This window comes from Streptomyces sp. NPDC001668, assembly GCF_042893155.1.
GTDB lineage: Bacteria > Actinomycetota > Actinomycetes > Streptomycetales > Streptomycetaceae > Streptomyces.
Genome location: NZ_JBIAUQ010000001.1, coordinates 1129764 through 1179692, shown reverse-complemented (window position 1 = coordinate 1179692; position 49929 = coordinate 1129764). Strand labels below are relative to the sequence as shown.

Sequence of the window (49929 nt, the reverse complement as noted above, 5' to 3'; positions counted from 1 at the left end):
CGGCCGGGGCCCGCCTGCCGGGGACGAGGCCCGGGGCCGGCGATCGGAGATGCACCCGAAGGTTCGGGCGTCGGCGGAGCCGGGGAGCGGCCGGGGCCCGCCTGCCGGGGACGAGGCCCGGGGCCGGCGATCGGAGATGCACCCGAAGGTTCGGGCGTCGGCGGAGCCGGGGAGCGGCCGGGGGTCGCGGCGGGGGGCGCGCCCGACGTGAAGGCGGTCGGCGAAGCCGGGGAGCGGCCGGGGCCCGCCTGCCGGGGACGAGGCCCGGGGCCCGCGGCGGGAGATGCACCCGAAGGTTCGGGCGTCGGCGGAGCCGGGGAACGGCCGGGGGTCGCGGCGGGGGGCGCGCCCGGCAGGGAGGCGGTCGGCGGAGCCGGGGAGCGGCCGGGGCCCGCTGAGAGCGTGCTGGGAGCCGGCTCGGGGGCGGGGGGCGCCGTCGGACGTTGCCGGCGTGCTGGTCGCCGCCCTGCCGCGGTCAGGGCGTTCAGCAGCGCGAGCCGGAGTCGGCCGGGGCCTGCTCGCTGTGGGCCGGGGGCGGGGCTCGCGGGTGGGCCGTCTTGTCCTCGGCCCGCTGAATCGCCAGACCCACGTCGCCCATCTCCTCGGAGACGGCGGAGGGGGGTACCGCTGGCGGGCGCAGGCGCCTGCCGGGCCGCTTGGCCGGCGGGGCCCGCAGGCAGCGGGGATCGGTCCGGGCGGCCCGCACAGTCGGCAGGTGCCGGGCTCGCGGAGGGTGGTTCCCCGGGGGGCTCGGAGGGCGAGGGAGCCGAGGCGCCGCTCAGGCCCGCTGCGCGTGTGCAAGGCGCGGGGCCCGCGGAAGGGGTGTCTCCCGAGGGCGGCGGCTGTCGGTGCCCTCGCTCGGCGGGACCGACAGGTGCAGAAGGCCGGTCCTGGGTCGCCGAGGGGGTGCCCGGCGCGGGGGACGCCGTCGGACGTCCCCGGGATGCCGGTCGCCGCCCTGCCGCGGTCAGGGCGTTCAGCAGCGCGAGCCGGAGTCGGCCCGCGGGGCGTATTCGGGGGGCTCGCCTTCTGCGCGGGCCCCGCGATCTTCGGACACGCATGGTTCCACTGTCGGCCGGATCCGCTCCGCCCGCGATGTGTGCTGTGCCACCCGGTGGAACCATCGTCCTGGTCCGCGACGTTTTTCCAGGTGCACGCGCGTGGCCGGTTCCCGGTGTCACGCGCGCGCGTAGCTGATCACTGGACGCCTCGCCTGCGTACTGAAGGTCCAGAGAGAGAAGGGCGGCTCCGTGGACGTGCTCGACATCCTGCTGTTGCTGGTGATCGCCGCCTATGCGGCCTCCGGCTACCGGCGTGGCCTGGTGGCCGGCTGTGTCTCGTTCGCCGGCTTCGTGGGCGGCGCGGTCGTGGGCGTGTGGGTGCTGCCGTGGATGATGGACCTGGTGACACCGGGCAGTACGGCCGCCACGGTGACCGCGGTGCTGACCGTGCTGGTCCCGGCCGCGGTGGGGCACGAGCTGGCGGGGCGGCTGGCGCTGAGGCTGCGCCGGGAACTGGACCAGGGGCCGCTGCGGGTCGCGGACGGCGTCGGCGGGGCCGTCGCCAACTCGGTGGCGGTGCTGATCGTGGCGTGGGTCGCCGCCAGTGTGCTCGGCGCGTCCTCCTCCCCGCTGGTCACCACGGCCATACGGGACTCCTCCCTGCTCGGCGCCGTCCAGGACTCCATGCCGGAGACCACTCCGACCTGGTTCTCCCGGGCCACCTCCGCGCTCACCGAGGCGGGCTTCCCGCAGGTCTTCAACCCGTTCGAGAACGAGTCGACGGCCGAGGTCGCGAGGCCCACCGGCGACAGCGTCACGGCCGCCGCCACCAACGCCGCCAAGGTCAGCACCGTCAAGATCGAGGGCGCCTCCGGCACCCAGGGCCGCGAGGGCAGCGGCTTCGTGTACGCCCCGCAGCACGTGATGACCAACGCCCACGTGGTGGCCGGCATCGACGAGCCGAGCGTCCGGATCGGCGGGGTCGGGCAGGTGTACCGGGCACGGGTGGTGCTGTTCGATCCGGACCGGGACGTGGCCGTGCTGTACGTCCCCGATCTCCGCGCGCCGGTGCTGCGCTTCGACGACAGCGCCTCGCGGGGCGACTCCGCGGTGGTCGCGGGCTACCCCCAGGACGGCGACCTGAACCTCCAGGCGGCCACGGTCGCGGGCCGGGTGAAGGCGACCGGGCAGAACATCTACAGCGACGCCACCGTCACCCGCGAGATCTACTCGATCCGCTCGACCGTCCGCCCCGGCAACTCCGGCGGCCCCCTGCTGACCACCACCGGCGAGGTCTACGGCGTGGTCTTCGCCCGCTCCACCTCCGACGACGAGACGGGCTACGTCCTGACCGCCGAGGAGGTCGCCGACGACGCCCGCAAGGCGGCGGACGCCACCTCACCGGTGGACACGGGCGAGCTGGTCACGTCGTAACGCGGCCGCCTCACGGATGATGAGAGGGCCGGTTCCTTTTCGTCCCTGTCGCGGAGGCTCCCGTGCCCGTGTTCTTCCTGATCTCGCTGCTCGTGGCGGGGGTGGCGCTCTACCTGGTGGTGCGCCGACGCCGTACGACCGCCGCGGCCGACCAGGTGGTCAGAGACGGCGCCCCATGAGGACGTCGTCCACGTACTCCCCCGCCAGCAGGAACTCCTGCGGCAGTACCCCCTCGACGGCGAAGCCCTCGGACTCGTAGAGCCTGCGGGCCGGCGTGTTGTGGCCGAGGACCCGCAGGGTGAGGCGGCGGGCGCCCCGGCGGCGGGCCTCGTCGGTGATCGCGCGGATCAGGGCCCGGCCGACACCGCGCCCACGTGCCTGGGCGCTGACGACGAAGCCCTGGATCTGGCGCACATGGGCGTTCGCGTCGAGCCCGGTCGGGAAACCGAGACGGACGTACCCGAGGATGCGGCGGTCGGCCTCGGCGACCAGGCAGTCGCCGGGGAGGTGGCGCTCGTCGAAGAAGGGCCGGTAGGGCGGCCGCTGTTCGGGCAGGATCTCGTGCAGGGGCGACCACTCGGCGCGGTCGAGGCGGGCCAGTTCCTCCTCGTCGTCGGGGAGAGCGAGGCGTATGGACAGCTGCGACATGACCGCCACCCTACGGCGGGGGGACCGGAACCAGACATCGCTCTTACACACCCACCAGGCAGGATGAGGTCATGCAACTTTCAAGAATCGCGGTGGCCGGGGCGTCCGGACTGATCGGCTCGGCGCTGGTGCGGTCTCTCACCGCGGACGGGCACGAGGTGGTGCGGCTGGTGCGCCGGGAGCCGCGGGACGAGACCGAGGTCCGGTGGGACCCCGAGGCCGGGCGGGTCGACACGGCCGGGCTCGCCAGGTGCGACGCCGTGGTCAACCTCGCCGGGGCGGGCGTCGGTTCGCGGCGCTGGACCGAGGCGTACAAGAAGCGGATCCACGACAGCCGGGTCAACGGCACGACCGCCCTCGCCCGGGCCGTCGCCTCCCTGGACGAGCCGCCGCGCGTCTTCGTGAACGGCAGCGCGATGGGCTACTACGGCGAGACCGGCGACCGGGTCGTCGACGAGAACTCGCCCTCCGGGCAGGGGTTCCTGCCCGAGCTGTGCGTGGAGTGGGAGGCGGCGGCCGCGCCCGCGCAGGAGGCGGGCGTCCGCACCGCGTTCACCCGCACCGGGCTCGTGGTGGGCCGCGGCGGCGGAGCCTGGGGGAAGCTGTTCCCGCTGTTCCAGGCGGGACTCGGCGGACGGATGGGCGACGGAGGGCAGTACTGGTCGTTCATCGCGCTGCACGACGAGGTGGCCGCGATCCGCCACCTGCTGGAGACCGACGGGTTGTCAGGACCCTTCAACCTGACCGCCCCCGAGCCCCTGACGAACCGTGAGATCACCGAGGCCATGGGCCGCGTGCTGCACCGGCCGACCCTCTTCACCGTCCCCGCGCCGGTCCTGCGGGCCGTGCTCGGCGAGATGGCCGGGGACGTGCTCGGCAGCGCCCGGGTACGGCCGACGCGGCTGCTGGAGTCGGGCTTCACGTTCGCGTTCCCGGACATCGAGGGGGCGATTCGGGCGGCCTGACGCTCCGTGGCCGTACGTGACGACATGCGACCTGTGTGCGACCGTGCCCTGCCGATGCGCGACTGCCCCTGACCGGCCACCGCCCTACCCTCGATCCGAACTCGGGTATTCCCGGAGCCTGTTGGGGGCATGACGTCCCCACCGGCCGCGCAACCTCGAGGAGGGGCACGTGCTTGAGCCCGCGTACCAGGCGGACGTCGTGATCGTGGGAGCCGGGGTCGCCGGACTCTCCGCGGCGCATCGGCTGACCAGCGCAGGAGTGACCGTCGCGGTGTTGGAGGCCGCCCCTTGTGCGGGCGGCCGTATGTCGACCGAGAAGGTCGACGGCTTCCGGCTCGACCGGATCGGACAGCTGCTGTCCACGGCGTATCCCGAACTACGGCTGACACCGGGGCTCGACGGGCTCGTCCTGCGCCCGTTCGCGCCGGGGGTGCTGCTGCACGGCGACGGGCGCCACCACCGGGTGGACGCTCCGGCGGGCGCCCGGAGCGCGAGGGGCGCACTGCGTGCGGTGCGCGCCCTGGCGAGCGCCCCTCGGGGGGTGCCGGGGACCGCGTCCCGGAGAGCCGCGTTCCGGGTCCTGCCCGGTGCCGGCCAGACAACCGTGTCCCGGGCCCCGCGCGCGGCCGCCCCGCTCGGCGGCGCCGTCGATCAGGCACGGCTCGGTGCCGCGCTCACCCGGCTCGCCCACGCGCCCGTCGAAGGTCTCCTCGCCCGTCCCGAACTGCCCGCAGGACAGGCGCTCGCGGCCCGGGGGCTGCCCGCACGCACGATCGACGGCTTCCTGCGTCCGCTGCTCGCCGCGCTGCTGTGCGACCCCGCGCTGACCACGTCCAGCCGCTGTGCCGACCTCGCCCTGCGGGCCTTCGCGGGCGGACGGCTGTGTGTGCCGGAGGGGGGCGCCGAGACGCTTCCGGAGCTGCTCGCGCGGACCCTGCCCGCGGGCACCATGCACACGGGAGTACGCGTCACGTCCGTCGCGACGACATCGGTGACCACGGCCGAGCACGGCGCGATCCGGTGCCGGGCGGTGCTGCTGGCGACCGACGCGCGGGCCGCGGCCGAGTTGCTGCCGGGGCTGCGGGTGCCCGACTTCCACCCGGTGACGGTCGTCCACCACACGACGGACGACCCGCCCCGCACGGGTTCCGCACTGCTGCTCGACGCCGACCGGGGCGGCCCGGTGGCCCACACGGCGGTGATCAGCGAAGTCGACCCGAGCCGGGCCCCCTCGGGCCGGGCCCTGATCTCCTCGACGGTCCTCGGGGACCCCCCGTCCGACCTGGACGCGGCGGTACGCACCCACCTCTCCCGCCTCTACGCCACCCCCACCCACCGATGGGAGACCTTGGCGGTGCACCACACCCGGGAGGCGGTCCCGGCCATGCCCGCACCCCACGACCTCCGCCGCCCGGTACGCCTCCTGGCCGGCCTGTACGTCTGCGGCGACCACCGCGACACGAGCACGGTGCAAGGCGCACTGCATTCGGCGCACCGGGCAACAGCGGCAATCCTGAAGGACCTGGGAGCGGCGCGCTCGATGCACCGAGCAGACCCGACCCCAACAGCTCAAGCAGCGTGACGGTTCACCCGCGCCCCTTGGGGGCGCGGGGAACTGCGCGACAAGCCACGACGCATGTCGCGGTCGGCATACAGCGGTGCGGAGTTACGGCGAGGCGGCTCACCCCAGCGCAGCGACCTTGTCGCGATAACTCCGCACCGGCGCCGCATCCTTGTACGGCTCCAACCGCCGCTCGAAGTCCCGCACATACTCCACCGCCCGCACCGACCGCATCTCCGCCGCCTGCCCGGCGGCCTCCGCGGCCAACGCACACGCCTGGTCCAACTCCCCCAGCCCCAGCCGCGCGGAGGCGAGCACCACCCGGCAGAACAACCGACTGCGGGCGTACGCGGGCGCACGCAACTGAAGCGAGCGCTCGGCGTGCTGCGCCGCCGCCCGGAACTGCTGGAGATCCCGGTGGCAGTGCCCGAACTCGTCCGCCAGCTGTGCCTCGTCGAAGAACCGCGCCCAGTGCGGGACGTCGTCACCGGGACGCGCCGCCTCCAGCGCCCGTTCCGCGCGGACCAGTGACGCGGTGCAGGCCCGCACCTCCCCCAGCACCCCGTGCCCCCGTGCCTCGGCGGAGTGCAGCAGCGCCTGCACGACCGGCGGCGCGGTCGTGCCGACACCCTGCTGGGCCACCCGCGCGAGCTGGATCGCCTCCCGGCCGTGCCCCAGGTACACGGCCTGCCGGCTCATCGTGACCAGCACGTACGCCCCGTACGCCCGGTCCCCCGCCGCCTGCGCGAGCCGCAGCGCCTGCACGAAGTACCGCTGTGCGAGCCCGTGGGCCGCGATGTCGTACGACGTCCAGCCCGCGAGCCGGGTCAGGTCCGCGGCCGCGGCGAAGAGCCGGCGTCCGGTGGTCTCGCCGTACGTGCCGCGCAGCATCGGCTCGCACTCGTGCTCCAGGTAGCGGACCAGGGCCTGCCGGGCGTGCCCGCCGCCGTACTGGTCGTCGAGGGTGCGGAAGAGCCGGCCGACCGAGGCGAGCGCGGCGATGTCGCCGCCGGTGACCTTCTGGCCGGGGCCGCGCTCGGCCTGGCCGCGTTGCCGGGGCACCACCGGGCGCCCCTGCGCAGGGACCCGGAGCGGGGGCTCGCCGCGGGCGACCTGGTCGTCGGGGCGGCCGATCAGCCAGTCCCGGCTCGGGACGACCAGGCCGGCCGGCGTGAAGGCGATCTTGCGCAGTTCGGCGTGGCTGCCGGAGTCCTTGCGCCACAGCCCGCTGACGATGTCGACGGCCTCCTCGGGGCCCGCGGCGAACTCCAGTCCGGCGTAGACGGGCGCGCAGGCGTCGAGGCCGAGGTCCTGCGCGGAGAGCCGGCGGCCGAGCCGGCGGGTGAAGACCTCGGCGATGAGGGCGGGGGTGGTGCCCCGGGGCTGCTGCCCGCGCAGCCACCGGGTCACGGAGGTCTTGTCGTATCTGAGATCCAGCCCGTGTTCGAGACCGAGCTGGTCCACGCGTCGGGCGAGACCCGCGTTGGAGAACCCCGCTTCTGCGATGAGCGCGGCGAGCTGTCGGTTGGGAGTGCGCTGCGCGGGTCGTTCCGTCATCTGCGGTGCGGTCTCCTGCCTTTCGGGCCGTCACGTGGTCACGTGGTGCCCGGATTGCCTGTGAGCTGCCCTTATGGCCTCTGCGAACGGCGCGAATGTAGCGGAGAGTGAGCAGACGATCGCACACTTCGACGCTCGTTCATCCGATCGTGTGAGGATTGCCCCCAGGGCTGACGCCCGCGAGGCGGACGTACAGTGGCGTAGGCACCTTTCGTGCCTTACGACCTTCTAGGGAGGCGCTTGCCGTGAGTGGGTTGCGGTTCGTCCGCATGGGGTTCGGTGCGGACGCGGTCGAGTACCAGGTGGCGTGGGACGAGCAGCGCCGGGTGCACGCGGCGCGGTTCGAGGACGAGGTCCCCGACACCGTCCTGCTGCTCGAACACCCCCCTGTCTATACGGCGGGCCGGCGCACCGCGGACAACGAGCGCCCCCTCGACGGCACCCCCGTCATCGACGTCGACCGCGGCGGCAAGATCACCTGGCACGGTCCGGGCCAGCTGGTGGGCTATCCGATCCAGAAGCTCCCGCGCCCGGTGGACGTGGTGGCGCACGTACGGCGGCTGGAGGAGGCCCTGATCCGCACCTGCGCGGAGTTCGGCCTCGAGACCAGCCGGGTCGAGGGCCGCAGTGGCGTGTGGGTGCTCGGTGATCCGGTCGAGACGCGTCCGTCCCTCGGCGGGCTCTCCCTGGACTTCGACCCCCGGCTGACCGACGAGGAGTTCGACCCGCGGATGAACGGGCCGGAGTACGCCCCGTCCAACGCGGGCCAGCGCCGCGAGGACCGCAAGATCGCGGCGATCGGCATCCGCGTGGCCAAGGGCGTGACGATGCACGGCTTCTCGTTCAACGTGAACCCGGACAACAAGTGGTTCGACCGGATCATCCCGTGCGGCATCCGTGACGCGGGCGTCGCCTCCCTCGCGGACGAGCTCGGCCGCGACGTGACCATCGACGAGGTCCTGCCGGTCGTCGAACGGCACCTGAGGGACGTACTGGAGAACGCGGAGCTGAAGCCGAGGGTGATCGAGAAGACACCTGCGGCCTGAGACAGGCAGCGGGCTTTCAAATCCACGGGCGTACCCTTGAGCACGCCGAAGAATCAAACGCTAGGGAGCCGGTCGTGTCCGCAGTCGCACCCGACGGACGCAAGATGCTGCGCCTGGAGGTCCGCAACGCCCAGACCCCCATCGAGCGCAAGCCCGAGTGGATCAAGACCCGGGCGAAAATGGGCCCCGAGTACACCGCCATGCAGAAGCTCGTGAAGAGCGAGGGTCTGCACACGGTCTGCCAGGAAGCCGGCTGTCCCAACATCTACGAGTGCTGGGAGGACCGCGAGGCGACCTTCCTCATCGGTGGCGACCAGTGCACCCGGCGCTGCGACTTCTGCCAGATCGACACCGGCAAGCCCGAGGCGCTCGACCGTGACGAGCCGCGCCGCGTGGGCGAGTCCGTGGTCACCATGGACCTGAACTACGCCACCATCACCGGCGTCGCCCGTGACGACCTGGAGGACGGCGGCGCCTGGCTGTACGCCGAGACGGTCCGCCAGATCCACGAGCAGACGTCCTCCCGTGAGGCCGGCCGCACCAAGGTCGAGCTGCTCGCCCCCGACTTCAACGCCGTGCCGGAGCTGCTCCGGCAGGTCTTCGAGTCCCGCCCCGAGGTCTTCGCGCACAACGTCGAGACGGTCCCGCGGATCTTCAAGCGGATCCGCCCCGGCTTCCGCTACGAGCGCTCCCTGAAGGTCATCACCGACGCCCGCGACTTCGGCCTGGTGACCAAGTCCAACCTGATCCTCGGCATGGGTGAGACCCGCGAGGAGGTCAGCGAGGCGCTCCAGCAGCTGCACGACGCCGGCTGCGAGCTCGTCACCATCACGCAGTACCTGCGCCCGTCGGTGCGCCACCACCCCGTGGAGCGCTGGGTCAAGCCGCAGGAGTTCGTGGAGCTGAAGGAGGAGGCCGAGCAGATCGGCTTCTCCGGAGTGATGTCCGGTCCGCTCGTCCGGTCCTCCTACCGGGCCGGCCGGTTGTATCAGATGGCCGTCGAGAAGCGTGGTTCCTACGTCGCCTCGCAGGCGGTCTGAGACCTCCCCGATGGCACGGAGTGCCACTCCAAACGTGTGAATCCCAGCACAAGCAACTACCGCTCGGTAGCGGCCGATTGACGCGGTCCCGGACATCCCCGCAGATAGGGGGGTCATCGGGGCCGCGTCCGTGTTTTCGGGCGGAGTACAAGGCTTCATGGGCGTTTGACCGGTCGGTCACGCCCTGGTAACACCATTCAGTGACCCTGGTTGTACAGCCCGTGCACCGCTCACCCGAGCCGCCACCCCGAGGGGGACCCCCATCATGCAGGCCGCGCCGGTTCGCGCCACCGCCATCCCGTCGTTCACCACTGCACTGCGTGCCGTCGAGTCGCTGCTCATGAGCAGCGGTCAGCGCACCGCCCGCCGCAACGCCTGGACCTCCGTCCTGGAGGACCGCCGCCGCGCCAAGGACCGGGTCGAGGCGCAGCGCGTCCTGGACCAGACGTTCACCATCAGCTCCTGAAGCCTCCCGTTCAGGGTGCGGACACTGCCGTCGTCGGCGTCCGCACGGCCACGTAGACTTCGGGGCATGGCGAGAAGTGACAGTGCGGCCGATGCCGCGAACCCCGGGCGACTGAAGCAGATCGCCCTGACGTACAAGATGACCCGCAAGGCCGACAAGACGATCGGCCTGGTGCTCGCGGGTGTCTTCATCCTCATCCTCGGCGTCTTTCTCGCCATCGGTTTCCTGATCGGCCACCCGGTCTACCTCGGCATCCTGGGCTTCCTGCTCGCCTTCCTCGGGACGGCGATCGTGTTCGGGCGCCGCGCCGAGCGGGCCGCGTTCGGGCAGATGGAGGGCCAGCCGGGTGCCGCCGCGGCCGTACTGGACAACATCGGCCGGGGCTGGACGACCACCCCCGCGGTGGCGATGAACCGCAGCCAGGACGTGGTGCACCGGGCCGTCGGCAAGGCCGGCATCGTCCTGGTCGCCGAGGGCAACCCGAACCGGGTCAAGAGCCTGCTGGCCGCCGAGAAGAAGAAGATGAACCGCATCGTCGCGGACGTGCCGGTGCACGACATCGTCGTCGGCACGGGCGAGGGCCAGGTCCCCCTGAAGAAGGTGCGGACCGCCATGCTCAAGCTGCCGCGTGTACTGACGGGCCCGCAGGTGACCGCCACCAACGACCGGCTGCGCGCGTTGGGCGACCTGATGAGCAACATGCCGTTGCCGAAGGGCCCGATGCCCAAGGGTATGAAGCTGCCGAAGGGCGGCGGCAAGGCCCGCTGACCTCGCTGCTACGACGATGGGGGCGCCCGGAACGACTCCGGGCGCCCCCATCGTCGTAACGGACAGGGGAAGGGGTATCAGGGGGTATCAGCAGTCGCTCTGCGCGGCCCGGCCCGCGAACCGGTCGCCGAGCCAGGAGACGACGTCACCGACGGCCTGGTTGTCGGTGAGGAGATGATCGCCGGGGTAGATCTTCCAGCCGGTCTTCACGCCCGCGGCGCAGTAGGCGGTGTGGACGGCGTCCTCGGTGGCGGTGGGGATGACCTCGTCGAGGGCGCCCCGGTACTGGAGGACGGGGAAGGCGATCTTGTAGCTCCCGAGGTTCACGCCGAGTTTCTGGGCGTCCAGGACCTGGCCCCAGGTGCGGCCGTCGCTGCCGCGCTGCCGGTAGAGCTGGTCGAGGGTGAGCCCGGCCGTGGTGAAGTCCTTGATGCTCTTGCCCGCGAGGGCGGTGACGGTGCCCGCCACGCACACGGACTTGGCGGTCTTCACGGCCTCCTTGCCCTGGTCGTTGAGGAGCGAGTCGAGAGGCAGGGTCGGGTAGGCGGCCTGGACGCCGACGGCCGCGTCGGCGAGGAAACCGGAGAAGGCACCGCCGTCGAGCCCGGCCGCCACCTGCTTCAGGTCACCGGGGACGCCACCGGAGGCGTCCCCGACCACGTTGAGCCCGGGGGCGTAGCCCGCCGCCAGCTGGGCCGCCCACAGGCTGGCCGCGCCGCCCTCGGAGTAGCCCCACAGGCCGACGCGGGTCCGTTCGGACAAGCCGCTGCCCGGTACCGCGGGGGCGGCGCGGGCGATGTCGAGCAGGGCATGGCCGGAGTCGGTGCCGGCGACATAGCGGTGCGTCTGGCCGTCGAGGTAGCCGGGACCGTCGGTCGCGGCGACCGCGTACCCCGCCTTGAGCAGGGCCGCGATGTTGTCGCCCTCGTACTCGTCCTGGAAGGCCCCGGCGAGCTGCTTGGAGAACGCGCACTGGGGGCCGAGACCGAGGGTGCCGGGGTGGAAGGCGACGACGGGCCGGGTGCCCGCGCCGGTCCAGGGTGCCGTGGGGACGGCGAGGGTGCCGGAGACGGCGACGGGCCGGCCCTGGTTGTCGGTGGAGCTGTAGAGGACCTTCCAGGCGGACATGGCGATGTTCCCCGGCACCTGGCTCAGGGTGACGGAACGGCAGGCCAGCACGGTGCCCGGCGTCGCGGGCACGGTGGCGGGGGGTGTGTAGACGTCCGCGTCGGCGGCGGTGCAGGCGGCCGCGCGCTCTGCGGCGGGGGCCTGGGAGACCGGGACGCCGCCCAGCAGGGCGGCAGTGGTGAGAGCGGTGACAGCGGTGACCAGGGCGGATCTCTTCATCGGTCCGGCGCGTCCCTTCGCAACGGGGGAGGTTGCTCTGGGTGCCAGACGCTAGGAGCCCGGACCTACTGACCCATAGTCAGCCACCGCGCATGTTCGTCGCGGCGGCTGTCAGGACGCGACAAAGGCGAGGGACCTCGTCGGCGGTGGGATGCGCGGGGTCAGATGCGCACTTCCACGGTCTTCGCCAGCCGGTCGTGCAGCCCCCGGCCGTCGCGGTCCCAGATCAGGGCCGGGAGGGCGAGGCAGAGCAGGACCGTGCGCAGCAGGGCGCGCGCCGGGTTCACACGGCCGGTGGCGAGGGCGACCACGCGCAGGCCGAAGAGGCGCTTGCCCGGGGTGAAGCCGATGGTGCCGACGGTGAGGGCGCCCATCAGGAAGAACACCAGCAGAGCCCAGTTCGAGGTCGCGGGATCGCCGTAGCTCTGCGTGATGAGCTGGGATGCAATCAGGACGCTCATCGCCCAGTCCACGGCCAGTGCGCCCAGCCGTCGCCCGGGGCGGGCGATCGACCCCGGTCCCTCCTCCGGCAGGCCGAGCTGCTCTCCGCGGTATCCGAAGTCGACACCGGCATCCTCGGCGGCCGCGCGGGGGCCTGAGAGCCACGATCCGATTGCATCCCTCTTGTCCACGCGTCCACCGTACTGCCAGCGTTTCGGGATACGGACAGGTGGGGCGGGACCCACGATGTCCGGTTAACTTGTGCGAAACAAATGGGTCACGCCCGAGAAACCACCCGTCCCTAGGGTCGTGGACAGCGTGTGCCACCGCACTGGCCGCACGAACGAACTACCACCCCGGTCCAGGAACGGTCGGGAGTAGGAGGAGCTGGATGTTCCAGAACGCCGACGAGGCCAAGAAGTTCATCGCGGACGAGGACGTCAAGTTCGTCGACGTCCGCTTCTGCGACCTGCCGGGCGTCATGCAGCACTTCACGCTGCCCGTCGAGGCGTTCGACCCGGACGAGGAGCTCGCGTTCGACGGCTCGTCGATCCGCGGCTTCCAGGCCATCCACGAGTCCGACATGGCGCTGCGCGCGGACCTGTCGACCGCCCGGGTGGACCCCTTCCGCCGCGACAAGACGCTGAACATCAACTTCTTCATCCACGACCCGATCACCGGCGAGCAGTACAGCCGTGACCCGCGGAACGTGGCGAAGAAGGCCGAGGCCTACCTCGCGTCGACGGGCATCGCCGACACGGCCTACTTCGGCCCCGAGGCGGAGTTCTACGTCTTCGACTCGGTGCGTTTCGCGACCTCGTCGAACGAGTCCTTCTACCACATCGACTCCGAGGCGGGTGCCTGGAACACCGGTGCGCTGGAGGACAACCGCGGTTACAAGGTCCGCTACAAGGGCGGTTACTTCCCGGTCCCGCCGGTCGACCACTTCGCCGACCTGCGTGCCGAGATCTCCCTGGAGCTGGCCAAGTCCGGCCTCCAGGTCGAGCGCCAGCACCACGAGGTGGGCACCGCCGGCCAGGCCGAGATCAACTACAAGTTCAACACGCTGCTCGCCGCGGCCGACGACCTCCAGCTCTTCAAGTACATCGTGAAGAACGTGGCCTGGCGCAACGGCAAGACCGCGACCTTCATGCCGAAGCCGATCTTCGGTGACAACGGCTCGGGCATGCACGTCCACCAGTCCCTGTGGGCCGGCGGCTCCCCGCTCTTCTACGACGAGGCCGGCTACGCGGGCCTGTCGGACACCGCCCGCTACTACATCGGCGGCATCCTCAAGCACGCCCCGTCGCTGCTGGCCTTCACCAACCCGACGGTGAACTCGTACCACCGCCTGGTGCCGGGCTTCGAGGCGCCGATCAACCTGGTGTACTCGCAGCGCAACCGCTCCGCGGCCATGCGTATCCCGATCACGGGCTCCAACCCGAAGGCCAAGCGCGTCGAGTTCCGCGCGCCCGACTCCTCCGGCAACCCGTACCTCGCCTTCTCGGCCCTGCTCCTGGCGGGCCTGGACGGCATCAAGAACAAGATCGAGCCGGCCGAGCCGATCGACAAGGACCTGTACGAGCTGGCTCCCGAGGAGCACGCGAACGTCGCCCAGGTCCCGACCTCCCTCCCGGCGGTCCTCAACTCCCTCGAGGCCGACCACGAGTTCCTCCTCCAGGGCGATGTCTTCACGCCGGACCTGATCGAGACGTGGATCGACTTCAAGCGGACGAACGAGATCGCCCCGCTGCAGCTGCGTCCGCACCCGCACGAGTTCGAGCTGTACTTCGACGTGTGATCGACGCGTAGGCCGTACGGCGGCGCCCTCACTCCTGTTGTCCGGGGGTGGGGGCGTCGTCGTATCGTTTCCTGCACGGCTGTTCGACAGGAGACGACGGGGGATACGGGGATGCCCGAACAGGACGACATGGAGCGGGAGTTCGACATCAAGTGGGCCGACGGGGCCGAGTTCAAGGAGCCCTCGGCACGGGCCCGGATGCTGGCCGCCCGCTGGAAGGAGAACCCGCCGAAGCCGCAGCCGTTCCGCGCCGACCCCGAGTTCAGGGCGCCGCGGCGTTCCTCGTGGCGCTCGACGGTGATCGTGTTCGGCTGTGTGGCGGTGGTCGTGCTGCTGCTGGGGTACGTGAACTTCCGGGCGTCGTACTGACTGCCCCCGGGCTGAGCAGGTAAATCGCGGGACCTTCCGCGCTGGTACGCCTACGATCTGCGGACACATCGAGACCGGGAGCGGGCGTGCGCGGGAACAACGGGGACGGGACAGCGGCGGCGGTTCGCCTCGCGGAGGGGGCGTCGCTCGGGGAGGCCGTCGACACGGCCGACCCGGGCGCCTGGATAGGGCTGGACGCCGGGGTGCGGGCGAGCGGCTGGACCCACGGCGACGACCCGTGGCTGCCGCCGGGCTGGGAGCGGACCGCGAGCGGACGCGCGCTGACGGACGCCCTGCGCGAGGGCTCGACGGCGGCCGGCCTCCTCACCGAGGGGCAACTCGCGCTCGGTCTGTGCCACCGTGACGGCAGGGTCAGATCCGCGGCCCTGGCGCGGGCGGCCGCGTATCCCGGGCTGCTGCCGCTGGTGGTCGTGCGGTGTTCCGACTGGGCCTCGCCGGTGCGTGAGGACGCCCGGCGGCTGCTCGCGGACGTCCTCGACGCCGGGTCCGCGGTACGGCTGATGCCGCTGATCCTGCGGATCGGGCGCCGGGACCGGGGTGACCTCGTCACCGGCCTGGCCACCCGATTGCTGCGCGCCGCGCCCCGGGACACGCTCGTCCCGCTGTACACCGACGCCGACCGGACCACCCGGCGCCACGGCTACCGCCTCGCCGTAAAGGAGGGGTACCTCTCCCCCGCCGAGCTGGCCCGAGCCGCCGCCCGGGACGACGACACGGTCGTGCAGGGGCTCTGCGCGGATGCCGCCCTGGCCGGCGTGGTGGAGGGCGGCGTGGACGACGCCGTACTCGAACCGCTGCTGGCCGCTCGCAATCCGCGGGTGCGGTCGGCCGGGGTGACCGCGCTGCGGCGGGCCGGACAAGGGGAGCGGGCTGTGGGGTTCCTCGGCGACCGGGCCGGGATGGTGCGGGCCTGTGCGCGGTATGTCGTACGGCAGTCCGGGGGTGATCCCCTGGCGTGGTACCGGCGGCGGTGTGCCGATGCCGGTGACGCGGCGCTGCCGGCGGGGGCGGTGAGCGGGCTCGCGGAGTGCGGGAGCCGGAGTGACGCCGAGCTGCTGTGGGCGCTGACCTCGCATCCGGACCCGGTGGTCAGGGCGCGCGCCGTGGGCGGGCTGCGGACGCTGGACGTGCTGGACGTACGACGGCTGCGGGCGCTGCTCGACGATCCCGCGGCCGGTGTGGTGCGGGAGGCGACGCTGGCGCTGGTGCCGTCCGCGCGGCTGCTGGACGCCGGATGGCTGCTGGAGCGGCTGGCGGTGGAGCGGGCCCGGGAGACGCGGGTCTCGGCGTTCCGGCTGCTCCAGGCGCACGGCGGGCTCGCGGGGCTGCGGGCGGCCGTCGCACTGGTCGACGATCCGGACGACAAGCTGCGGTACTGGGCCCGACGGTCGGTACGGCGCTGAGGCGTATGGGGAGGCCGGGCTCAAGGCCTGAACCTTTGCTGCCCCTAGGGCTGATCGCGACCGCTTCATGGGCACGGACAGGTGCACACTGAAGGGTGGGACGAGTGCCTGACTGCGGGGTGGTGCAGATGCGGAGTCGTTTCCGGAGCGACCGGCGGCTGACCGTGCGGATGACGGTCACGATGTTCCTGCTCGGGCTGCTGTATGTGGCCTTCGTCGCCGTGCTGATCGTGTTGCTGAAGTCCTGGCTGCTGGTCGTGGGGCTGATCGCCGTGATGTTCGTGGCGCAGTTCTGGTTCTCCGACAAGATCGCGATGTTCGCGATGCGGGGGCGGGTCGTGGGGCGGGAGGAGTATCCCGAACTGCACGCCGTGGTCGACCGGCTGTGCGCGATCGCGGACATGCCCAAGCCCGTGATCGCGGTGTCCACGATGGACATGCCGAACGCGTTCGCCACCGGGCGGAACCCGGACAACGCGGTGGTGTGTGTGACCACCGGGCTGCTGCGGCGCCTTGAGCCCGCCGAGCTGGAGGGTGTGCTCGCGCACGAGCTGTCGCACGTGGCGCACAAGGACGTCGCCGTGATCACCATCGCCTCGTTCCTGGGCGTGATCGCCGGTCTGATCGTGCGGTTCGCCTTCTACAGCCAGGTGTTCGGAGGCCGGAAGGACCAGAACACCGCCGTGATCTTCGCCGCCGTCATGGGTGTCTCGGCGGCCGTGTACGCGCTCAGCTTCCTGCTGATCAGGGCACTGTCCCGGTACCGGGAGCTGGCGGCGGACCGGGCGGCGGCCCACCTCACCGGCCGTCCCTCGGCTCTCGCCTCCGCGCTCACCAAGGTCTCCGGGGAGCTCGCCCGCATCCCGACCAAGGACCTGCGGACCGCCCAGGCCTTCAACGCCTTCTACTTCACCCCGGCCACCGGCAAGGAGCCCGGCATCGAGCGGATCTTCTCGACCCACCCGTCCCTGGAACAGCGACTGGAGCAACTGGGGCGGATCTCCACGGAGTTGGGTGAGGCGGCGACGCCCGGGAACGGCAGGACGGACTGAGCATGGGGCTGCTGGACATCCTGCTCGGGCGCACGAAGCCCGTCGCTCCCGACCTCGACCAGCTCTTCGCGCTGCCGTCGGCGGCCGTGACGCTGGAGGCGGCCGCCTCCTTCACGCCGACCGGCCGCGGGGCGGTGTGCTTCGCCACGGTCGAGGGCGCGGCCTTCGAGCAGACACACCGGGAGGTCCAGGCCCTGCTGGACGCGGACGCCGACCGGGACGGGCCGCCGGTGGAGCTGCGGCGGGACGACTTCGGCTACTCCTGGCTGGTCTCCGAGCGCACCCCGGACCAGCTTCCGCAGCTGGTCAACGACCTGCACGCGGTGAACAGTTCGATGGAGGTCAACGGCTTCGGGCCGCAACTGCTGTGCTCGCTGGCCGGGTTCCAGGACTCCGAGGGCCGTTCCCTCGCGCTGGTCTACCTCTACAAGCGCGGCAGCTTCTACCCCTTCGCGCCGCTGCCGGGTGCGGGGCAGCGGCGCGACAACCCGCTGGAGCTTCGCGTGAAGGCGGCGCTCACGAACGATCTGCGGATCGAGCAGGACCTGAACCGCTGGTTCCCCCTGTGGGGCGCCCCCGGACTCTGAGACCGGGACGCCGAGCTCCTAACCCTTTCTCTCCCGCGCCTGTCGGCGGGCCTCCAGGGGGTGCTCGCGGCGGTAACGGCGTTCCCACCTGGCCTGCTTGTCCCGCCGGTCGCGGTACGCCCGGTAACTCCCGGGCGTCGCGCCCGACGCGCCCCCGGACGAGGACGCCGAGGCGCCCCGGTCGCTCCGCCCGTACTGCGCGTACAGGAAGAGCAGGGCTACGGCGACGAGCCACCAGGTGTGGTTCCCGAAGCCCAGGACGACCAGGACAACGGTCCCGGAAATGACCATGGTGCCCATGACGGGCCTCCGTGTACGTGAGTGTGGTGTAGAAGACTAGCCCCGGAGCGGCGGGGTGATGCCTGCCCTGCGCCAGCTCCTTTTCCCTCACTCGGGAGTCGCCGGAAATGCCCCAGCCCTTCATGCAGGACCACGACGATGAGCTCCTGAGCGGCGTCCGGGGTGCCGACGGTGCGGCGGCCGTGGCCACCGCCGTACTGCTGCACGGCGCCGGCCACGGCAGCAAGGAGCGACTCCTGCCACTGCTCGACGAGTTCGTGGCCCACGGCTGCCGCGCGCTCGCCTTCGACTTCTCGGGGCACGGCGACAGCTCAGGTGAACTGGCCGAGTTGAGTCTGCGCCGCCGGTTCGAGCAGGCGGTCGCCGTGATCGACGCGCAGGTGCCTGCGGACGGGCCGCTGGTGCTGGCCGGGTTCAGCATGAGCGGCCAGACGGTGGCGGACCTCGTCCGGCACTACGGCGAGCGGGTGGCGGCGCTGGGGCTGTGCGCGCCCGCCGTGTACGCCGAGGAGGCCTGGGACCTGCCGTTCGGGCACGGTGACGGGCAGTTCAGCGAGACCATCCGGCGACCGGACAGCTGGCGTGGGTCGCCGGCGCTGGAGGTGCTGCGGGCGTACGAGGGCCGGGCGGTGCTCGTCGTCCCGGGCACGGACGCGGTGATCCCGCCGGAGGTGACCGAGGCCGTGCAGGAGGCGCTGGCCTTCCGTTCTCAGTTCACACGCCTTGACCTACCTGCGGCCGACCACCAGTTGGGCCGATGGCTGCACGATCACCCGGATGAGCGGCGGGAGTTGGTGTCCGCGCTGCTGACCGGGCTCGGCGACCGGGGATGGACGGCGACAGCACGCTGGGTGGCCAAGCAGCTCCCCGAGGACCGTACGGTCGCCGGCTCGGGCTTCCTGTCCGGGGGGTGGAGCTCCCAGATGCGGCGGCTCGCGCTCGACGACGGCAGCGAACTGGTCCTGCGGTCGTTCGTGAAGCCGTTCTTCCGGCACCACGCCCCCGGCCTGCTGGGTCGCGAGGCAATGATCCTGACGCTGCTCGCCGACGCCGACGGCGTTCCGGCTCCGCAGCTCGTCGCCGTGGACGCCACGGCCGAACACTGCGACCACCCCTCGCTGTTGATGTCCCGGCTGGCGGGACGGGTGCGCGTCGACGAGGAGGACCTTGAGCGGCGACTGGACCTGCTGGCGGCCCAACTCGTACGGATCCACCGGGTCGTTCCCGAGGAGCGGCCGCGCACCTACCAGGCCTGGACCTGGCCGGAGAAGGTGCAGGGGGTGCGGGGACCGCTGTGGGAGCGGGCCGTGGACGTGATCCGCCGGGAACCGCCGCCGTACGAGGGATGCTTCCTGCACCGGGACTTCCACCCCGGGAACGTGCTGTTCACCGGGGCGGGCCCCGACCTGCGGATCAGCGGGGTGGTCGACTGGGTGGAGACCTCCTGGGGGCCGCCCGACCTGGACGTCGCTCACTGCTCCACGGCCCTGGCCCTGCTGCACGGCCCCGAACACGGCCTCGCCTTCCGGCAGCGCTACGAGGCGCACGGCGGACACCGGCTCGCGGACGGGCCGGACCACCTGTACTGGCGGCTCCTCGACGCGCTCGCCTACTGCCCCGACGCGGCGAAGCTCGCCGGTCCGTGGCGCGAACTCGGACGCACGGAGCTGACACCGGAGGTGCTGAGCGGGCGACTGGAGTTTTATGTAGGGGAGTTGATGGAGCGGTACGGGTGATCCCGGGGCCGGGTCCGGGGCAGGTGGTCATTCGCCCGGGGACGCCCTGACGACGCCTGCCGCGATGGCGGCGCACAGGGTCGCGTGGTCGGTCGTGGTGCGGGTCGCGTAGGCGAGCGCGAAGTCGGCGACCGCCTGGTCGAAGGTGTCGGCGCCGCCCAGGTACGCGGCGATGGCGATGCGGTCGCCGGAGCGGGCGTGGGCGCGGGCCAGGGTGGTGCCGCAGAGGCGGGCGTAGGCCCTGAGGTCGGCCGGGGACATGCCGGCGACGTCCGCGGAGCCCTTCATGTCACGCAGCTGGCGCCAGTAGTAGGCCCGCCCCTGCGGTCCGCTCATCCAGCCCAGGAAGATGTCGCTCGCCGCCTGGAGCAGCCGCTGGCCCACGACCACACGGCGGCCGGGATGGACGTACGGGCCCTGTGGCAGATGTTCCTCAAGGACGGATGTCCGGGCCTCCTTGATCTGCAGGAACAGCGGGTCGTCGGCGTCCCGCCCGGCCAGCAGGACGATGAAGCAGCGCATGCCGACGCTCCCCACGCCGACGACCTTGCGGGCCGCGTCGACGAAGCGGTAGCGGTCCAGGAGCACCCGGCGTTCCTCGGAGAGCGTGGAGCGGTAGTCGCTGAAGATCTTGCGCAGCCCTGCCATGTCGGGGGCGCCGGCCGGTTCGAGGAGCGGCGGGTCGTGGACGATGCGGAGGCGGCCGTCGACGACCTCCGTGAGCTTGCCGAGGGCCTGGAGGCTGGTGCGGCGGCGGGCCCGGGCGAGGCTGGACTGCACCTGCCGGCGGTGCCGCGCGGAGCGCACGGCGGGCAGCAGGCTGTCGGCGTCCACCCTCGCGTACCAGACCTCCAGCTCGCCCATGCGGGCCAGCTCGCGCATGGCCGTGCGGTACGCGGTGACCGCCTCCCCCGCCGCCCGGTGGGCCTTGGCCTCGGTGTGCCCGTTCTCGCGGGAGGCGACGGCCACGCTCGCGGCGAGCCGTTTGACGTCCCACTCGAACGGGCCGGGGAAGGTCTCGTCGAAGTCGTTGAGGTCGAAGAGGAGGGAGCGTTCCGGGGAGGCGTACAGGCCGAAGTTGAGCAGGTGGGCGTCGCCGCAGAGCTGCACGGTGAGCCCGGTGTGGGGCTGGGCGGCGAGATCGGCGGCCATCACGGCGGCCGCGCCGCGCAGGAAGGCGAAGGGGGAGGCCGACATCCTGCCGTACCGGATCGGCAGCAGCTCGGAGAGGCGGTCGCGGCCCTGTCTCTCCAGTACGGCGACCGGGTCGGGGCGGTCGGCGGAGGGGATCCAGACGGCGTGGGCGGAGCGGGGGACGTGTTTGCGGGCAGCTCGGCCTCGGTCGGCTCGGGCCGCGGGGGTGCCGGGAGACCCGGGAGTGCCGGGGGTGCCGGGAGTGCCGGGGGTGTTCATGCGGCCTGCCTTCGCGTCACGTGCGCCTCCTGGGCCCCGGTGTGTCCTTCACCTCCTGATCGCAGTGAAGGGCCGGACCGGGGAGGTCCGCATGCCGGGTACGGCGATCGGGTGAAGGCGGTCGGCGCTCTGTCGTCCGCGGCGCCGTCGTGGCTGGTCGCGCCGTTCCGCGCACCCCTGAAGGGGCGCGTTGTCAGTGGGGTGCGTCAGGATGGGGCCCATGGGTGACGGGGAGCGGTACATCGGGGTGGACGAGCGGCGGGCTCGGCTGGGGTTGCGGCATCAGCTGGCCGTGAGAGCCCGTGTGGGGAGTCCGGAGGAGGTGGCCGGGGCGCTGGTCGCGCTGCACGGGTCCGATCCCGCGACCGTGTACCTCGCGGTCGGCGCCCGGCTCGTGGACCCGGCCCGGACCGTCGCGGAGACCGAGCGGGCGCTGTACGAGGACCGGTCCCTGGTGCGGATGCACGGGATGCGGCACACCGTGTTCGCGTTCCCGACCGAGCTCACCGCGGTCGTGCACGCCTCGACCGGTCTGACGGTCGCCGCGCGGGAACGGGCCGCGCTGATCAAGGACATGGCGAAGGCGGGTGCCCCGGACGCGACCTGGCTGAAGGAGGTCGAGGAGTCGATGCTGGCCGCGCTCGCCCGGCGCGGGCAGGCGACGGCCACGGAGCTCGCCGAGGACGAACCGCGGCTGCGGGAGCAGTTCGTGTACGCGGCCGGGAAGAGCTACGAGGGCGTCCACACCGTGGCGAGCCGTCTGCTGAGGGTGCTCGGTGTGGAGGGCAAGGTGGTCCGCGGTCGGCCCCTCGGCTCCTGGATCTCCTCGCAGTTCCGCTGGGCGGTGGCACCCCCGCATCCCGAGCTGGACGTGGCGGAGGCCCAGGCGGAGTTGCTGCGGCGGTGGCTCGGCGTGTGCGGTCCCGCCACCGAGGCCGACCTGAAGTGGTGGACGGGCTGGAAGGTGACCGACGTCCGCCGCGCGCTGACCGCGATCCGCGCCGAGCGGGTGTCCGTCGACGAGGGCCCGGCCTACGTCGTCGACGGCGACGCCGGCCCGGTCGAGGGGCCCGTGGAGCCCTGGGCCGCCCTGCTGCCCGGCCTCGATCCGACGGCGATGGGCTGGCAGCAACGGGACTGGTATCTGGCACCCTCACTGCGGTCCGCGCTGTTCGACCGGAGCGGCAACGTGGGACCGACGGTGTGGTGGAACGGCCGGGTGGTGGGGGGTTGGGGCCAGCGGCCCGACGGGGAGATCGTCTGGCGGTTGCTGGAGACGAAGGGTGTGGGCCGCGAGGGTGAGGCGGCCGTCGCCGCGGAGGCGGAGCGGCTGCGCGGGTGGGTGGGGGCGACCCGGGTAACACCGCGGTTCCGGGTGCCGTTGGACAAGGAGTTGGCCGGACCCACCCGCTGAGGGTCGGCCCGGCCCACCCGCTGAGAGTCGGCCGGACCCGCCCGCCGACCCGGGACGCCGGGGCGTCCCGGAGAGCGGGAGGGCACCCGGCGTCGTGGTCTAGCGCGAGTACCGCATCAGCGCCCGCACCATGTGGCACGTCGTGTCCGACGGTGGGTGGACGCCGATCATCTCGGCCGCGTCCCGGATCGTCTCGTTGCGCGCCTGGTTCGGCACGTAGACGCCGGAGTCGAGCAGGGCGATCGCGAGCCGCATCGCCTTGAGGCGGCGGTTGTGGGTGACGTACCACTCGCGGGGACGGCCCGGCGGCAACGGGCGCTTCTCCACGGGGGCGTACGGCAGGTCGAGCAGCACGGAGTGCTTCGCGGTGGACTGGGTGGGCAACGGCTTCGGCTTCAGTGCGGCAGCGGGCACAGGCATCCTCCTGTCGCGGTAAGGACGACCACCGGAGACCCCGGCGACGCCCTCGAACACTGGTTTTATTCTACCGCCCGGCACTGACAGAAGCCCCTGGCCACAGGGCCTTTCGGGGGTGCTGTGACGCAGGTGGAAGACGGGTTTTGACGTACCGTTGGGTGCCATGGAGATCTGGATCAACCCCGCCTGTTCGAAGTGCCGCAGCGCGATCAGCCTGCTCGACGCGGAGGGCGCCGAGTACACCGTCCGCCGCTATCTGGAGGACGTCCCGAGCGAGGACGAGATCCGCGAGGTGCTCGACCGGCTCGGCCTCGAACCGTGGGACATCACCCGCACCCAGGAAGCCGCCGCCAAGGAGCTCGGGCTCAAGGAGTGGGCCCGGGACGGGAGTTCGCGCGGCCGGTGGATCGCCGCGCTCGCCGCACACCCCAAGCTGATCCAGCGTCCGATCATCACGGCGGAGGACGGCTCGGCGGTGGTCGGCCGCACCGAGGACGCCGTACGGGACGCTCTGGCCAGGAAATAGCGGAGTGTGACGCAGGTTACGCCGAAAGACTCGTGTGACCACTGAGTAACCTCGTTCGGTATCTCGTACATAGCGGCGTACGCTCCCCTAGCTCTCAGGAGGCGCGGATGTCGCGCAGGAGAACGCTCGGTACGAAGAAGAAGGTCGCGCTGCTGGTCAGCGCGGCGGCGGTGGCGGGTGGCGGGGCCTTCGTGATGGCCAGCACCTCGAACGCCGCGACTCCGCAGACGGCGGCGGAGTCGACGGTCTGCCAGGGTCTCGCCACCGCGCTCGGCAACAACCAGCGGTTCATCGAGGGGCAGCGGGCCACGCCCGACGCGCAGTCGGCGGCCCGGATCGCCAACCGGGAAGCGGTGGTCGCACAGATCAAGGTGCAGCAGAAGGCGTCCGGTTGCGTGGTCGGGGAGTCGGCTCAGGGCTCCCAGGCCGCCACCGGGCAGCCCTCACCGGCCGCACCCCCGTCGGCGCCCGCCGCGTCCCCCTCGGCGCCCGCCGCTTCCCAGGCCCCGCCCGCGGGGAACGCCGCCTCCGGGCAGCAGGTGTGCAACGGCTCCACCGTCACACTCTCCGGTGAGGCCGGTGCGCCCGCCGCGTCCAGCAACCAGTTCCCGGCCGGTACGAAGCTGAGGGTCACCAACCTGGACAACAACAAGTCCACGACGGTGGAGGTCACTTCGGTCTCCGGCAGCTGTGCGCTGCTCAACAACGCGGCCTTCGAACAGGTACGGGAGCCCGGCAAGTTCCTCATCCGTCGGGCCCTGATCGAGAAGGTGGGGTGAGGCTATTCGCGTCCTTCGCCCAGGAACTCACTGAGGCGGCGGGCCAGTCCGGGAGGTGCGGACTGCGGTAGCGCATGGTGGGAGAGACCGGGGACCACGTCGATCTCCGCCTGCGGCAGCAGTGCGCCGGCCTGGGCCGTCACCTGGTACGCGCTGTCATGGGTCCTGCTGTTCGCGGCCACGAGCAGCAGGACCGGCGTTTTCAGGGCGCGCAGCGCGTCGGGGGCGGGGCGTGGACCGGTGACCGGTCTGGCGGCGGGGAAGCCCGCGGCGGCCTCCTGGAGGCGGAGCCAGTCGGGGTCCAGGCGGTCCGCTCCCCCGGTCTCCCAGTCCAGGAAGGCGCGGACCCGGGCCGGCGTGGGGCGCAGCAGCATCGGCAGGGCGTGCAGCAGATACGCCGCCTTGAACCCGGCGAAGCACTGGGTCGGGTCCAGGAGGAACAGGCGGCGCATCCGCTCGGGGGCGCGCAGGGCGTGATGCAGGGCGATCCAGGCGCCGTAGGAGTGCCCGCCGAAGTCGGCCCGGGTGACGCCGAGTCCGTCGAGGAGGGCGTTCAGCCAGGCGGTCAGGTCGGCGACCGTACGGGGGTGACGGTCGGCGGCCGGTGTGCTGCGGCCCGGGGCGCCGACCAGGTCGACGGCGAGGACCCGGCGGGTGCGGGCGAGGTGGGCGGCCTGGGCGTACCAGGACGCGGAGGTCGCTCCCCCGCCGCCCGGCAGCAGGACGAGCGGGGGCGCCTCGGCCGGGCCGCACGCGTTGACGTGGGTCGTGCCGAACGGGGTCGGCACCCTCAGCGTCTCCCGGTCGGCGGGCCACTTGGCCAGCACCTTGTCGTAGACGGCCTCGAACGCGTCGCTGTCGTACCTGCCCATCGACCCCTCCCGTATTATCTCGCTCAGCAAGATACTCGATGAGCGAGATACTACTGGAGGGTGCGCATGCCGTCCCAGGGACCCGAGATGGAGATCGTCCATCTCCTGCGCGCGGTGACCGTCGAACTCGGCCTGCACAGCGCGCGGTTCGCGCAGCGCAACGCCATGCACCCGACGGACGTACGGGCGCTGATCTCCCTCATGGACGCCTCCCGCGGGGAGGAGGAGATGACCGCGGGGCGGCTCGGCGCCGAGCTCGGGCTCAACTCGGCCGGGACGACCTCGCTGATCGACCGGCTGGAGCGGACCGGTCATGTGCGGCGGGTGCGGGGGCGTCAGGACCGGCGCAAGGTGGTCGTCGAGGTGGACGAACGGGCGGTGGAGCTGGGGCAGGCCTTCTTCGGGCCGCTGATCGGGCGGGCGGTGGAGCTGCTCCAGGGGTACGACGAGAGTGAACGGGCCGCGATCCGGGGGTTCTTGGCGGGAGTGCGGGACGCGGCGGCCGAGGCGAACTGACCTCCGCGCGAACCGACTGCTGATCCTCAGCCTCGCGCCCCGGCCGCCAGCACCTTCACCTCAGCCCCGCGCCCCGGCCGCCAGCACCTACACCTCAGCCTCGCACCGGCCGCCAGCACCTACACCTCAGCCTCGCACCCCGGCCGCCAGCACCTACACCTCAGCCTGGCCCCGGCCGCCAGCACCTTCACCTCAGCCTCGCACCCCGGCCTCCAGCACCTTCGCCTCCGTCTCGGGATCGACGCCCACCGCCGGCCGGTCCGGGCGCTGCGGTGCCACCCCGCCGATCTCCCCCAGCCAGCGCCAGGTGTCGGCCACCGTCTCGGTGACCGGACGGCAGCGCAGGCCCGCGGCGGCGGCCCGGGAGGTGTCGCCGCCGTGCAGGGTGCTGTGCAGGTCGGTGTCCGGCGGGACCCACACCGGCAGGCCGGTCCACGGGGCGATGCCCGCGCCGAGGACGATGTCCGGGTCGGTCCAGCGCAGTTCGGCGTCCGAGCCGGTCGCGGCGACGCAGGCGTCGAGGAGTTCGCCCATGGTGGTGTGGCCCGGTGGGCTGACCAGGTTGTACGGGCCGCTCCTCCCGGTCCCGGCGGCCTCCAGCAGCCACTCCGCCAGGTCCCGGGCGTCGACGTACTGGAGGGGCAGGTCCCGTGGTCCGGGCGCGAGGACCGGGCCGCCGCGGGCGATACGGCCCAGCCACCACGGCAGCCGACCGATGTTCTCGTACGGGCCGAGGATCAGCCCGGCCCGCACGAACAGGGAACGGTCCGGGCCGAAGGCGTCGAGGGCGGCGAGTTCACCGCCCCGCTTGTCCCGGGCGTAGTCGGTCCGGTCCGCGTCGGCGAAGGCTCCCTCGACCACGGGGGCGGCCTCGGTGTACCCGGCCGGCTGGGGCCAGGTGTACACCGAGCAACTCGACACATACGTATACCGGTCGGCGCGGTCCCGCAGCAGCCGCGCCACCGCCCGGACCGCGCGGGGCGCCCCCGACCAGGTGTCGACGACGAGGTCCCACCCGCCCCCTTCGGTGAGGGCGGTGAGCCCGTCGGGGTCGGTGCGGTCGCCGTGCAGCGACCGCACCCCGGCCACGGGCGCGTGCCGTCCCCGGTGGAAGGCGGTCACCTCCCAGCCGGCCTCCAGAGCCGCCTCGGCGACGGCCCGGCCGACGAACTCCGTACCACCCAGCAGAAGAAGTCTCATGCCGGTGACTGTGCCCGCCGGGGCGGCGCCGGGGAACCCCGATCTGCCGAGGGCAGACGCGGTCTCAGCCGCCGGTCGGCGGGGTGTACTTGTAGCCGACCCGGCGCACGGTCTGGATCGCGCCCCGGAACTCCGCGCCCAGCTTGCGGCGCAGCCGGGCGATGTGGACGTCGACGGTACGGCCGTCACCCACGTGGCCGTAGCCCCAGACCGTGGTGACCAACTGGTCGCGGGTGTGCACCCGGTGGGGGTTCTGGACCAGGTGGGCGAGCAGCTCGAACTCCAGGTAGGTGAGGTCGAGTGCGCGGCCGTTCACCTCGGCGGTGCGCTGCACGGTGTCGATCCGCACGAGCGGGGCGTCGGCCGCGTCCGTGACCGTCGGTTCCTGCGGGAACGGCGGGTGCTGGTCGGCCGGGACGAGCACCAGGTAGCCGATCATCGGGGGCTGGCCCGGCAGGGTGGGCAGCGTGTGCTGGGGCGCGGGCAGCCAGGTGGCGCCCGGCGGGAGGAACTCCGCCACGTACGGGACCTCGTCCGGGCCCACGGCTCGCAGGCGGTGCCGTGCGCCGTTCTCGGACGGGGTGGGGAGGGTGGCGGTGGAGAGGGAACGAGTGGTCGCCATGAGGTCAGCTCTTTCGCGCGAGAGGGTCGTCGGGGAGACGTGCGTCCGCGCGCTGGCCGAAGGCCGGGGTGTACGGCTTTAGAGGGCCGGCGCGTTCATCGCGCGGCAACACACCCGGTCGAAGTCGTGGTGCTGACGGGAAGGCCAGAAGGGCTCGAGGTCATGGCGACCCGTCGCGCTGCACTTCCGGAAGCTGGCCATGTGCTCATTGAAGCAGACACCGGCCCGCAACAGGAGCCTCCTCTCACAGCTTGGACGCTTCCTTGGCGTGAAATGTGCGTGGCCGGTCTCAACCGACCAGGCGTCTGTGCCAGGTCAGGGGCCTGACCTCGATCGCCTTGCCCGGGTCGCCGTCCCACTGCGGGGACAGGCCGACGGCGGTGAGGGCGGCGACGACTTCCTGGCCGACGGCGGCCGTGGTGTCGGCGGAGCCGTCGAAACCGCCGTACAGCAGCGTCAGTCCCTGTCCGGCGGCGGCGCTCTCGGTGCACTGCGTGTGGAAGTACACGAAACCGCGGTCGCCCTCGGCCCGCTCCGCGCCGATCTCGGCGGTGCCGCAGGTACGGCAGCAGGTGAAGTTCTCGCGGGCGATGACGCCCCGTGTGTTCAGCGCCTCGAAGGCGCGGGTGAGCCGCTCCGGGTCGGTCGTGCCCTGCCAGGTCTCCTGTTCGGCGAGGCGCTCCAGCCAGAGCCGGTCGACGAGCAGACGGGCCTGAGCGGCGGACACGGGCCGCCTGTCGGCTTCGGCGAGCCACTCCTCGGCGGACCGGGCGAGCGTCGCGCGCGTGTCGTAGCCGCATCGCACCTGCTCGCGGACGTGTGCCTCGACCTCCTCGCGCACCTCCTCGGGCAGGTCGGGCACGTCCTCGGGCGGATCGACCCCGACCGGCGCCCAGGCGATCCCCTCGTCCCAGCCCGCCTCCCCGCGGGCCCAGCCCGTCAGCGCGTCGGCGACGGCCTCCGGATGCGTCAGTTCCGTACCCGAGAAGCTGTCGCGACTCTCCCGGTGCTCCAGCTGGTAGGTCCCACCGCTCTCGTGCCACACCTGCGCGAACACGTCCGGGCGGTCGGGGACGCGCTGGAGCACCAGCCAGCGGTCGCCGCTCTCCCCGATGCGGTGCACCAGGTCCCGCAGCGACTGTTCGCTCACCCGGACGAGCGTCTCCCCGTACTCCGTCTCGGCCTTGACCGCCAGGCCCCCGTCGATCTCCATGCCCCCACCATGCCAGGCCCCACTGACAACGCGCCGAGGGCGCCCACCGTGGCCGGTGGACGCCCTCGGGACAAGCGGTGGGGATCAGACCTGGCCGGCCTTCTCCAGGGCCGAGCAGCAGGTGTCGACGAGGAGGCGGGTCACCACGTACGGGTCGACGTTGGCGTTCGGGCGGCGGTCCTCGATGTAGCCCTTGCCGTCCTTCTCGACCTGCCACGGGATACGGACCGAGGCGCCGCGGTTGGAGACGCCGTAGGAGTACTCGTTCCACGGGGCGGTCTCGTGCAGGCCGGTCAGGCGGTCGTCGATGCCGGCGCCGTAGTTCTTGACGTGGTCGAGCGGCTTGGAGCCCTCGCCCAGCGACTCGGCGGCGGTGATGATCGCGTCGTAGCCCTCGCGCATCGCCTTGGTGGAGAAGTTGGTGTGCGCGCCCGCGCCGTTCCAGTCGCCCTTCACCGGCTTCGGGTCCAGGGTGGCGGAGATGCCGAAGTCCTCGGCGGTGCGGTAGAGCAGCCAGCGGGCCACCCACAGGTGGTCGGAGACCTCCAGCGGGGAGACCGGGCCGACCTGGAACTCCCACTGGCCGGGCATGACCTCGGCGTTGATGCCGGAGATCGCGAGGCCCGCCTTCAGGCAGTTCTCCAGGTGCGCCTCGACGACGTCACGGCCGAAGATCTCGTCGGCGCCGACACCGCAGTAGTAGCCGCCCTGCGGGGCGGGGAAGCCGCCCTTGGGGAAGCCGAGGGGGTAGCCGTCCTTGAAGAACGTGTACTCCTGCTCGATGCCGAAGATCGGCTCCTGGGAGGCGAACTTCTCGGCGACCTCGGTCAGCGCGGCACGGGTGTTGGACTCGTGCGGCGTCATGTCGATGTTGAGGACCTCGCACAGGACGAGGATGTCGTCGCCGCCGCGGATCGGGTCGGGGCAGGAGAAGACCGGCTTGAGGACACGGTCCGAGGAGTGGCCCTCGGCCTGGTTCGTGGAGGACCCGTCGAAGCCCCAGATCGGCAGCTCCGCGCCCTTGGCGTCGTCCGCCAGGATCTTCGTCTTGGAACGGAGCTTGGCCGTCGGCTGGGTGCCGTCGATCCAGATGTACTCAGCCTTGAAGGTCACGGGCCACTTCCTTCGGGGATGTGTCTACGCACTGCGGGTGCTGCGGCGCTGCGGCACTGAAACGCCGCCACTTGGTGCCCGCGAGCCTGTCAACAGGCGATTTCCCGGTCATTGCTCGAATGTGAACCCCGTGTTACCTGGTGGTGCTGTGGCGCGATTCACGGTGTGAGCGCGGTGAGGGGGTGTACCTGGTGCCACCCCCGGGCCGGGTGGCCGGCCCCAGTGACCCCTGCCTCCCCCTCGGCCAGACTGACCGTATGACCATCGAGACGCGGGACGGCAGCAGGAGTACGAGGGTGCGGGCCATGGGGCTCGCGGCCGCGCGGGGGCTCGCGCTGGCCCTGGTGACGCTGCCCGGGGCGGTGCTCGGTTTCACGCTCGCCGTGGTGTCGATCGCGCTCGTGCCGATCGGGGTCGGGCTGGTGACGACCCCGTGGGTGCTCACCGGGGTGCGGGCGTTCGCGGACTGGCGGCGGGTGCTGGCCGCGGAGTGGGGCGGGGTGCGGATCCCGTCGGCGTACCGGCCGGCACCCGAGGACGCCAATCCCTGGACGCGCACCTTCGGGATGCTGCGCGACCCGGCGACCTGGCGGGACCTGCGGTGGCTGCTGGTGGACATGACGGCGGGGTTCGTGACCGCCCTGCTGCCGGCGGTGCTCGTGCTCTACCCGCTGGAGGGGCTCGCGCTCGCGGCCGGACTGTGGCGGCCGTTCCAGGACCTGGGCGGCTACTGGTACGGCTTCGTGCATGTCACCGACCAGGTCTCCGCGCTCCTCGCCGGCGCCCTGGGTGCCGTCCTGCTGTCCCTCGCCCCGTTCGCGCCGCGCGCGCTGACCCTGCACTTCCGGCTCACCCGGGCCGTACTGGTCGCCGGGCAGGGCGAGTTGGCCGAACGCGTCCGTGTCCTCACCGAGACCCGCAGGGACGCCGTGGACACCTCCGCGGCCGAACTGCGGCGCATCGAGCGGGACCTGCACGACGGGGCGCAGGCCCGGCTTGTCGCCATGGGCATGGATCTCGGCACCATCGAGATGCTCCTCGACAAGGACCCCGCACAGGCCAAGCGGCTGCTCGCGCAGGCCCGCCAGTCCTCCGTGGACGCGCTCGCCGAACTGCGCGACCTGGTACGGGGCATCCATCCGCCGGTACTGGCGGAGCGCGGACTGGGCGACGCGGTGCGGGCGTTGGCGCTCAGGATGCCGGTGCCGACGGAGGTGAGCGTGGACTTCCCGGGCCGGGCGGACGCCCCCGTGGAGTCCGCCGCCTACTTCGCCGTCAGCGAGGCGCTCACCAACGCGGTCAAGCACTCGGGCGCCGACCGGATCTGGATCGACCTCCACCGCACCGACGGCATGCTGCGGATCACCGTCACCGACAACGGCCGGGGCGGCGCGGTCGTCGCGGCCGGTTCGGGCCTGGCCGGGGTGGAGCGGCGGCTGGGTACATTCGACGGCGTCCTGGCCGTCAGCTCACCCGCGGGCGGTCCCACCATGGTGACCATGGAGATCCCTTGCGCGTAGTCCTGGCCGAAGACCTCTTCCTGCTGCGCGACGGCCTCGTACGGCTCCTGGAGGCGCACGGCTTCGAGATCGCGGCGGCCGTCGAGAGCGGGCCCGAGCTGGCCCGCGCGCTGGCCGAGCTGGAGCCGGACGTGGCCGTGGTCGACGTACGGCTGCCGCCGACCCACACCGACGAGGGCCTGCAGTGCGCGCTGAACGCCCGGCGGGACAGACCCGGCCTTCCGGTGCTGGTGCTCTCCCAGCACGTGGAGCAGCTGTACGCGCGCGAGCTGCTCGCCGACGGCACCGGAGGGGTGGGGTATCTGCTCAAGGACCGGGTGTTCGACGCGGAGCAGTTCGTGGACGCCGTACGGCGGGTCGCGGCGGGCGGTACGGCGATGGACCCGCAGGTGATCCAGCAGCTGCTGGCCCGGCGGGCGGCCGACGACCAGCCGCTCGCCCGGATCACGCCCCGCGAGCGTGAGGTGCTCGAGCTGATGGCGCAGGGGCGGTCGAACGCGGCGATCGCCGGCAAGCTGGTCGTCACGGAACGGGCGATCGCCAAGCACACCGCCAACATCTTCGCCAAACTGGGCCTTGAGGTGTCGGACGACGACAATCGCCGCGTTCTGGCGGTGCTCGCGTTCCTGGACCGGGGCCGGTGAGCGGTTCCTCATTTTCTGTAACTCCTGCTGCTCAAGGGGCTGTTGCCGCCCCGGGGCGCAGCAAACCTCTGATTTGTTTGTGGGGCGGCTGAACACCCCTGGGACCCCATCCGTATGGGATGGCGCCGCTTCACTCCTGTCGGGCGCCTCGATAGCCCCGAAAAAGGAAGTCAGAGGAGTTCCATGGGACGCAATACACGTAAACGCCGCTCGTCGATGGCCGGCAAGGCCATAGCCGCGTCGGCGGCCCTAGCGCTCGGTGGGGGCGGGCTGATCTGGGCGAACTTCTACGCCTCGGCGCACGAGTCGAACAACAACGGCTGGTCGCAGAACCAGACCAAGGCCGCCGCCGCACAGGTGGCGACCATCTCGTGCCCCGACGTCGGTCAGAAGCTGACGAACGTGCCTCAGAACGCGCGTCAGGGTGTGGCCACGGAGCTGGCCAACCTGGACAAGCAGATCACCGAGGCCTACGCCAGGCTCGCCTCGACGCGACAGGCCCAGGCGGGTGACCCGGGCTTCGTCCAGAACGCCATCGTCGGTCCCCTGAAGGAGAAGCGGGCGGCCACGATCGACCGGATCCGCATCGACATCCAGCGGGTCGGGGGCCAGTTCAACACCTCGCTCAGCCAGCTGGCCGCCTGCACCACGCAGAACGCGCAGACGAACGCCGGCCAGGCCGGTGGCCAGCAGCAGAACGGCGGTCAGCAGCAGGGCGGCCAGCAGCAGAACGGCGGCCAGCAGCAAGGCGGCCAGCAGCAGAACGGCGGCCAGCAGCAGGGCGGCCAGCAGAACGGTGGCCAGCAGCAGGGCGGCCAGCAGCAGGGCAACGGCGGACAGGGCGGCAACGGCCCGGTCGCGGCCGACTTCGTGGACATCACCAAGGTCCAGGGCAGCGCCCAGCTCGGTGTCGGCCAGAACGGCCTCCCGGCCAACGGCAACTCGGGTTCGCGAGGCACCTTCACCAGCAAGTGCGGCACCAACGCGAACAAGAACCACAACACGGACAACGTGATCGTGGCTCCCGGTGTCGCCAACGGCGCCCACCACCTGCACGACTACGTCGGCAACCAGAGCAACGACGCCTTCGCGAGCGACCAGGAGCTGGCGGCGGCACAGACCACCTGCCAGAACCAGGGCGACAAGTCCTCGTACTTCTGGCCGGTGCTGCGGCTGCAGAACGGCACGCAGGACTTCGACCAGAACGCCGACGGCGGTGGCAAGGAAGGCAACGTCGGCAAGATCCTGCAGGCCTCCCAGGCGCAGATCAAGTTCGTCGGCAACAAGAAGGGCAACGTCGTCGCGATGCCGACGGCCCTGCGCATCATCACCGGTGACGCCAAGGCCTTCGTCAACGGCAACGCCAACGCCAACGTGAACTGGTCCTGCACCGGCTTCGAGAACAAGGTCCAGCTGCACGACAAGTACCCGATCTGCCCGCAGGGCAGCCAGGTGGTGCGCACGACCAACTTCCAGAGCTGCTGGGACGGTCAGAACATCGACAGCGCCAACCACCGCACCCACGTGTCCTTCGTCCAGGCCGACGGCAGCTGCGCCAACGGCTTCAAGGCGATCCCGCAGCTCCAGGTCCGGCTCGTCTACAACGTCCCGGCCCCGAAGCTGCAGAACGGCACGGTCGTCAACCCCTACGCGGTGGACACCTTCCCGGAGAACCTGCACAAGCCGATCACCGACCACAACGACTTCATCAACTTCTTCTCCCAGAACACGATGAACAAGATGGTCAACTGCATCAACACCGGCAAGAACTGCCAGTGACGCACTGAGAAAGCCGGCGGTGAGAATCTCTCACCGCCGGCTTTCTCGTGTCCGCTTTCGCGTGTCCGCTTTCGCGTGTCCGCTTTCGCTGTCCGTGTCCTCAGTGCGCCGAGTGCGTGGCGCCCATCTTCGAGTGGTCGGTGCCCTCCTCGATGTCCCCGCCGAGCGTCTTGCGCAGCACCGTCACGGTCTTGGTGGTGTCGCCTACGGCGACCCACTTGCGGCCGACCAGGAAGTGACCGCCGTAGTCCTTGGCGCCGTTGATCCACTCGCGCTGGCCGCGGTCGGTGGCGAAGGTGGCGAGGATGAACTTGCCGTCGGCGTCCTTGGACTTCTTGCACACGGCCTGGCGCAGCTCGTCGGCGTCGATCTGGATGTTGGGCGTGCACTTCACCTGGGCGGCGAGGTGTTCCAGGCTGCCGGTGGCCGCCTGCGGCACCGCGGCGGCCTTCGCGTCACCGCCGGATCCGCAGCCCGCCAGCGCCAGCACCGCGGCCGCGCCGGTCAGCGCGAGCATCGGTCGGGTCAACCTCATCTGTTCCTCCGGTCACGGGGTCACGTCGGACGGGCCCCGGCGGGGGTCCGTCTCCCCCCATACGGCTGCGGGGCGCGGGACGCTCAAATCCTGCTGCCGTCACGGGTACGGCTGTGCGAAAGTGTGCCGGTGAACGAGGACTGGGAAAAGCGAGTGACCGCCGCGTGGGACACCTTCGACGAGTATCCCGAGGAGCGGGCGGCCGAGTTCCGGGCCGTGATCGACGCGCTCGTGGCGGAGCTGCCGGAGGGCAGTCCGGACGGCCCCTTCGAGCGGGCCTGCGCCTGGGACTCCACGGGGCATTCGGACAAGGCGGCCCCGCTGTACCGGGAAGCGCTCGCGAAGGGGCTGCGCGGATACAAGGGCCGCCGCGCCAAGATCCAGCTGTCCAGTTCGCTGCGGAACATCGGGCAGGCGGAGGAGGGCGTCAAGCTGCTCACCCCCGAACTGGACGCCCCGTCCGACGAGTTGGACGACGCGGTACGCGCCACGCTCGCGCTGTGCCTGTCCAGCCTCGGCCGCGACCGCGAGGGCCTCTCGCTGGTCCTGGGCGCGCTCGCCCCCCATCTCCCGCGCTACCAGCGCTCGATGGCCACCTACGCGCGCGCCCTGGTCGACCCGGAAGGCTGATTCACCCGGGCGGCGGTGACCAACCCACGATTCGCTCGTTCTGCTGAACGTGCAGTCACAGGATGTCGCCCCGCGCCCCGCACCCGCTTCCGGCTCCGCCGCCGACCCCGTCGTCGATGTCGAACAGGCCGAGGCCGCGCTCGTCGAGCACTACCCCCGGCTGGTCAGGATCGCCTATCTGGTACTGCCGCCGGGCCTCGGCCGGGGCCGGCGGGTCCTGACCGCGCACGCCCTCGCCCAGCGCGCCCTGCCCCGGGGCCGCACGGCGACGCCCGTGATCCCGGCCCAGTCGGCCGGCCGCGAGGGCGACCCCGGCTACGCCTTCGTCCGCCTCCAGGTGGTGCGTACGGCGCTGGAGGCCGGCCTGCCGCTCCGGCGCAGGGCGTGGCCCAAGCGCTCCCAGCTCCCGCCGCTGCTCCCCCAGGTGTGGGGCCTGAGGCTCTTCCCGCGCTCCGGCGGCGCCGACGAACTCGCCCTGGACCAGCGCCTGTCGGCGATGTCGGGGCCGGCCCGCGCCGCCTATGTCCTGCGCGGCCTGGAGAAGCTCCCCGACGGAGACGTACGCCAGGTGCTGACGGCGGCGGGCGTGGCCGACGTGGACGCGGCGCTCGACGAGGCCGCCTCCGCCGACACCGGCTCCGCCGAGGACCGGTACGCCCTTCTCGACTCCCCCGAGTTCGACCCCTGTTCGCTCCAGGCCCGCCCCACCGACCTGATGCGGCGCAGGCAGCACATGAAGGCCGCGCTGGCCGCCGCCGCGGCCGTCGCCGTGTGCGGGGCGCTGCTCGGCATGCCCGGCGACGGCTGGGGGCCCGACGGCGCCGCCGCGCCCGCGTACGCGCAGAATCCCGCAGCGCAGGCCGCCCTGGACCCGTCCCTGCTGCTGAAGGTCCCGGCCGCCGCGTGGGAGTCCTCGGCGCGCACCGACTTCTCGGTGTGGCCCGCGCGCGGCGACCTCACCGGCGACAACGCCCTGCTGCGCCGCGCGCTCGCCGTCTGGGCCCGCCCCGGCGAGAGCGTCCAGGTCTCCGCGACCCCCGGCACCCCCTCGGGCGGCCCCTCCGGCCCCCCGCAGCTCCTGTACGCCGGGACCGTCGACACCGCGCGCGTGGTGATCCTCTACGACGGTCTGCGCGTCGTCCGCTACGCCGAGCCGCTGGGCAGCACCAAGGGTGCCGCCCTCGACTTCGCGCGGGTCGACGGCGCGGACCGGGCCGAGGCGAGCGCGCTCGTCCTGGGCCGGGCCGACGGCAACATCCGCTATCTGACGGCCCCCTGGGTGACGAAGGCGGCCGAGCGGGACCTGCTGAAGCCGGGCTCCGGCGCCATGGACCTCGCGCTGTCCGGCGGCACCACCGCGCCGATGGCGGGCCCCGCGCAGAGCGGCGCCTGCACCTCCTGGAACGTGCTCCAGCTGACGGACGCCTCCGGCACCCGGCTGCTGACCGACCTCGGCGAACTGGTGCCGGCCCGCCTCACCACCGGCCGCCCCGGGTCCGTGAAGGACGCCTCCGGTGCTGGGGCGCTGCGCGCCTGGGCGCCGTACGCCTGCTCGCTCGGCGCGATGCGCTCCTCGGGGGTGCGCGCGGTGAACGCCTGGGCCTACGCCGCGCAGCCGCTGCCCGACGCGAGCGGGACGGCCGACTGGGTGTGCACCCGGGCCGAGACCTGGCAGGGCGGCGGGGAGCGGGTGCTGGCCCAGTTCCACACGCCCGGTTCGACGTACGGGGCGGTCGCCGCGAAAGCCGAGAACGTGCCGGCGTGCGGGGCGAAGGATCCGCAGGTGCTGGCCGGGGTGCTGTGGAAGTCGGAGGCCGGTTCCTGGTACCTGCTGGCCGCGGGGAGCCCGGGGACGTCGGCGATCAGCGCGACGGGCGGGGTGAAGGGTTCCGCCCGGGGCAATCTGCTTGCCGTGAAGGCAAGCCAGGGCGTCCAGGCCGAGCTGAAGGGGACCCTGGAGGACGGTCGGGCGGTCGGCGGGCTGCGGTAAGCCGACCGGTGCCTCACCTATGAACACCGCTGGCCGGACACGTCCGTTCCAGGCCGGATCCGATCGGTAAGGTGTTCGTATGACAACCGGGGTCCGTCGAAGAATGGGAGTCGAGGAACGGCGTCAGCAGTTGATCGGCGTCGCCCTCGAACTGTTCGCCCGCCGCTCGCCCGACGAGGTCTCCATCGACGAGATAGCGTCGGCGGCCGGTATCTCGCGGCCGCTGGTCTACCACTACTTCCCCGGCAAACTCAGCCTGTACGAGGCCGCGTTGAAGCGGGCGGCACAGGATCTGGCGAGCCGCTTCGAGGAGCCGCACGAGGGGTCGCTGGGCGGCCGTCTGCTGCGGGTGATGCGCCGGTTCTTCGACTTCGTGGACGAACACGGGCCGGGTTTCTCGGCGTTGATGCGCGGCGGCCCGGCGGTCGGCTCGTCGACGACGAACGCGCTCATCGACTCCGTACGGCAGATCGCCTACGAGCAGATCCTGTCGCACCTGCGGGTCACGGACCCGCCCGCGCGGCTGGAACTGCTCATCCGCTCCTGGATCTCGCTCGCCGAGTCGACGGCCCTGATCTGGCTGGACGGCCGCCGCATCCCGCGCGCCGAACTGGAGACGCAGCTCGTCCACGACTTCGCCGCCCTGGCCGCGGTGAGCGCGGCCTACGACGAGGAGATGACCGAGCTGCTGCGCCACATGCTCAAGGACGAGCCGCACGACGGGCCATTCACCGACCTCGCCGCCCGGCTGATCACGCTGGCCTCCTAGAGCACGGCCTTGGTGTAGGAGGCGTCCAGGTCGCGCACCTCCGCGGAGAGGTGCACGGTGAGGCCCTCCACGGGCCCGACGTGCTTGCGCAGCAGTTCCACGACGGCCTCGGTGAGCTTCGCCTTGGTCTCCTCGGACCGGCCGGCGAGCAGGGCGATCGAGACATTCACGATCGCGTGGTGCTCGCTCTCGCCGCCGACCGACTCGTCCACGCTGCGCAGCACCCGGGTCTTGCACGCCTCGAGCTTCGCGGCCGCCGTCTCGACGACGACCGGGTGCAGCGCCAAGGCGAACCCGTCCCAGTCGACGTGGTCGAGGTGCGGGGAGCGTTCGACGGTGATCTGCGGCATGGGCACTCCTGTTCTAGGACGACACAGGTCACCCTAGCCGCAGCGCCAGCATGGCGATGTCGTCCTCCCGGTCGTGGCCGAAGGTGTCCAGGAGGGTGTCGCACAGCGCGTCCAGTCCGGGCAGGGCGCCCGCGGAGGCCGCCCGCAGCTGTTCCAGGGAGGCCGTGAGGTCGGTGCCCCGGGTCTCGATGAGGCCGTCGGTGACCATGAGGAGCCGGTCGGTCGGTTCGAGGAACAGCTCGGTGGCCGGCGGATGGGGCAGGCCGACCCCGAGCAGCGGACCGGCCGCCTTGGCGTACTCGGCGGTGCCGGTGTCGCGGACGATCAGCGGCGGGATGTGCCCGGCGTTGGCGATCCGGGTACGCCCGGTGTCCGGGTCGATCAGGGCCAGGCAGACGGTGGCCGTGGTGTCGGGGTGGTAGCGGCGGAGCGTCCGGTCGAGGCGCTCGGCGAGCACGGCGGGGTCGCTCTCGTCGACGGCGTAGGCGCGCAGCGCGTGCCTCAGCTCGACCATGACGGTCGCCGCGTCCAGCGAGTGCCCGACGACGTCGCCGACGGCGGTGAGCACGCCCTCGTCGACGCGGAGCGCGGCGTAGAAGTCGCCGCCGATCTCGGTCTGCCGGGAGGCGGGGACGTAACGCACGACGACGTCGATGCCGGGCAGCTCGGGCAGCTTGTGCGGCTGGGGCAGGAAGCTGTGCTGGAGGGTGAGGGCGACATGCCGCTCGACCTTGTACATGAGCAGCGGCTGGGCGGCGAGCGCGGTGGCCTGGGCGAGCTGGGCCAGCAGGGTCTCGCCCTCCAGGCCGACCCTGCGCATCCCGCGCGCGGGGGCGGCCAGGCACACCGGGGCCCGGCCGTCCTGGGTGACGACGAGCGCGAGGCGGGCGTCCTGCTCGACGCCGGGCCGGAAGAACCCGGCGGGCCACAGCGGGGCGGGCACGGTGGTGAGCTGTACCCCGGCCTGCCCCCGGGAGAGGCGGCGCAGCAGGCCGGCGACGGCCCGGTCGGCGGCCTCGTCGGGCAGTGCGACGGGGATGCGGTCCCGGGACAGGCCGCGGTAGAGCTGGTCGTCCTGGTCGAGGACGAAGACGGCCGCGGGGGTTCCGGTGAGCCGCGAGACGCCCTCGGCGGCCGCGTCGGACAGCTCCTGGAGGGTGCTCGCCGACTGGATGGTGACGATCGTCTCGGACAGCAGGGTGAGCCGTCGTACGAGCGCCCGGTCCCCGGCCCGCAGTTGCGCGTTGCGGACGGCGCCCCGGACCACGGCCTCGATCTCCAGGGGCTCGGCGGGCACCTTCAGATAGGCCTCGACGCCGGTGTCCATGCCCGCGCAGTGCACGGCGGGGGGCACCGCGGAGGCCGAGAAGTGCACGACGGGCATCCCGGCGGTGTGCGGGCGTTCCTTGAACAGCCGGCACAGTTCGAAGCCGCTCATGTCGGGCAGGCCCACGTCGACGAGGGCCACGTCCGGCAGGGTGCCCTTGCGCAGGCGTGTGTCGAGTTCGGCGAGGGCCTCGCCGCCGGTCGCGACCGGTACGACCCGGTGCCCCGCGCGGGTCAGCACGGTGCCCATGGCGTACCGGCTGGCCTCCACGTCGTCCACGACCATCACGGTCGTGCCGGTCAGTTTGCTCTGTGCGTCCATCTGTCACCCCTCGGGCAACACCGGTGGAGCGGACCGGGGTTCGGGGTCCGCTCCACCAAGGTAATGCGTTCAGCTAGGGATGGCGGATGAAAACAGCCACGGTCCGTGCCGGAACGGCGAAAGTGCCCGATTTCTTCTCGTAGGACGCCGCCTTGACGGTAGAGTCCGCCCCCGCCACCTGCACCGGGTGCAGCTGGTATGTGCTGCCGGCAAGGGCGTCGACCCGCTGGCTCCGCTCCTCGGGCGTCGCGTTGAAGACGACGACGAGGTCACCGAGTTCCATCGTGATCACGCCGGGTGTCTCGTCCTTCCCGGACAGCGGGAAGGACAGCGTCGACTGCACCTGGTCGGCGGTGCCGAGCGAGAACGCCTTCTCCGTCGTACGGATCCTGAGCAGGTCCCGGTACGCGGCCGACGCCCCCTCGATCTGCGCGCAGCCCACCTTCACCGAGCCCAACAGGGGTTTGGCGTACGGCCACTTGGACGTGTTGTCGGCCGCCATGGGCAGTCCGCGGCCGAAGCCGTTGCCGTCCCGGCAGTCCCAGTGGATCGCGTTGAACCAGTCGCCGCTGTCGAAGGAGTTGCGGTCCAGGGACTTGGAGCGCAGCAGGTCGGTGCCCGCCTGGGAGAGCGCCGGGCCCTGTGAGAGGGCGGCCGTGGCCATGGCGAGGACCTGCATCCGGGCCCGGTCGGCGGCGCCGGTGCCCGCGGGCAGCTTGTACGTCAGCGCGTCGAACAGCGACTCGTTGTCGTGCGCGTCGGCGTAGGCGAGGGCGTCACCGGGCGCGTCCGCGTATCCGGCGGGCTGCCCGTTGTAGTCGACCTGGGCGCCGGTGACCCGCTTGCCGTCGGTGTCGGTGAAGGTGAACTGCTTGAGGTTGCCGGAGAGGCCGACCTTGATGAGGTCCTGGTAGTGGAGGAGGCGAGCCTTCTGCTCCGCGGGGGTGCCGTTGTTCTTGCTGGTGTTGGGGTCGGTGTACAGCCCGGACGCGAAGCCCTGGACGCCGGGGTCCTCGTCGAAGGGGCCGCCGCCGCGTACGGCGTCACGGGCGCGGTCGGAGAAGGTCGCGATGCCGGTGCCGGCCATGTTCTGCTGCGTGGCCTGAACGAAGCGGGCGTCGTCGGCGACCTCGCCGAAGTTCCAGCCCTCGCCGTAGAGGATGATCTTCCTGCCGTCGACGCCGTCCTTCGCTGGGGTCAAGGCGTCCAGGGCCTTGCGCACGGCCAGGATGTTGGCCTTGGGGTGGTGGCCCATGAGGTCGAAGCGGAAGCCGTCGACCTTGTACTCCCTGGCCCAGGTGACGATCGAGTCGACGACCAGCTTGCCCATCATGGCGTTCTCGGTGGCCGTGTTCGCGCAGCAGGTGCTGTTGGCGACCGAGCCGTCGGCCAGGAGCCGCTGGTAGTAGCCGGGCACGATCCGGTCGAGCACGCTCGTGGCGGCCTGTCCGCTCGCCGCGGTGTGGTTGTAGACGACGTCCATGACGACCCGCAGGCCGTCCTCGTTGAGGGACTTGACCATCTTGCGGAACTCGACGGTACGGCCGGTGCCGTCCGGGTCGGTCGCGTACGAGCCTTCCGGGACGGTGTAGTGGTACGGGTCGTAGCCCCAGTTGTAGGCGTCCTTCGCGGCGGTCTTCGCCACGCACTCCTGCTGCCGGCCGGAGTCGGCCGGGTAGGAGGCGAGGTCGCAGGCGGGGGTCGCCTGGTCCTGTCGGCGTTCGGGAACGGTGGCGATGTCGAAGGCGGGCAGCAGGTGCACGTAGCTCGTCCCCGACTTCGCGAGCTCCCGCAGGTGCTTCGAGCCGTCGCTGTCCTTGTCGGTGAAGGCGAGGTAGGTACCCCGGTCCTCGGCGGGCACGGTCTTGTCCGCCACCGAGAAGTCCCGGATGTGCAGTTCCTGGATCTCGGCGTCCTTGAGGGGTACGGCCTTCGGCTTGGCGTACGTCGACCAGCCGCCCGGGGCGAGGGACCTGTCGTCCAGGTCGACGACGAGGCTGCGCGCGGAGTCGGTGGTGAGGGCGACCGAGTAGGGGTCGGTGACCTTGTTGGTGACGACCTTGCCGGCGCTGGGCGCCCAGACCTTCACGACGTACCGGTAGGGCTTGCCCTTCCAGGAGGCCGGGCCGGTGACGGACCAGACTCCGGTGGTGTCGTCGCGTCTCATGGCGACCGTGGAGCTACCGAGTTCGAGCTTCACCGACTGCGCGGTCGGTGCCCAGACCGCGAGCGTGGGGCGTCCCTCGGTGAATGTCGGCCCGAGGTGGGCCTTGGTCGCCCTCGGGTACAGGTCGTCGAGCACGCCCGCGATCTGGACGCCGGTCGCGGCCACCACGGCGCCGTTCGCCGCGCGTTGGGAGGCGACGAGCTGGCCGCTCAGGGCTTGGCGTACACGGTCGCGGTCACGCGGGTCCACGGACCAGGCCGTGTAGTCCCTCAGATGCGGGAACTTCGCCTTCTGGGCGTCGGTGAGGGCGGTCTTGGTGAGTCGCAGCCAGCGCTCGTCGTCGCTGGTGAGAGCACCGCCGTCGACGGTGATCGAGCCGTCGTGGGAGAAGAGGAGCTGGGTGGAGGCGGCGGCCTCGGAGCCGTTCCAGACGACCGTGTTCCGGTCGATCCAGACCGCCTTGGAGGTGGTGAGGTCGAGCGCGGCGGCTGACCCGGCGGGCTGCGGGAGCAGGTACTTCTCCTGGCCGTTCAGGAGCCACACCTCGTGGCCGTTGGCCGTGAGGTCAAGGGACTGGTCGGTGGGCAGGTCCTTCTCGTCGCCCTTGTGGAGGATGTAACTGAGGCTTGTCGCACCGTCGTTGAGCGGAACCTCGTAGACCGCTCCGTAGGCGTCGGTCCTCACCGGCTCCAGCGGCTTCGACCATTCGGTGGGGTTCGCGGCGCCCGTCCACACGTGCAGGCCCCAGCCGTCGTAGTTCCCGTCGGCACGGTGGTAGTGGAGGACCGCCTTGGTCCTGTCCTGCGCCGGGTAGTCGGGCTTCTCGGTGAGTACGGCGTCCTTGCCCTGCTCGATCCACACCTCGCCGGCCCTGGTGACGTCGATGGTGCGGTCGGCGGAGACGTCCTTGTCGCCGTCCTTGTCGATGACGAGGAAGCCGACGTTCGAGGCACCGGGCTTCAGCTTGACGTAGGCGAAGGCGCCGTACGCGTCCCGGCCGGTGAAGGGATGGCTGTCGGGCCAGGTGGTGGACTCGCCGTCGGCGAGGTCGCCCCAGGCGTACAGGCCCCAGTCGGCGTAGTCGCCGTCGGCGCGCTTGTAGTGGACGACCGCGTAGTCGCGGGAGGAGGCGGTGGGGGGTTCCTCGGTGGGCGGGGTGCCGGTTTCCGAGGAGGTGGTGGCACTGGCCGTGCGGCCGGCCGAGTCGATCACAACCGCCTTGTAGCGCAGGGCGGTTGCCGCCGGTACGGCCTTGTCGATGACCTGTGTGACCTTGTAGGGCGCGTGGTCGGCGGAGCCCAGCGTCCGCCACGTGCCGTTTCCGACCTGCGCCGCGAAGACGACCCGGTTGAGCCGGCCGCCGTCCACGTCGGCGGTGAGCTCGACGGTGCCCGTGGCGCCGGCGGCCGGGGCCTTGAGCGCGATCGTCGGCTCGGCGGCGGGCTCGGCGGGCTTGCCGGCCGCCTTGAGGACGAGCGCGGAGCCCGCCGGGACGGTGACGGTGATCTTCTTGTCGGCGTCGGTCTTCGTCGTGACGTCGGTGCCGTAGATCCCCTTGAACGCCATACGCGCCGAACCGGTCGCGAACGTCGCCGACTTGGCCTCGCCCGCGTTGTTGAGGGCGACGACGTACTCCTGGCCGCTCTTGGCGTCGGTGCGGGAGAAGGCGTAGATCCCGGCCCCGTCGGCCGCGTACCGCTCCTCCTGGACGCCGTCCGTCAGCGCCGGGTTGGCCCCCCGGAGCTTCGCGAGCGCGGCGATCTGCCGGTACAGCGGGGCACTCGTGTCGTAGGCGTCGCTCGCGTGGGTGCGGTCGGTGCCGATCTCGTCGTCGTCGAGGTAGTCGGCGGTCTTCGACGCGAACATCGTCTGGCGGGCGTCCTTGTCGCCGCCGGCGCCGGTGAAGCCCTGTTCGTCGCCGTAGTAGACGACGGGATTGCCGCGGCTGAGGAACATCAGCTCGTTGGCGAGCCTGTCCTTGGCGAGGAGTTCGGCGTCGGTGGCCTTGGGGTTGTCCTGGTTCAGGAAGTACCCGACGCGGCCCATGTCGTGATTGCCGAGGAAGGTGACCTGCTCGTAGGCGTTGGCCTTGTCGGTCGTGTACTTGTAGTCGTCGCCGAAGACGGACGCCAGCTTCCGCGCGCTGCCGCCCTGGGAGGCGTACTGCCGGGCGGCCTCCTGGAAGGGGAAGTCCAGCGTGGCGTCCAGGCGGCCCTGGGTGACGTACGGCGAGGTGACGGCCGTGTCGGCGGAGTAGACCTCGCCGAACATGAAGAAGTTCTTGCGACCCTGCTCGGCCGCGTACGCGTCGAGGGCGGTGGCCCACTGCGTCCAGAACTCCATGTTCACGTGCTTCACGGTGTCGATGCGGAAGCCGTCGATGTCGAAGTCCCTGACCCAGCGCTGGTAGATCCTCTCCATGCCGGAGACGACCTCGGGGCGCTCGGTCCACAGGTCGTCGAGGCCGGAGAAGTCGCCGTAGGTCGTGGACTCGCCGGCGTAGGTCGAGTCGCCGCGGTTGTGGTACATCGTCGGGTCGTTGAGCCAGGAGGGGACCTTGGCGCCCGCGCCGGTGACCGTCGGCGTGCGGGGGAAGGAGTCGGCGTCCACGGCGGGGAATCCGCGGCCGCCTGCCGCGTAGTCCGCGTCGTCGAACGGCCGGCCGTCCTTCGTCAGATAGGGGAACGCGCCCTTGGAGAGGTAGTCGTAGGACTTCTCCTCGTAGTCGACGACGTCGGCGGTGTGGTTGGTGATGACGTCGAAGAAGACCTTCATCCCCTTGCCGTGGGCCTTGGAGATGAGGGTTTCCAGGTCCTTGTTGGTGCCGAAGTGGGGGTCGACCTGGGTGAAGTCGGTGATCCAGTAACCGTGGTAGCCGGCCGAGGCGTTGGACCCCGTCCCCTGTACGGGCCGGTTCTTGAAGATCGGGGCCATCCAGATGGAGGTGGTGCCGAGGCCCTTGATGTAGTCGAGCCGCTGGGTGAGGCCCTTGAGGTCGCCGCCCTGGTAGAAGCCCTTGTCGGTGGGGTCGTATCCGGTGCTCAGCCGCGAACCGGTGAGCCCGCCCCGGTCGTTGGAGGTGTCGCCGTTGGCGAAGCGGTCCGGCAGGACGAAGTAGAACTGCTCACGGGTGTCGTCGTGCCGGGCCGGCTGCGCGGCGAGCCTCGCGTCGGAGGGCGGTGGCGGCGGGGTGTCCGCCCGGGCGGACAGCGGCTGGACGAGCGCTGCGGCCAGCGCGGTCACGGTGACCGCGGCGACCCGTCCTGCGTGTGCGGTACGGCGCCTCGTCGGCACCGGCCATCTCGGTATCACTGACGTGGACTCCTTGCGATGACGGCTCTGTGGGTCCGACCCCGCGTGACCGTATCGCCGCCGTAAGGATTACAGCAAGAGTCCTGAAACGACCAGAAAGAACTTTCAGCAGCTGGACTTGCCCGCGTAGATCGCCAGCGCCGTGTTGGCGCCCAGGGTGGCCGTGAACTGGCCGCTGGAGTTCACCGCCACGGTCGTGTTGTTCTGCACATCGCAGTACGTCCCCGCGGGCAGCGAGGTCTGGTACGTACGGCTCAGGCTGCCCGCCTCGTGGTTGATCGCCACGAAGCCCTTGCTGCCGCGCCCGAACGCGATCGCATCACCCCCGTTGTCCCACCAGTTGGTAACGGCTTCACCGCGCGTGGCGTTGCGGAAGGCGACCATGCGGATGATCTCGGGCCACTTGTGCTGGCACTTCCAGCCGTCCTGCCAACAGGCATTGACCGCACCGCTGTTGGGCGGACCGGCGTCCGTGTCGGAGAACTCGTACCCGGAGTTGATGTCGGGAGCGCCGTAGGGCCAGGCGAGCATGAAGACGTTGGCCAAGGTGTAATTGGCCCCGTCTTTGTAGTTCAGGGTGGAGCCGTTGCGCTCGGTGTCGTGGTTGTCGACGAAGACGCCGGCCACCGAGCTGTTCATGTAACCCCAGCCCTCGCCGTAGTTCTTCAGGTAGGCGAGGTTCTCGTTGTTGAAGACCCGCTTGAGGTCGTAGGCGTAACGGAACTCCTGGACGTCCCCGTTGCCGGTGTACTCGGTGGGCTGGACGGCCTCTCCGCTGCCGTAGATGACCTCCTGCTTCCAGTACACCGACGGGTTGCTCAGCCGGGACTTGATGTTGGCGAGGTCGGCGGTGTCGATGTGCTTGGCCGCGTCGATGCGGAAACCGTCGACGCCGAGGGTGAGCAGGTCGTTCATGTACCCGGCGATCGCGCCGCGGACGTACGACTCACCTGTGTCGAGGTCCGCGAGGCCGACGAGTTCGCAGTGCTGGACGTTCCAGCGGTCGGCGTAGTTGACGACCTGGGAGGTGCAGTCGTCGAAGTCGTAGGAGGAGTACAGGCCGGGGTAGGTGTACTTCGAGTACGACGATCCGCCGGTACCGGTGCCGCTGCCCGCGGACATGTGGTTGACGACGGTGTCGACGACGACCTTCACCCCGGCCGCATGGCACGTGTTGACCATGTTCTGGAAGGCCGTTCGGTCACCGAGCCGGCCCGCGATCTTGTAGCTGACCGGCTGGTACGAGGTCCACCACTGCGAGCCCTGGATGTGCTCGGCGGGCGGGGAGACCTGGACGTAGCCGTATCCGGCGGGGCCGAGGGTGGTGGTGCACTCCTTGGCGACGGAGGCGAAGTTCCACTCGAAGAGGACTGCGGTGACGTCCTTGCCGCCGGGCGGGGAGGCCTGGGCGGCGGTGGGGGTGAGGACGGCCACCGCGGTGGCGAGCACGGTGGCCGTGGCGGCGGCGGTGACCCTTGCGGTGCTTCTCGGTATCACGTGGGGGTTCTCCTTACGCGACGGCCGGGCGTCTTTGCCCGGCGCCGGCGAGAACGTACCGCTGTTGAAATGTTTACAGCAAGAGTCGAGAAAGTAACGGCAAGAACTTTCACACTTGGCTGGCGGGCCTGCCGGGGAGGTCGCCGCGCCTGCCCCCGCAGGAGTACACGATCTCCACCGACCCGCCGGGCAGGGCCCGTTGGCTCTGGAAGGTCAGTCCGGTCTCGGGGCTGAGCGCCGGGGTGAGCTGGGTGCCGCCGCCGAACAGCATGGGCAGCACGATCAGTTCGAGGCGGTCCAGGGCGCCGAGCGCGTGGAAGGTCGCGATGGTCCGCGGGCCGCCGATGAGGTGGACGTCGCCGCCCCGGTTGGCCGCGCGGATCTTCTCAAGGAGCCGTACCGGGTCGCTGTCGGTGGTGACGTGGTCGGGGGTGCCCTCCGGGCGGTGCGAGCCGAGCACGAACACGTCCAGGTCGGGCCACGGCCAGCGGCTGTTGGTCAGGGCGGGCTCGAAGGTCGTACGGCCCATGAGCGCGGCCTCGCAGTCGGCCAGGAACTCCCGGATGCCGTGGCTCTGGCCGGAGACGAACGCGGGGTCGGCGGTCAGCGCGGGCCAGCCGCTCGGGGTGGTCACATAGCCGTCGGCGCTCATGCTCAGGCGGGCGCGGATCTGCATGGTGTCTCCTCGGGTCGCGGGGCGCTGTTTCGCCCTTTCACCCAAGCGTCGAACGCGGACTCCGCCGATCGACACGCCGGAGAAAGAAATCACCGGGCCCCCTCAGGGCCCGGTGATCCTTCTGCCGGTGGTCAGGCCGTCGTCCACCACACGGTCGTGTCCGCCGGCACCTTCGCGTCCCCGTCGGCCTCGGCGACCTCGCCGCTGGCGAGGAGCAGACGGCCGTACGCCGGAGTCGTCACCGACTCACCGCCGGTGTTGGCGACGCAGACGAACGCGCCGCGCCGGAAGGCGAGAACGCCCTCGGGTGCCCGCAGCCACTCGACCGCGTCGCCTGCGCCCAGGTCGGGCTGGGCGCGCCGGACGGCGAGGGCCGTGCGGTACAGCTCCAGGGTGGAGTCGGGGTCGCCGGTCTGCGCCTCCACGCTCAGCTCAGCCCACTCCGACGGCTGGGGCAGCCAGCTGCCGCCCGCGCCGAAGCCGTACGAGGATCCCTCGCGCGTCCACGGGATCGGGACCCGGCAGCCGTCACGGAAGCCGTCCTGGCCGGCGCCGCGGAAGTACGCCGGGTCCTGCCGGACCTCGTCGGACAGGTCGACGACGTCCGGCAGGCCGAGCTCCTCGCCCTGGTAGATGTACGCCGATCCGGGCAGCGCCAGCATGAGCAGCGTGGCGGCGCGGGCGCGGCGCAGACCCAGCTCCCGGTCGCCCGCCGTGCGGATCTGGGTGCCGAGGCCGGGCGGGTTGGCGAAGCGGGTGGCGTGGCGGGTGACGTCGTGGTTGGAGAGCACCCAGGTGGCCGGGGCGCCGACCGGGCGCATCGCCTCCAGCGTGCGGTCGATGACCTCGCGCAGTTCCTCGGCGTCCCAGGCGGTGCTCAGGTACTGGAAGTTGAAGGCCTGGTGGAGCTCGTCGGGGCGGACGTAGTTCGCGGTGCGCTCGATGGTCGGGGTCCAGGCCTCGGCGACGAAGATGCGCTCGCCGGAGTACTCGTCGAGGATCAGCCGCCACTGGCGGTAGATCTCGTGGACGCCGTCCTGGTCGAAGAACGGCATGACATCGTTGCCCAGCAGCTTGACCTGGTCGTGGGATCCAAGGTCGGGCAGCCCCTCCGCCTTCACCAGGCCGTGTGCCACGTCGATGCGGAAGCCGTCCACGCCCATGTCCAGCCAGAAGCGCAGGATCGAGCGGAACTCGTCGCCGACGGCCGGGTGGTCCCAGTTGAAGTCGGGCTGCTCGGGGGCGAAGAGGTGGAGGTACCACTCGCCGTCCTCGACGCGGGTCCAGGCGGGGCCGCCGAAGATCGACTCCCAGTCGTTGGGCGGGAGTTCGCCGTTCTCGCCCTTTCCGGGGCGGAAGTGGTAGCGGTCCCGGAGCGGAGATCCCGGGCCCTCGGCGACCGCCCGCTTGAACCACTCGTGCTGGTCGGAGGAGTGGTTGGGCACCAGGTCGACGATGGTCCGCAGGCCCAGTTCGCGGGCGTCCCGGATCAGCGCGTCGGCGTCCAGGAGGTTGCCGAACATGGGGTCCACGGCCCGGTAGTCGGCGACGTCGTAGCCGGCGTCGGCCTGCGGGGAGGCGTAGAAGGGGCTCAGCCACACGGCGTCCACGCCGAGGTCGCGCAGGTACGGCAGTCGGGTGCGGATGCCCTCCAGGTCGCCCATGCCGTCGCCGTTGCTGTCGGCGAAGCTGCGCGGATAGACCTGGTAGATCACCGCGTCCCGCCACCAGTCGCTGCGCTTGGCTTCGGCGGAGTGGGGGGCCGGGGCGAGGGCGGAGTGCTGCTGGCTCATGGCGTCCTTGATGTGTAACGGGTTCATCAGGTCAAAGGTAGGGAGGGTGACGAGGCGGCCGTGGTCACAGCGGGGTCGGATGGAGACCACGGCCACCTCGGGTATGGGGGGTGTGGGGGGCTTGCCCCCACAGGGGCGCGGGGCTGCATCGATGTGCGGCTCCGCCGCGTGGGCGCGACCAGCCACGACGAAAGCCGCAGCCGAAAGACGGACAGCCTTACCCCTTCGTGCCACCGGCGGTAAGCCCCGTCACCAGGTTCTTCTGCACGAGGTAGAAGAACGCCGACACCGGTATCGCGATCAGCACCGCCGTCGCCGCCATCAGGTTCCGCTGGGCGTCGTGCTCGCTCACGAAGCTCTGCAGTCCCACCGCGAACGTGTACTTCGTGTCGGACAGCATGAACGTCGAGGCGAACGCGACCTCACCGAAAGCCGTGAGGAAGCTGTAGAACGCGGCGACCGCGAGCCCCGGCTTGGCGAGCGGCAGGATCAGCCGCGCGAACGTGCCGAAGGGGGTCAGCCCGTCGACGCGTCCGGCCTCGTCGATCTCGAACGGGATGGTGTCGAAGTAGCCCTTGAGCAGCCAGGCGCAGTAGGGCACGGCGGTCGTGCAGTACACGAGGATGAGCCCAAGATAGCTGTCGATGAGCTGGAGGTCCGAGAGCATCTGGTACATCGGCACCATGAGTACGGCCACCGGGAACATCTGGGTGACCAGGAGCACCCACATGAACTTCCGGTAGCCCGGGAAGCGCATCCGGGACACGGCGTACCCGGTGGTCGCGGCGATCAGCACACCGATCACCGTGGTGCCGAGCGAGACGATCAGCGAACTCTTGAGCCAGCTGAAGAACTCGGTGTGCTGGAGGACGAACGAGTAGTTGTCGAACGTCATCTTCTTCCAGATGCCGCCCGGGTGGAGGTAGTCGTCCTTGTCCGGACCGAGGGACAGGAAGATCAGCCAGACGATCGGGAACAGCGCGATCAGGCT

At 71.4% G+C, this 49929-nt stretch carries 43 protein-coding genes and 1 pseudogene (1 of these 44 cut by a window edge); 23 read left to right on the top strand and 21 right to left on the bottom strand.

The annotated features are described in order from the left end of the window. Window positions 1-517: 517 nt before the first annotated feature. Window positions 518-616: pseudogene (locus tag ACFYZ8_RS05240) on the bottom strand (PspA/IM30 family protein); the annotation flags it as partial. Window positions 617-1250: 634 nt separating this feature from the next. On the opposite strand from ACFYZ8_RS05240, the gene ACFYZ8_RS05235 reads away from it, so the two are divergent. Continuing rightward, window positions 1251-2435 (top strand): MarP family serine protease, encoded by a 1185-nt coding sequence (locus tag ACFYZ8_RS05235; RefSeq protein WP_359034505.1) that lies wholly within the window; start codon window positions 1251-1253, stop codon window positions 2433-2435. A 159-nt stretch (window positions 2436-2594) separates the two neighbouring features. Here ACFYZ8_RS05235 and ACFYZ8_RS05230 read toward each other — a convergent pair whose 3' ends face one another. Beyond that, window positions 2595-3083, bottom strand: coding sequence for a GNAT family N-acetyltransferase (locus ACFYZ8_RS05230; protein WP_388535192.1), 489 nt, complete (start codon window positions 3081-3083; stop codon window positions 2595-2597). Between the two features lie 71 nt (window positions 3084-3154). On the opposite strand from ACFYZ8_RS05230, the gene ACFYZ8_RS05225 reads away from it, so the two are divergent. Next, entirely contained in the window at window positions 3155-4048 is an 894-nt protein-coding gene (locus ACFYZ8_RS05225; protein ID WP_388535195.1) for a TIGR01777 family oxidoreductase, read from the top strand. Window positions 4049-4217: 169 nt separating this feature from the next. Continuing rightward, a complete protein-coding gene (locus ACFYZ8_RS05220; protein WP_388535198.1) occupies window positions 4218-5630 on the top strand; it encodes an NAD(P)/FAD-dependent oxidoreductase in 1413 nt (470 codons plus the stop codon). Window positions 5631-5729: 99 nt separating this feature from the next. Here ACFYZ8_RS05220 and ACFYZ8_RS05215 read toward each other — a convergent pair whose 3' ends face one another. After that, window positions 5730-7166: a regulator gene (locus ACFYZ8_RS05215; protein ID WP_359034497.1), complete on the bottom strand. Its 1437-nt coding sequence runs from the start codon at window positions 7164-7166 to the stop codon at window positions 5730-5732. A gap of 245 nt (window positions 7167-7411) precedes the next feature. On the opposite strand from ACFYZ8_RS05215, the gene lipB reads away from it, so the two are divergent. The 4 genes from lipB (at window position 7412) to ACFYZ8_RS05195 (ending at window position 10486) form a co-directional block, all read left to right on the top strand. After that, window positions 7412-8212: a lipoyl(octanoyl) transferase LipB gene (gene lipB / locus ACFYZ8_RS05210; protein ID WP_359034495.1), complete on the top strand. Its 801-nt coding sequence runs from the start codon at window positions 7412-7414 to the stop codon at window positions 8210-8212. A 74-nt stretch (window positions 8213-8286) separates the two neighbouring features. After that, complete coding sequence (gene lipA / locus ACFYZ8_RS05205) at window positions 8287-9252, top strand: lipoyl synthase (protein WP_359034493.1); 966 nt, start codon at window positions 8287-8289, stop codon at window positions 9250-9252. A gap of 265 nt (window positions 9253-9517) precedes the next feature. Next, complete coding sequence (locus tag ACFYZ8_RS05200; RefSeq protein ID WP_359034491.1) at window positions 9518-9718, top strand: hypothetical protein; 201 nt, start codon at window positions 9518-9520, stop codon at window positions 9716-9718. Between the two features lie 66 nt (window positions 9719-9784). Then, complete coding sequence (locus ACFYZ8_RS05195) at window positions 9785-10486, top strand: DUF4191 domain-containing protein (protein WP_359034489.1); 702 nt, start codon at window positions 9785-9787, stop codon at window positions 10484-10486. Window positions 10487-10573: 87 nt separating this feature from the next. Here ACFYZ8_RS05195 and ACFYZ8_RS05190 read toward each other — a convergent pair whose 3' ends face one another. Together ACFYZ8_RS05190 and ACFYZ8_RS05185 are read right to left on the bottom strand one after the other, a co-directional pair. Next, window positions 10574-11833, bottom strand: a complete 1260-nt coding sequence (locus tag ACFYZ8_RS05190) for a lipase family protein (protein WP_388535203.1) — start codon at window positions 11831-11833, stop codon at window positions 10574-10576. A 161-nt stretch (window positions 11834-11994) separates the two neighbouring features. After that, window positions 11995-12465, bottom strand: coding sequence for an RDD family protein (locus ACFYZ8_RS05185; protein ID WP_359034485.1), 471 nt, complete (start codon window positions 12463-12465; stop codon window positions 11995-11997). A gap of 200 nt (window positions 12466-12665) precedes the next feature. Between ACFYZ8_RS05185 and glnA the strand changes: the two genes are divergently transcribed. From glnA to ACFYZ8_RS05160, 5 genes are all read left to right on the top strand, one after another. Beyond that, window positions 12666-14075: a type I glutamate--ammonia ligase gene (gene glnA, locus ACFYZ8_RS05180; protein WP_123760256.1), complete on the top strand. Its 1410-nt coding sequence runs from the start codon at window positions 12666-12668 to the stop codon at window positions 14073-14075. A gap of 111 nt (window positions 14076-14186) precedes the next feature. Continuing rightward, complete coding sequence (locus ACFYZ8_RS05175) at window positions 14187-14444, top strand: hypothetical protein (protein ID WP_388535207.1); 258 nt, start codon at window positions 14187-14189, stop codon at window positions 14442-14444. 86 nt (window positions 14445-14530) lie between these two features. Beyond that, complete coding sequence (locus ACFYZ8_RS05170; protein WP_388535210.1) at window positions 14531-15868, top strand: hypothetical protein; 1338 nt, start codon at window positions 14531-14533, stop codon at window positions 15866-15868. Between the two features lie 128 nt (window positions 15869-15996). After that, window positions 15997-16920: a zinc metalloprotease HtpX gene (gene htpX, locus ACFYZ8_RS05165; protein ID WP_388535213.1), complete on the top strand. Its 924-nt coding sequence runs from the start codon at window positions 15997-15999 to the stop codon at window positions 16918-16920. Between the two features lie 2 nt (window positions 16921-16922). Then, complete coding sequence (locus tag ACFYZ8_RS05160; protein ID WP_359034477.1) at window positions 16923-17507, top strand: hypothetical protein; 585 nt, start codon at window positions 16923-16925, stop codon at window positions 17505-17507. A gap of 18 nt (window positions 17508-17525) precedes the next feature. Here ACFYZ8_RS05160 and ACFYZ8_RS05155 read toward each other — a convergent pair whose 3' ends face one another. Further along, complete coding sequence (locus tag ACFYZ8_RS05155) at window positions 17526-17807, bottom strand: hypothetical protein (RefSeq protein ID WP_388535216.1); 282 nt, start codon at window positions 17805-17807, stop codon at window positions 17526-17528. A gap of 107 nt (window positions 17808-17914) precedes the next feature. On the opposite strand from ACFYZ8_RS05155, the gene ACFYZ8_RS05150 reads away from it, so the two are divergent. Beyond that, window positions 17915-19543, top strand: a complete 1629-nt coding sequence (locus ACFYZ8_RS05150; protein WP_388535219.1) for an alpha/beta fold hydrolase — start codon at window positions 17915-17917, stop codon at window positions 19541-19543. Between the two features lie 27 nt (window positions 19544-19570). On the opposite strand, the gene ACFYZ8_RS05145 is transcribed toward ACFYZ8_RS05150, so the two are convergent. Continuing rightward, entirely contained in the window at window positions 19571-20956 is a 1386-nt protein-coding gene (locus ACFYZ8_RS05145; RefSeq protein ID WP_388535222.1) for a DUF2252 domain-containing protein, read from the bottom strand. 220 nt (window positions 20957-21176) lie between these two features. On the opposite strand from ACFYZ8_RS05145, the gene ACFYZ8_RS05140 reads away from it, so the two are divergent. Next, entirely contained in the window at window positions 21177-22370 is a 1194-nt protein-coding gene (locus ACFYZ8_RS05140; protein ID WP_359034471.1) for a winged helix DNA-binding domain-containing protein, read from the top strand. Between the two features lie 99 nt (window positions 22371-22469). Here ACFYZ8_RS05140 and ACFYZ8_RS05135 read toward each other — a convergent pair whose 3' ends face one another. Continuing rightward, a complete protein-coding gene (locus tag ACFYZ8_RS05135; protein WP_388535225.1) occupies window positions 22470-22784 on the bottom strand; it encodes a hypothetical protein in 315 nt (104 codons plus the stop codon). A 166-nt stretch (window positions 22785-22950) separates the two neighbouring features. Between ACFYZ8_RS05135 and ACFYZ8_RS05130 the strand changes: the two genes are divergently transcribed. Both ACFYZ8_RS05130 and ACFYZ8_RS05125 read left to right on the top strand, forming a co-directional pair. Continuing rightward, window positions 22951-23313, top strand: a complete 363-nt coding sequence (locus tag ACFYZ8_RS05130) for an arsenate reductase family protein (protein ID WP_388535228.1) — start codon at window positions 22951-22953, stop codon at window positions 23311-23313. A gap of 107 nt (window positions 23314-23420) precedes the next feature. Then, a complete protein-coding gene (locus ACFYZ8_RS05125; protein ID WP_388535231.1) occupies window positions 23421-24092 on the top strand; it encodes a hypothetical protein in 672 nt (223 codons plus the stop codon). A 2-nt stretch (window positions 24093-24094) separates the two neighbouring features. On the opposite strand, the gene ACFYZ8_RS05120 is transcribed toward ACFYZ8_RS05125, so the two are convergent. Continuing rightward, window positions 24095-24964: an alpha/beta fold hydrolase gene (locus ACFYZ8_RS05120; RefSeq protein ID WP_388535234.1), complete on the bottom strand. Its 870-nt coding sequence runs from the start codon at window positions 24962-24964 to the stop codon at window positions 24095-24097. Window positions 24965-25030: 66 nt separating this feature from the next. Here ACFYZ8_RS05120 and ACFYZ8_RS05115 point away from each other — a divergent pair, with 66 nt between their 5' ends. Then, a complete protein-coding gene (locus ACFYZ8_RS05115) occupies window positions 25031-25480 on the top strand; it encodes a MarR family winged helix-turn-helix transcriptional regulator (protein WP_388535237.1) in 450 nt (149 codons plus the stop codon). Between the two features lie 192 nt (window positions 25481-25672). Here the strand turns inward: ACFYZ8_RS05115 and ACFYZ8_RS05110 are convergent, their stop codons facing one another. From ACFYZ8_RS05110 to glnII, 4 genes are all read right to left on the bottom strand, one after another. After that, entirely contained in the window at window positions 25673-26680 is a 1008-nt protein-coding gene (locus ACFYZ8_RS05110) for an SDR family oxidoreductase (protein ID WP_388535240.1), read from the bottom strand. A gap of 64 nt (window positions 26681-26744) precedes the next feature. Beyond that, window positions 26745-27302, bottom strand: a complete 558-nt coding sequence (locus tag ACFYZ8_RS05105) for a winged helix-turn-helix domain-containing protein (protein ID WP_388535241.1) — start codon at window positions 27300-27302, stop codon at window positions 26745-26747. A gap of 289 nt (window positions 27303-27591) precedes the next feature. Next, the gene (locus ACFYZ8_RS05100; RefSeq protein WP_359034455.1) at window positions 27592-28515 is read right to left on the bottom strand and encodes a DUF6891 domain-containing protein; all 924 of its coding nucleotides are present in this window, start codon (window positions 28513-28515) and stop codon (window positions 27592-27594) included. A gap of 84 nt (window positions 28516-28599) precedes the next feature. Beyond that, entirely contained in the window at window positions 28600-29628 is a 1029-nt protein-coding gene (gene glnII, locus ACFYZ8_RS05095) for a glutamine synthetase (RefSeq protein WP_359034453.1), read from the bottom strand. A gap of 257 nt (window positions 29629-29885) precedes the next feature. On the opposite strand from glnII, the gene ACFYZ8_RS05090 reads away from it, so the two are divergent. From ACFYZ8_RS05090 to ACFYZ8_RS05080, 3 genes are all read left to right on the top strand, one after another. After that, on the top strand, window positions 29886-31148 hold the full coding sequence (locus tag ACFYZ8_RS05090; protein ID WP_388535245.1) for a sensor histidine kinase: 1263 nt from the start codon (window positions 29886-29888) through the stop codon (window positions 31146-31148). Then, on the top strand, window positions 31139-31792 hold the full coding sequence (locus ACFYZ8_RS05085; protein ID WP_359034449.1) for a response regulator transcription factor: 654 nt from the start codon (window positions 31139-31141) through the stop codon (window positions 31790-31792). Before ACFYZ8_RS05090 ends, ACFYZ8_RS05085 begins: the two co-directional genes overlap by 10 nt. A gap of 183 nt (window positions 31793-31975) precedes the next feature. Beyond that, a complete protein-coding gene (locus ACFYZ8_RS05080) occupies window positions 31976-33571 on the top strand; it encodes a DUF1996 domain-containing protein (protein WP_359034447.1) in 1596 nt (531 codons plus the stop codon). Window positions 33572-33671: 100 nt separating this feature from the next. On the opposite strand, the gene ACFYZ8_RS05075 is transcribed toward ACFYZ8_RS05080, so the two are convergent. Then, window positions 33672-34106, bottom strand: coding sequence for a hypothetical protein (locus ACFYZ8_RS05075; RefSeq protein WP_359034445.1), 435 nt, complete (start codon window positions 34104-34106; stop codon window positions 33672-33674). Between the two features lie 129 nt (window positions 34107-34235). Here ACFYZ8_RS05075 and ACFYZ8_RS05070 point away from each other — a divergent pair, with 129 nt between their 5' ends. The 3 genes from ACFYZ8_RS05070 to ACFYZ8_RS05060 all read left to right on the top strand — a co-directional run bounded on the left by ACFYZ8_RS05070 (window position 34236) and on the right by ACFYZ8_RS05060 (window position 37495). After that, complete coding sequence (locus tag ACFYZ8_RS05070; RefSeq protein ID WP_388535249.1) at window positions 34236-34736, top strand: tetratricopeptide repeat protein; 501 nt, start codon at window positions 34236-34238, stop codon at window positions 34734-34736. A 49-nt stretch (window positions 34737-34785) separates the two neighbouring features. Continuing rightward, window positions 34786-36726 (top strand): hypothetical protein, encoded by a 1941-nt coding sequence (locus ACFYZ8_RS05065; RefSeq protein WP_388535251.1) that lies wholly within the window; start codon window positions 34786-34788, stop codon window positions 36724-36726. A 79-nt stretch (window positions 36727-36805) separates the two neighbouring features. Next, entirely contained in the window at window positions 36806-37495 is a 690-nt protein-coding gene (locus ACFYZ8_RS05060) for a TetR/AcrR family transcriptional regulator (RefSeq protein WP_359034439.1), read from the top strand. On the opposite strand, the gene ACFYZ8_RS05055 is transcribed toward ACFYZ8_RS05060, so the two are convergent. The 7 genes from ACFYZ8_RS05055 to ACFYZ8_RS05025 all read right to left on the bottom strand — a co-directional run. Then, a complete protein-coding gene (locus tag ACFYZ8_RS05055; RefSeq protein ID WP_388535253.1) occupies window positions 37492-37845 on the bottom strand; it encodes a 5-carboxymethyl-2-hydroxymuconate Delta-isomerase in 354 nt (117 codons plus the stop codon). The two genes, ACFYZ8_RS05060 and ACFYZ8_RS05055, sit on opposite strands and share 4 nt — an antisense overlap. 28 nt (window positions 37846-37873) lie before the next feature. After that, a complete protein-coding gene (locus ACFYZ8_RS05050; RefSeq protein WP_388535255.1) occupies window positions 37874-39493 on the bottom strand; it encodes a SpoIIE family protein phosphatase in 1620 nt (539 codons plus the stop codon). 73 nt (window positions 39494-39566) lie between these two features. Next, entirely contained in the window at window positions 39567-44972 is a 5406-nt protein-coding gene (gene pulA / locus ACFYZ8_RS05045; RefSeq protein WP_388535257.1) for a pullulanase-type alpha-1,6-glucosidase, read from the bottom strand. A gap of 105 nt (window positions 44973-45077) precedes the next feature. Further along, window positions 45078-46469: an alpha-amylase family protein gene (locus ACFYZ8_RS05040; RefSeq protein WP_388535259.1), complete on the bottom strand. Its 1392-nt coding sequence runs from the start codon at window positions 46467-46469 to the stop codon at window positions 45078-45080. A 109-nt stretch (window positions 46470-46578) separates the two neighbouring features. Further along, complete coding sequence (locus tag ACFYZ8_RS05035; protein WP_388535260.1) at window positions 46579-47145, bottom strand: dihydrofolate reductase family protein; 567 nt, start codon at window positions 47143-47145, stop codon at window positions 46579-46581. A gap of 131 nt (window positions 47146-47276) precedes the next feature. Continuing rightward, window positions 47277-48938 (bottom strand): glycoside hydrolase family 13 protein, encoded by a 1662-nt coding sequence (locus ACFYZ8_RS05030; RefSeq protein ID WP_388536322.1) that lies wholly within the window; start codon window positions 48936-48938, stop codon window positions 47277-47279. A 217-nt stretch (window positions 48939-49155) separates the two neighbouring features. Then, window positions 49156-49929, bottom strand: partial view of an ABC transporter permease subunit gene (locus tag ACFYZ8_RS05025; protein WP_359034426.1) — the 3' portion only. It continues 135 nt past the right edge of the window; the window shows 774 of its 909 coding nt (coding positions 136-909); its start codon lies off the right edge, out of view; it ends in the stop codon at window positions 49156-49158.

Coding starts and splice junctions, on each gene's coding strand:
- ACFYZ8_RS05230 (WP_388535192.1), bottom strand. CDS start 3,083: ATGTCGCAGCTGTCCATACGCCTCGCTCTCCCCGACGACGAGGAGGAA.
- ACFYZ8_RS05225 (WP_388535195.1), top strand. CDS start 3,155: ATGCAACTTTCAAGAATCGCGGTGGCCGGGGCGTCCGGACTGATCGGC.
- ACFYZ8_RS05215 (WP_359034497.1), bottom strand. CDS start 7,166: ATGACGGAACGACCCGCGCAGCGCACTCCCAACCGACAGCTCGCCGCG.
- ACFYZ8_RS05200 (WP_359034491.1), top strand. CDS start 9,518: ATGCAGGCCGCGCCGGTTCGCGCCACCGCCATCCCGTCGTTCACCACT.
- ACFYZ8_RS05195 (WP_359034489.1), top strand. CDS start 9,785: ATGGCGAGAAGTGACAGTGCGGCCGATGCCGCGAACCCCGGGCGACTG.
- ACFYZ8_RS05190 (WP_388535203.1), bottom strand. CDS start 11,833: ATGAAGAGATCCGCCCTGGTCACCGCTGTCACCGCTCTCACCACTGCC.
- glnA (WP_123760256.1), top strand. CDS start 12,666: ATGTTCCAGAACGCCGACGAGGCCAAGAAGTTCATCGCGGACGAGGAC.
- ACFYZ8_RS05175 (WP_388535207.1), top strand. CDS start 14,187: ATGCCCGAACAGGACGACATGGAGCGGGAGTTCGACATCAAGTGGGCC.
- htpX (WP_388535213.1), top strand. CDS start 15,997: ATGCGGAGTCGTTTCCGGAGCGACCGGCGGCTGACCGTGCGGATGACG.
- ACFYZ8_RS05160 (WP_359034477.1), top strand. CDS start 16,923: ATGGGGCTGCTGGACATCCTGCTCGGGCGCACGAAGCCCGTCGCTCCC.
- ACFYZ8_RS05155 (WP_388535216.1), bottom strand. CDS start 17,807: ATGGGCACCATGGTCATTTCCGGGACCGTTGTCCTGGTCGTCCTGGGC.
- ACFYZ8_RS05150 (WP_388535219.1), top strand. CDS start 17,915: ATGCCCCAGCCCTTCATGCAGGACCACGACGATGAGCTCCTGAGCGGC.
- ACFYZ8_RS05145 (WP_388535222.1), bottom strand. CDS start 20,956: ATGAACACCCCCGGCACTCCCGGCACCCCCGGCACTCCCGGGTCTCCC.
- ACFYZ8_RS05140 (WP_359034471.1), top strand. CDS start 21,177: ATGGGTGACGGGGAGCGGTACATCGGGGTGGACGAGCGGCGGGCTCGG.
- ACFYZ8_RS05130 (WP_388535228.1), top strand. CDS start 22,951: ATGGAGATCTGGATCAACCCCGCCTGTTCGAAGTGCCGCAGCGCGATC.
- ACFYZ8_RS05125 (WP_388535231.1), top strand. CDS start 23,421: ATGTCGCGCAGGAGAACGCTCGGTACGAAGAAGAAGGTCGCGCTGCTG.
- ACFYZ8_RS05120 (WP_388535234.1), bottom strand. CDS start 24,964: ATGGGCAGGTACGACAGCGACGCGTTCGAGGCCGTCTACGACAAGGTG.
- ACFYZ8_RS05115 (WP_388535237.1), top strand. CDS start 25,031: ATGCCGTCCCAGGGACCCGAGATGGAGATCGTCCATCTCCTGCGCGCG.
- ACFYZ8_RS05110 (WP_388535240.1), bottom strand. CDS start 26,680: ATGAGACTTCTTCTGCTGGGTGGTACGGAGTTCGTCGGCCGGGCCGTC.
- ACFYZ8_RS05105 (WP_388535241.1), bottom strand. CDS start 27,302: ATGGCGACCACTCGTTCCCTCTCCACCGCCACCCTCCCCACCCCGTCC.
- ACFYZ8_RS05100 (WP_359034455.1), bottom strand. CDS start 28,515: ATGGAGATCGACGGGGGCCTGGCGGTCAAGGCCGAGACGGAGTACGGG.
- ACFYZ8_RS05090 (WP_388535245.1), top strand. CDS start 29,886: ATGACCATCGAGACGCGGGACGGCAGCAGGAGTACGAGGGTGCGGGCC.
- ACFYZ8_RS05080 (WP_359034447.1), top strand. CDS start 31,976: ATGGGACGCAATACACGTAAACGCCGCTCGTCGATGGCCGGCAAGGCC.
- ACFYZ8_RS05075 (WP_359034445.1), bottom strand. CDS start 34,106: ATGAGGTTGACCCGACCGATGCTCGCGCTGACCGGCGCGGCCGCGGTG.
- ACFYZ8_RS05060 (WP_359034439.1), top strand. CDS start 36,806: ATGACAACCGGGGTCCGTCGAAGAATGGGAGTCGAGGAACGGCGTCAG.
- ACFYZ8_RS05055 (WP_388535253.1), bottom strand. CDS start 37,845: ATGCCGCAGATCACCGTCGAACGCTCCCCGCACCTCGACCACGTCGAC.
- ACFYZ8_RS05050 (WP_388535255.1), bottom strand. CDS start 39,493: ATGGACGCACAGAGCAAACTGACCGGCACGACCGTGATGGTCGTGGAC.
- ACFYZ8_RS05035 (WP_388535260.1), bottom strand. CDS start 47,145: ATGCAGATCCGCGCCCGCCTGAGCATGAGCGCCGACGGCTATGTGACC.
- ACFYZ8_RS05030 (WP_388536322.1), bottom strand. CDS start 48,938: ATGAGCCAGCAGCACTCCGCCCTCGCCCCGGCCCCCCACTCCGCCGAA.